General features: G+C 61.7%; 57 protein-coding genes and 3 pseudogenes (1 of these 60 running past the window's edge). 26 read left to right on the top strand and 34 right to left on the bottom strand.

All coding sequences use genetic code 11. The annotated features are described in order from the left end of the window. Positions 1-15, bottom strand: a pseudogene (locus BSF40_RS29550) (LysR family transcriptional regulator) (its annotated part extends 156 nt beyond the left edge of the window); the annotation flags it as partial. Positions 16-60: 45 nt separating this feature from the next. Between BSF40_RS29550 and BSF40_RS29545 the strand changes: the two are divergent. The 3 genes and pseudogenes from BSF40_RS29545 to BSF40_RS29535 form a co-directional block, all read left to right on the top strand. Beyond that, positions 61-325, top strand: a pseudogene (locus BSF40_RS29545) (aldo/keto reductase); the annotation flags it as partial. A 54-nt stretch (positions 326-379) separates the two neighbouring features. After that, on the top strand, positions 380-1177 hold the full coding sequence (locus BSF40_RS29540; protein ID WP_007973742.1) for an SDR family NAD(P)-dependent oxidoreductase: 798 nt from the start codon (positions 380-382) through the stop codon (positions 1175-1177). Between the two features lie 26 nt (positions 1178-1203). Further along, positions 1204-1614 (top strand): SRPBCC family protein, encoded by a 411-nt coding sequence (locus BSF40_RS29535; protein WP_095967992.1) that lies wholly within the window; start codon positions 1204-1206, stop codon positions 1612-1614. A 140-nt stretch (positions 1615-1754) separates the two neighbouring features. Here the strand turns inward: BSF40_RS29535 and BSF40_RS29530 are convergent, their stop codons facing one another. Both BSF40_RS29530 and BSF40_RS29525 read right to left on the bottom strand, forming a co-directional pair. Then, positions 1755-3158 (bottom strand): HAMP domain-containing sensor histidine kinase, encoded by a 1404-nt coding sequence (locus BSF40_RS29530; protein ID WP_095967991.1) that lies wholly within the window; start codon positions 3156-3158, stop codon positions 1755-1757. Beyond that, positions 3136-3819: a response regulator transcription factor gene (locus BSF40_RS29525; protein ID WP_095967990.1), complete on the bottom strand. Its 684-nt coding sequence runs from the start codon at positions 3817-3819 to the stop codon at positions 3136-3138. Before BSF40_RS29525 ends, BSF40_RS29530 begins: the two co-directional genes overlap by 23 nt. A 490-nt stretch (positions 3820-4309) precedes the next feature. On the opposite strand from BSF40_RS29525, the gene BSF40_RS29520 reads away from it, so the two are divergent. Beyond that, on the top strand, positions 4310-4813 hold the full coding sequence (locus tag BSF40_RS29520; RefSeq protein WP_095967989.1) for a hypothetical protein: 504 nt from the start codon (positions 4310-4312) through the stop codon (positions 4811-4813). A gap of 191 nt (positions 4814-5004) precedes the next feature. On the opposite strand, the gene BSF40_RS29515 is transcribed toward BSF40_RS29520, so the two are convergent. Further along, positions 5005-5610: a glutathione S-transferase gene (locus BSF40_RS29515; RefSeq protein ID WP_095967988.1), complete on the bottom strand. Its 606-nt coding sequence runs from the start codon at positions 5608-5610 to the stop codon at positions 5005-5007. Between the two features lie 369 nt (positions 5611-5979). Between BSF40_RS29515 and BSF40_RS29510 the strand changes: the two genes are divergently transcribed. The 3 genes from BSF40_RS29510 to BSF40_RS29500 all read left to right on the top strand — a co-directional run bounded on the left by BSF40_RS29510 (position 5980) and on the right by BSF40_RS29500 (position 8701). Continuing rightward, complete coding sequence (locus tag BSF40_RS29510; protein WP_007935965.1) at positions 5980-6384, top strand: TraR/DksA C4-type zinc finger protein; 405 nt, start codon at positions 5980-5982, stop codon at positions 6382-6384. Positions 6385-6618: 234 nt separating this feature from the next. Further along, positions 6619-8226 (top strand): methyl-accepting chemotaxis protein, encoded by a 1608-nt coding sequence (locus tag BSF40_RS29505; protein WP_371918140.1) that lies wholly within the window; start codon positions 6619-6621, stop codon positions 8224-8226. Between the two features lie 271 nt (positions 8227-8497). Beyond that, entirely contained in the window at positions 8498-8701 is a 204-nt protein-coding gene (locus tag BSF40_RS29500; RefSeq protein WP_095967987.1) for a hypothetical protein, read from the top strand. A 5-nt stretch (positions 8702-8706) separates the two neighbouring features. On the opposite strand, the gene BSF40_RS29495 is transcribed toward BSF40_RS29500, so the two are convergent. From BSF40_RS29495 to BSF40_RS33305, 3 genes are all read right to left on the bottom strand, one after another. Next, on the bottom strand, positions 8707-8943 hold the full coding sequence (locus tag BSF40_RS29495) for a DUF2789 domain-containing protein (RefSeq protein WP_015094504.1): 237 nt from the start codon (positions 8941-8943) through the stop codon (positions 8707-8709). Between the two features lie 132 nt (positions 8944-9075). Next, on the bottom strand, positions 9076-9306 hold the full coding sequence (locus BSF40_RS29490; protein ID WP_007973761.1) for a hypothetical protein: 231 nt from the start codon (positions 9304-9306) through the stop codon (positions 9076-9078). 161 nt (positions 9307-9467) lie between these two features. Next, positions 9468-9716: a hypothetical protein gene (locus tag BSF40_RS33305; protein ID WP_095967986.1), complete on the bottom strand. Its 249-nt coding sequence runs from the start codon at positions 9714-9716 to the stop codon at positions 9468-9470. Positions 9717-10128: 412 nt separating this feature from the next. Between BSF40_RS33305 and BSF40_RS29480 the strand changes: the two genes are divergently transcribed. The 4 genes from BSF40_RS29480 to BSF40_RS29465 all read left to right on the top strand — a co-directional run bounded on the left by BSF40_RS29480 (position 10129) and on the right by BSF40_RS29465 (position 12490). Beyond that, positions 10129-10599: a hypothetical protein gene (locus BSF40_RS29480; RefSeq protein ID WP_095967985.1), complete on the top strand. Its 471-nt coding sequence runs from the start codon at positions 10129-10131 to the stop codon at positions 10597-10599. Further along, on the top strand, positions 10599-10802 hold the full coding sequence (locus tag BSF40_RS29475) for a hypothetical protein (RefSeq protein ID WP_095967984.1): 204 nt from the start codon (positions 10599-10601) through the stop codon (positions 10800-10802). The genes BSF40_RS29480 and BSF40_RS29475 overlap by 1 nt, the downstream gene beginning before the upstream one ends. A gap of 118 nt (positions 10803-10920) precedes the next feature. Then, positions 10921-11934 carry an ABC transporter substrate-binding protein gene (locus BSF40_RS29470; protein WP_095967983.1) on the top strand — a complete coding sequence of 338 codons (1014 nt, stop codon included), beginning with the start codon at positions 10921-10923 and terminating at the stop codon, positions 11932-11934. A 118-nt stretch (positions 11935-12052) separates the two neighbouring features. After that, a complete protein-coding gene (locus BSF40_RS29465) occupies positions 12053-12490 on the top strand; it encodes a DUF3995 domain-containing protein (RefSeq protein ID WP_095967982.1) in 438 nt (145 codons plus the stop codon). Positions 12491-12647: 157 nt separating this feature from the next. On the opposite strand, the gene BSF40_RS29460 is transcribed toward BSF40_RS29465, so the two are convergent. The 7 genes from BSF40_RS29460 to BSF40_RS29430 all read right to left on the bottom strand — a co-directional run bounded on the left by BSF40_RS29460 (position 12648) and on the right by BSF40_RS29430 (position 19976). Further along, on the bottom strand, positions 12648-13010 hold the full coding sequence (locus tag BSF40_RS29460; RefSeq protein ID WP_095967981.1) for a Na+/H+ antiporter subunit G: 363 nt from the start codon (positions 13008-13010) through the stop codon (positions 12648-12650). Continuing rightward, positions 13007-13285 carry a K+/H+ antiporter subunit F gene (locus BSF40_RS29455; protein ID WP_015094510.1) on the bottom strand — a complete coding sequence of 93 codons (279 nt, stop codon included), beginning with the start codon at positions 13283-13285 and terminating at the stop codon, positions 13007-13009. Before BSF40_RS29455 ends, BSF40_RS29460 begins: the two co-directional genes overlap by 4 nt. Beyond that, the gene (locus BSF40_RS29450; RefSeq protein ID WP_095967980.1) at positions 13282-13770 is read right to left on the bottom strand and encodes a Na+/H+ antiporter subunit E; all 489 of its coding nucleotides are present in this window, start codon (positions 13768-13770) and stop codon (positions 13282-13284) included. The genes BSF40_RS29455 and BSF40_RS29450 overlap by 4 nt, the downstream gene beginning before the upstream one ends. Next, positions 13767-15452 carry a monovalent cation/H+ antiporter subunit D gene (locus tag BSF40_RS29445; protein ID WP_095967979.1) on the bottom strand — a complete coding sequence of 562 codons (1686 nt, stop codon included), beginning with the start codon at positions 15450-15452 and terminating at the stop codon, positions 13767-13769. The genes BSF40_RS29450 and BSF40_RS29445 overlap by 4 nt, the downstream gene beginning before the upstream one ends. Then, positions 15449-15793 carry a Na+/H+ antiporter subunit C gene (locus BSF40_RS29440; protein WP_007973781.1) on the bottom strand — a complete coding sequence of 115 codons (345 nt, stop codon included), beginning with the start codon at positions 15791-15793 and terminating at the stop codon, positions 15449-15451. The genes BSF40_RS29445 and BSF40_RS29440 overlap by 4 nt, the downstream gene beginning before the upstream one ends. Beyond that, a complete protein-coding gene (locus tag BSF40_RS29435; RefSeq protein WP_095967978.1) occupies positions 15793-18711 on the bottom strand; it encodes a monovalent cation/H+ antiporter subunit A in 2919 nt (972 codons plus the stop codon). Before BSF40_RS29435 ends, BSF40_RS29440 begins: the two co-directional genes overlap by 1 nt. Positions 18712-18977: 266 nt before the next feature. Continuing rightward, positions 18978-19976 (bottom strand): DMT family transporter, encoded by a 999-nt coding sequence (locus BSF40_RS29430; protein WP_095967977.1) that lies wholly within the window; start codon positions 19974-19976, stop codon positions 18978-18980. Between the two features lie 21 nt (positions 19977-19997). Between BSF40_RS29430 and BSF40_RS29425 the strand changes: the two genes are divergently transcribed. From BSF40_RS29425 to BSF40_RS29395, 6 genes are all read left to right on the top strand, one after another. Next, positions 19998-20561: a helix-turn-helix domain-containing protein gene (locus tag BSF40_RS29425; RefSeq protein WP_095967976.1), complete on the top strand. Its 564-nt coding sequence runs from the start codon at positions 19998-20000 to the stop codon at positions 20559-20561. 14 nt (positions 20562-20575) lie between these two features. Then, positions 20576-21982, top strand: a complete 1407-nt coding sequence (locus tag BSF40_RS29420; RefSeq protein WP_095967975.1) for an FAD/NAD(P)-binding protein — start codon at positions 20576-20578, stop codon at positions 21980-21982. Positions 21983-22358: 376 nt separating this feature from the next. Next, positions 22359-24185: a DUF1302 domain-containing protein gene (locus tag BSF40_RS29410; protein ID WP_095967973.1), complete on the top strand. Its 1827-nt coding sequence runs from the start codon at positions 22359-22361 to the stop codon at positions 24183-24185. An 11-nt stretch (positions 24186-24196) separates the two neighbouring features. Further along, complete coding sequence (locus BSF40_RS29405) at positions 24197-25534, top strand: DUF1329 domain-containing protein (protein WP_095967972.1); 1338 nt, start codon at positions 24197-24199, stop codon at positions 25532-25534. 157 nt (positions 25535-25691) lie between these two features. Next, entirely contained in the window at positions 25692-27041 is a 1350-nt protein-coding gene (locus tag BSF40_RS29400; protein ID WP_095967971.1) for a DUF1254 domain-containing protein, read from the top strand. Continuing rightward, entirely contained in the window at positions 27038-28423 is a 1386-nt protein-coding gene (locus BSF40_RS29395; protein ID WP_095967970.1) for a DUF1254 domain-containing protein, read from the top strand. Before BSF40_RS29400 ends, BSF40_RS29395 begins: the two co-directional genes overlap by 4 nt. Here BSF40_RS29395 and BSF40_RS33300 read toward each other — a convergent pair. From BSF40_RS33300 to BSF40_RS29380, 3 genes are read right to left on the bottom strand one after another with little or no spacing between them, the layout of a single operon-like run. After that, positions 28381-28542: a hypothetical protein gene (locus tag BSF40_RS33300; RefSeq protein ID WP_256585793.1), complete on the bottom strand. Its 162-nt coding sequence runs from the start codon at positions 28540-28542 to the stop codon at positions 28381-28383. The two genes, BSF40_RS29395 and BSF40_RS33300, sit on opposite strands and share 43 nt — an antisense overlap. A gap of 57 nt (positions 28543-28599) precedes the next feature. Further along, positions 28600-30849, bottom strand: a complete 2250-nt coding sequence (locus BSF40_RS29385) for an Ig-like domain-containing protein (RefSeq protein ID WP_095967969.1) — start codon at positions 30847-30849, stop codon at positions 28600-28602. A 35-nt stretch (positions 30850-30884) separates the two neighbouring features. Then, positions 30885-32231, bottom strand: a complete 1347-nt coding sequence (locus BSF40_RS29380; protein ID WP_095967968.1) for a hypothetical protein — start codon at positions 32229-32231, stop codon at positions 30885-30887. 276 nt (positions 32232-32507) lie between these two features. On the opposite strand from BSF40_RS29380, the gene BSF40_RS29375 reads away from it, so the two are divergent. The 5 genes from BSF40_RS29375 to BSF40_RS29355 all read left to right on the top strand — a co-directional run bounded on the left by BSF40_RS29375 (position 32508) and on the right by BSF40_RS29355 (position 38494). After that, the gene (locus BSF40_RS29375) at positions 32508-33953 is read left to right on the top strand and encodes a HAMP domain-containing sensor histidine kinase (RefSeq protein ID WP_095967967.1); all 1446 of its coding nucleotides are present in this window, start codon (positions 32508-32510) and stop codon (positions 33951-33953) included. 184 nt (positions 33954-34137) lie between these two features. Continuing rightward, the gene (locus BSF40_RS29370) at positions 34138-34359 is read left to right on the top strand and encodes a hypothetical protein (protein WP_095967966.1); all 222 of its coding nucleotides are present in this window, start codon (positions 34138-34140) and stop codon (positions 34357-34359) included. A gap of 23 nt (positions 34360-34382) precedes the next feature. Next, a complete protein-coding gene (locus tag BSF40_RS29365; protein ID WP_095967965.1) occupies positions 34383-35495 on the top strand; it encodes an SCO family protein in 1113 nt (370 codons plus the stop codon). 103 nt (positions 35496-35598) lie between these two features. Then, on the top strand, positions 35599-37092 hold the full coding sequence (locus BSF40_RS29360; protein WP_095967964.1) for a sensor histidine kinase: 1494 nt from the start codon (positions 35599-35601) through the stop codon (positions 37090-37092). Beyond that, entirely contained in the window at positions 37061-38494 is a 1434-nt protein-coding gene (locus BSF40_RS29355; RefSeq protein WP_095967963.1) for a sigma-54 dependent transcriptional regulator, read from the top strand. The genes BSF40_RS29360 and BSF40_RS29355 overlap by 32 nt, the downstream gene beginning before the upstream one ends. A gap of 16 nt (positions 38495-38510) precedes the next feature. On the opposite strand, the gene BSF40_RS29350 is transcribed toward BSF40_RS29355, so the two are convergent. After that, positions 38511-38891, bottom strand: coding sequence for a hypothetical protein (locus tag BSF40_RS29350; RefSeq protein WP_095967962.1), 381 nt, complete (start codon positions 38889-38891; stop codon positions 38511-38513). Between the two features lie 172 nt (positions 38892-39063). Here BSF40_RS29350 and BSF40_RS29345 point away from each other — a divergent pair, with 172 nt between their 5' ends. Then, positions 39064-39876: a bifunctional 2-polyprenyl-6-hydroxyphenol methylase/3-demethylubiquinol 3-O-methyltransferase UbiG gene (locus BSF40_RS29345; RefSeq protein ID WP_095967961.1), complete on the top strand. Its 813-nt coding sequence runs from the start codon at positions 39064-39066 to the stop codon at positions 39874-39876. Positions 39877-39890: 14 nt separating this feature from the next. Here BSF40_RS29345 and BSF40_RS29340 read toward each other — a convergent pair whose 3' ends face one another. Both BSF40_RS29340 and BSF40_RS29335 read right to left on the bottom strand, forming a co-directional pair. Beyond that, complete coding sequence (locus tag BSF40_RS29340; RefSeq protein ID WP_095967960.1) at positions 39891-40202, bottom strand: addiction module antidote protein; 312 nt, start codon at positions 40200-40202, stop codon at positions 39891-39893. Positions 40203-40428: 226 nt separating this feature from the next. Continuing rightward, the gene (locus BSF40_RS29335) at positions 40429-41469 is read right to left on the bottom strand and encodes an AraC family transcriptional regulator (RefSeq protein ID WP_095967959.1); all 1041 of its coding nucleotides are present in this window, start codon (positions 41467-41469) and stop codon (positions 40429-40431) included. A gap of 71 nt (positions 41470-41540) precedes the next feature. Between BSF40_RS29335 and BSF40_RS29330 the strand changes: the two genes are divergently transcribed. Beyond that, positions 41541-42455, top strand: a complete 915-nt coding sequence (locus tag BSF40_RS29330) for a LysR family transcriptional regulator (RefSeq protein ID WP_095967958.1) — start codon at positions 41541-41543, stop codon at positions 42453-42455. A 120-nt stretch (positions 42456-42575) separates the two neighbouring features. Here BSF40_RS29330 and BSF40_RS29325 read toward each other — a convergent pair whose 3' ends face one another. Next, on the bottom strand, positions 42576-43496 hold the full coding sequence (locus tag BSF40_RS29325; RefSeq protein ID WP_256585798.1) for a LysR family transcriptional regulator: 921 nt from the start codon (positions 43494-43496) through the stop codon (positions 42576-42578). A 94-nt stretch (positions 43497-43590) separates the two neighbouring features. On the opposite strand from BSF40_RS29325, the gene BSF40_RS29320 reads away from it, so the two are divergent. After that, positions 43591-44430: an AraC family transcriptional regulator gene (locus BSF40_RS29320; protein ID WP_095967956.1), complete on the top strand. Its 840-nt coding sequence runs from the start codon at positions 43591-43593 to the stop codon at positions 44428-44430. 698 nt (positions 44431-45128) lie between these two features. Here BSF40_RS29320 and BSF40_RS29315 read toward each other — a convergent pair. From BSF40_RS29315 to BSF40_RS33295, 9 genes are all read right to left on the bottom strand, one after another. Further along, complete coding sequence (locus tag BSF40_RS29315; RefSeq protein WP_095967955.1) at positions 45129-45692, bottom strand: NUDIX hydrolase; 564 nt, start codon at positions 45690-45692, stop codon at positions 45129-45131. Position 45693: 1 nt separating this feature from the next. Further along, positions 45694-46446 carry a GntR family transcriptional regulator gene (locus tag BSF40_RS29310; protein WP_015095667.1) on the bottom strand — a complete coding sequence of 251 codons (753 nt, stop codon included), beginning with the start codon at positions 46444-46446 and terminating at the stop codon, positions 45694-45696. Positions 46447-46534: 88 nt separating this feature from the next. Then, positions 46535-46924 carry a carboxymuconolactone decarboxylase family protein gene (locus tag BSF40_RS29305; RefSeq protein WP_095967954.1) on the bottom strand — a complete coding sequence of 130 codons (390 nt, stop codon included), beginning with the start codon at positions 46922-46924 and terminating at the stop codon, positions 46535-46537. Positions 46925-46943: 19 nt separating this feature from the next. Beyond that, positions 46944-48395 (bottom strand): NAD-dependent succinate-semialdehyde dehydrogenase, encoded by a 1452-nt coding sequence (locus BSF40_RS29300; protein ID WP_095967953.1) that lies wholly within the window; start codon positions 48393-48395, stop codon positions 46944-46946. Between the two features lie 138 nt (positions 48396-48533). Next, complete coding sequence (locus BSF40_RS29295; RefSeq protein ID WP_007978701.1) at positions 48534-49019, bottom strand: flavin reductase family protein; 486 nt, start codon at positions 49017-49019, stop codon at positions 48534-48536. 12 nt (positions 49020-49031) lie between these two features. Then, on the bottom strand, positions 49032-50513 hold the full coding sequence (locus tag BSF40_RS29290; protein WP_095967952.1) for an aldehyde dehydrogenase: 1482 nt from the start codon (positions 50511-50513) through the stop codon (positions 49032-49034). After that, a complete protein-coding gene (locus BSF40_RS29285; protein WP_007978706.1) occupies positions 50510-51343 on the bottom strand; it encodes an alpha/beta fold hydrolase in 834 nt (277 codons plus the stop codon). Before BSF40_RS29285 ends, BSF40_RS29290 begins: the two co-directional genes overlap by 4 nt. A 44-nt stretch (positions 51344-51387) precedes the next feature. Beyond that, a complete protein-coding gene (locus tag BSF40_RS29280; RefSeq protein WP_007978708.1) occupies positions 51388-51978 on the bottom strand; it encodes an amino acid synthesis family protein in 591 nt (196 codons plus the stop codon). Positions 51979-52371: 393 nt separating this feature from the next. Then, entirely contained in the window at positions 52372-52506 is a 135-nt protein-coding gene (locus BSF40_RS33295; protein ID WP_256589619.1) for a hypothetical protein, read from the bottom strand. On the opposite strand from BSF40_RS33295, the gene BSF40_RS33290 reads away from it, so the two are divergent. Beyond that, the gene (locus BSF40_RS33290) at positions 52493-53002 is read left to right on the top strand and encodes a hypothetical protein (RefSeq protein ID WP_256589618.1); all 510 of its coding nucleotides are present in this window, start codon (positions 52493-52495) and stop codon (positions 53000-53002) included. The genes BSF40_RS33295 and BSF40_RS33290 overlap by 14 nt on opposite strands. A 129-nt stretch (positions 53003-53131) precedes the next feature. On the opposite strand, the gene BSF40_RS29270 is transcribed toward BSF40_RS33290, so the two are convergent. The 4 genes and pseudogenes from BSF40_RS29270 to BSF40_RS29260 all read right to left on the bottom strand — a co-directional run. Beyond that, the gene (locus tag BSF40_RS29270) at positions 53132-53722 is read right to left on the bottom strand and encodes a helix-turn-helix domain-containing protein (protein ID WP_162130295.1); all 591 of its coding nucleotides are present in this window, start codon (positions 53720-53722) and stop codon (positions 53132-53134) included. 53 nt (positions 53723-53775) lie between these two features. Beyond that, entirely contained in the window at positions 53776-53937 is a 162-nt protein-coding gene (locus tag BSF40_RS32835; protein ID WP_162831822.1) for a hypothetical protein, read from the bottom strand. Between the two features lie 72 nt (positions 53938-54009). After that, positions 54010-54423: a hypothetical protein gene (locus tag BSF40_RS29265; RefSeq protein WP_141249820.1), complete on the bottom strand. Its 414-nt coding sequence runs from the start codon at positions 54421-54423 to the stop codon at positions 54010-54012. Between the two features lie 135 nt (positions 54424-54558). Next, positions 54559-54770: pseudogene (locus tag BSF40_RS29260) on the bottom strand (phage infection protein); the annotation flags it as partial.

The raw sequence follows: 54770 nt of genomic DNA, 5'->3' as shown, positions 1-54770 counted from the left end.
TTTCTGGATCATGGCACGGCTTGCCGTGCCAGCGGATGGTGCTCGGGCAGGGCCAGCAGGCTGGAGTACTTCAACCAGGCCCGCACCGGGCCGCTTGCGCGAGGAGGGCGTGATCAAGGGCTGGGGCCTGGGGGTGAACAAGGTCGAACCCTGCGAGCTGACCCTTGATCTGAGCGAAGCGCAGCCGGGCGGTTTTCTGCTGGCCGGTCGCTACACTCTTCCGGACCATGATCGCGCCTTGCAGCGTTTGATGGACGCCGCCCTGGCGCAGCAAGTCGAAATCGTGGTCGGCGGTGATTCCCGCTGCTTTCTGGCAGGCGTTGCGTGAGGCGAAGCTGATTTGCGAGCGCGCCCCCTTGCCCCTCATTGGAGCTTGAACATGAAGATTGATTTGAGCGCAAAACTGGCAATCGTCAGCGGCAGCACCGCCGGCATTGGCCTGGGCATCAGCCAGGCACTGGCTGAGGCGGGCGCCACGGTGGTGGTGATCGGCCGCGATACGGCCAAGGTCGAGCAGGCACTGGCGAGCATCCGTCAGCGTGTTCCTGCTGCGCAATTGCGTGGCGTGACCGCCGACCTGGGCACCGCCGAAGGCGCCGAGAAACTGTTCGCCGCCGAACCACGGGCAGACATCCTGGTGAACAACCTCGGGATCTTCAACACGGTGGACTTCTACGACGCCCCGGACAGTGAGTGGACGCGCTTCTACGAGGTCAACGTGATCTCCGGTGTGCGCCTGTCCCGGCACTACACACCGGGCATGGTCAAGCAGGGTTGGGGGCGGGTGATCTTCCTGTCTTCGGAATCCGGCGTGGCGACACCGGCGGACATGATCAACTATGGCGTGACCAAAAGCGCCAACCTCGCCGTGTCCCATGGCCTGGCCAAACGCCTGGCCGGCACCGGGGTGACGGTCAACGCGATCCTGCCCGGCCCGACCTTTACCGATGGCCTGGAAGACATGCTCAAGGACGCCACGGCCGAATCCGGGCGCAGCGCCCGGGACGAAGCCGATGCGTTCGTGCGCAAGGCCCGGCCGACGTCGATCATCCAGCGCGTGGCGGACGTCGAGGAGGTTGCCAATCTGGTGGCCTACATCGCTTCGCCGTTATCCTCGGCCACCACCGGTGCTGCCTTGCGGGTCGACGGCGGTGTCGTCGACAGCCTGGCCATCTGAACCTTATTGATTGGAGAAAGCATTTCATGGCAACTGCAACAGCCTTCATCGACATCCCGGCTTCGGCCGAACAGGTCTGGCAATTGATTGGCGGGTTCAACTCGCTGCCGGACTGGCTGCCGTTCATTCCCAGGAGCGAGCTCAGTGACGGCGGGCGCGTGCGCAGCCTGCAGACGGCGGATGGCGCGGTGGTGATCGAACGCCTGCAAACCTTCGACAACGCGGGCCGAACCTACAGCTACTCGATTGAGCAGGCACCCTTTCCGGCGACTGATTATCTGGCGACGATCAAGGTCGAGGCGCAAGGCGAGGGCGCGCGGGTGACCTGGTCCGGGCGGTTTGAACCGGTGGGCGTGAGCAATGAGGAGGTGGAGGCGTTGTTTACCGGGATTTATTCCGGCGGACTGCAAGCATTGCGGGCCAACTACCCGGCCTGACCGTCAAAATACCAACCCCCCTGTGGGAGCGGGCTTGCTCGCGAAAGCGTAGTGTCAGTCAACATATTTGTTGAATGAGAAACCGCATTCGCGAGCAAGCCCGCTCCCACAGGGGATCTGTTTTGATCATCGGATGAACACTAGGCCTGCGGTATCAAACTCTCCCGACAATCAAGCACCAGCCGCGCGCCGCCCAGTTCGCTGCTGCCCACCTCCAGCGTAAATCCGTGCAGGCTGACAATCGCCGCGACGATGGACAGGCCCAGCCCGAAGCCGGTCTTTTGATTGCCGGCCTCGGCGCGATAGAAACGCTGGAATACCGCTTCACGCTCCGCCTCGGGAATGCCGGGGCCGGAGTCGAGCACTTCGATCCGTGTATGCCCGCCAGCATTGACCCCGCGCAAGATCACCGCACCACCGGGCGGGGTGAACTTGATCGAGTTGCTGAGCAGGTTCGCCACGGCTTCGAACAGCAGCGCCCGGTCGCCATTGAGGGAGGGCAATGACGCGGGCAGGTGCAACTGGAAAACCAGGCCGTCGTCTTCCGCCAGGGGCAGGTAGAACTCATGCAGTTCCTGCAACAACGCCACGGGGTCCAGTTGCACGAACCCGGAGCGGCGCCGGCGATCTTCCAGTTCGGAAATCCGCAGCAGGCCACGGAAACGCGCCATCAGCGTATCGGCTTCGGCCAGCACCAGGTCCAGTTGCATGGCCTGCGGTGAGCCTTCGCCGGCTTGCTGCTGCATGCGGTAAAGCTGCGCGCGCAGACGGGTCAGGGGCGTGCGCAGGTCATGGGCGATGTTGTCGCACACCCCCTTGATCTCATGCATCAGGCGCTCGATGCGTTCGAGCATGGCGTTGACGATGGCGGCGAGCATGTCCAGTTCGTCACGCCGATTGGACAGTGGCAGGCGTCGGCTCAGGTCGCCGGCGACTATGGCTTCGGCACTGGCCTGGATCCCGCGGATGCGGCGCAACGGCCGGCGCCGCAGCAGATACCAGCCGACGATGCCCGGCAGGATGGTCAGGGTCACCCCCCAGAACAGCGCGTGAAGAATGATGCGGGTCACGGCGAACAGCGAACCGTTGTCGCGCACCAGCACCAGCCAGCGGCCGTCGAGGGTGCGGGTCGCCACGGCGTCGCAACTGTCGGCGGGCAGCGTCTGGTCATCATCGTCGCCGTAGGCATCGCAGTCGCGCAGCATGTGGATCTTGCCATCGAGCGGCAAGCCGTCCGGAATGTAGCGCAGGGCGCCGCTGAGGTAGTGGTGCCGGGCATCGAACAGGCCATAGGCGTCGATGCCGCGGATGTCGAAGGCCATGCTGACGGCGAGGGCGTCCACCAGTTGTTCACCCGAGAAGCGCGAAAACAGGTGCTGGCGCTGCATCAGTGAATGCTTGGCCAGATTGTCCAGGTAAGCGGAAACCTCGTAGTACATGACCCCCATGAGAATCCCGCTCCAGATCACGAACAGCGAACTGTAGAGCGCCAGCAAACGGCTGCTGGAAGAGCGCCAGCCTTTAGACGGGTTCGGCAATGACATAACCCGAGCCTCTCACGGTCCGAATCAGTGGGGCATTGCCAGGCGGGTCGATTTTCTTGCGCAGACGGCCGATGTGTACGTCGATCAGGTTGGTGCCGGGGTCGAAGTGGTAACCCCAGACTTCTTCGAAAATCATCATCCGCGAGAGGATTTGCCCGGTATTGCGCATCAGGAATTCCAGCAGTTTGTACTCGGTGGGCAACAGCGTCAGCAGTTTACCGTCGCGGCTCGCTTCGTGGCTGATCAGGTTCAGCTCCAGATCCGCCACCCGCAACGTGGTGGCCTGGGCGGTCACGGTGTTCTGCCGACGCAGCAGGACTTCGACCCGGGCGGCCATTTCATCGGTGGCGAAGGGTTTGGTCAGGTAGTCGTCGCCGCCGGCGCGCAAGCCGCGCACGCGTTCATCGACGTCGGACAGTGCGCTGATCATCAGGATCGGTGTCGCCACGCCCATGGTCCGCAGCGTGGTGACGATCGCCAGGCCATCGAGCTCGGGCAACATGCGGTCGAGGGTGATCAGGTCATAGTTGCCGCTGACTGCCCGCTCCAGCCCTTCACGGCCATTGTCGACCCAGTCGACGTCGAGGCCGTGGCTACTCAGTTCGGCGACAATTTCCCGGGCGGTCACGGCGTCGTCTTCGATGGTCAAGATGCGGGTCATAAGGCTGGCCTGATTTGCAGTTCAATACGAAGTTGCGAGCATTTTGCCAAGAAAAAACCGCGACTTAATAAATTAACTTTCATCTGGGCGGGGTCGCTTCACGCGTTCCCGGGGAATTGTAGGAGCCAGCCTGCTGGCGATGGACTCAAGTGCGCCACGTTTATCCAGTTCACACGCGTAATCGTTAACGACCATCGCTGCGATGCGGCGACCCGACAAGCCAGCTCCCACAAAAGGCCGCGTCCGAATCGAAAAACCAGTGAAAGCCCCCCAAACAAAGGTTGTCTGACCGCCAGTGGCAACGCAAATAACCCATGCATAAAACCCGTTGGCTCAACCTGATCCTTGCAGTTTGCATGGGGCCGGGAAGTTCAAACTTTCTAAGCCATTGAAGCAAAACGATTTATTCAAAATGCGTGACTGGCACGGTGACTGCAGTTCCTTTCTCGAAGAGTTGTAACACCATCTTTCTGTCTGGAGCGATACAACTATGAATAGATCCTCTGACGGTTTCTATCCCTCCATGAATGAGTCAACCACGCTGTCCGGCGTGTCCTGGGGCGCGATTTTCGCGGGTGCCGCTGCCGCGGCGGCGTGCTCGCTGATCCTGGTGTTGCTCGGCTTCGGCCTGGGTTTTTCGGCGGTATCGCCTTGGGCCAATGAAGGCGTGAGCGCCAAAGGCCTGGGGATCTCGACCATTGTCTGGCTGGCCTTTACCCAGCTTGTCGCTTCGGGACTTGGCGGTTACATCGCCGGGCGACTGCGGGTGAAGTGGGCGTACATGCACGGCGGTGCAGCCAGTGCAAAGCTGGCCGCTCAACAAGCCGCTGACACCGCCGCGAAAGTGGCGGCGTGGACCACGCTGTGGATGTTTGTTGCGCTGTTGGCCGGTGCATTCTTCGCCAGCCTTGCCGCAACCTTCGGCGGTCGTCGTCGGGATGCGGTGGTGTATCTGGAAACCGATACCTACGTCACCACTGCATCGATTCGTTAATCCAGGAGAACTACCATGCGTTCATTACTGCTGTTCTTTCTCGGCGTGCCGATCCCGATCATTATTTTGATTGCGTTGTTTGTGCATTGATTCGACTGCAGAAGCTATAAAGCTTCGCGAGCAAGCCCGCTCCCACAGGAAGACACACCATCCACTGTGGGAGCGGGCTTGCTCGCGAAGAAATGAATCCGTCAGTCAATCGGCGTACTGACAAACACCTCAAGCCCTTCGGCATACGCCGTGAACGCGGCGACCCGCGGAAACTGCGCCGCACTCACCTGATCCGGCACCACCAGGTTGGTGAAGCTCCAGGCGACGGCGAGGGTGATGCCGTCCTGCCCGATCGCACCGTCAGTCTTCAGCGGCTGCTTTTCCAGCTCCCGCTCCAGCGCCGACCAGGCCGCCACCAGTTGTCCTTCGACCCGCTGCACCCAAGGTTCGAATTGAATTTCCACCGGCCGCAGGTTGCGCTCGTAGTAAAGCTGCACGGACTTTTCGCTGGCGGCCAGCGCCAGGCCGATCAGGCGCAACGCGCGCAGACGCTGAGCCGGTTTGTCGGGCATCAGGCTGTTATCGGCCAGGGTTTCCAGGTAGTCGACGATCAGTGTCGAGTCCATCAACACCTCACCGTCATCCAGCACCAGGGTGGGCGCCTTGACCACCGGGTTGATCTGCCGGAATTGTTCGAAGTGGCGGAACACCGAAACCGATTGATGTTCCAGCGTGATTCCCAGGCATTTGGCAGAAATGGCGGCGCGCCTGACATAGGGCGAGTCCAGCATACCGATCAGCTTCATGGTCCTTTCCTTTATATGGCCATTTCGGGAGGACAACCTTAGCTGAGGTTCGCCGCCGTGCAAATGGCAGGGAAAATGGCCTCGTGCAGGCCGTTTGTCTTCTATATACAGCCGCTCGATTGAATTTCTTGCTATAAACGCACTCCGATTACCGCCTCAAAGCCTGCCGTAGAGCATTTTCAGGGCTTTGTCGGACAAATTCGCTGTCTTTTCAGTTGCTGAGGCCTCAAGTCGGCCTTAGACTGCCGCCCCTCGTAAATTGAGTGCCGGGTGGCGCTTGGAACAAACGGCGCCTTTCCGATGGCCTGCCCAGGTCTGCCGGAACGCTCCCTAATTCGCCTTAATGCACGTTTTTTTATAGAGATATCAATGACAAAGGACAAGTTGCTGGCCATGCCGGCGGATGACTACATGAATGCCGAGCAACATGCTTTTTTCTCCGAGCTGTTGCAGAACATGAAAGTCGAAACCCATGAGCGCATCGAACAGAACCGCATCGCCATCGAGAGCCTGGACACCCCGGCCGATCCGGCGGACGCGGCTTCGGTCGAAGAAGAGCGCACCTGGCTGGTGAACGCGATCGATCGCGACCAGCGCATGCTGCCTCAGTTGGAACAAGCCCTTGAGCGCATCAAGGAAGACAGCTTTGGCTGGTGCGACGACAGCGGCGAGCCGATTGGCCTCAAGCGCCTGCTGATCAGCCCGACCACCAAGTACTGCATCGAAGCTCAAGAGCGTCACGAGCAAATCGACAAGCACCAGCGTCAGGCCTGATTCTGTGAGGTAGCCCTGTTGAACCGGGCTGCCTGGAAAAGATCGCAGCCTTCGGCAGCTCCTACATTTGTTCCGTAGGTGCTGCTGAAGGCTGCGATCTTTGTTTTCTGCCGTCTTCGATTTCCCGATTCTTCTATTGATCTGCTGCAAGGTTCGCGACTAAAGGCTCATGGATAATGGCCTTATGCCGGCGTTTAATGCGAAGACAACAATTAGAAGTTTTCCGGGGTGACGATGATGACAAGAGACGGGTCTCTGGCTGCGGCAGTGTCTGCACCAATGCTGTTGCCGAAAAACCGCTGGCTGACACCGACGCTGCAAAGCATCGTCCTGATGCTGTTGTTATGTGGCATGACGTTGGGCGGTTGGTCGCTCTACCTTGGCCTGCCCCTGGCCGTACTGATCATCTGGCTGCCTCGTTTGCGTTCGCGCGCGACCCCACAGGCGGCTTCCCCCGACAACGCTGATGCCATCGGCGGTTTGACTCGCGATCTTTCCTACACCACCAGCCATAACGCGCTCTCGGCCGCCGGGGTGGCGTTCTCGGTTCGGCAATTGGCGCAAAAGCTGCAATCGCAACTCTCGGCGGCGGCACAGATCGTCAGCAACGCCGAGGTCATGATTACCACCGAACACGCCACCTCGCTGCTCAGTCGCCAGGCGCTGAGCGCTGCCAGCGAGGCTCATCAAAGCGGCGTGATGGGGCGTACGGAACTGATCGAGTCCATTGCCCGCATGCATCAGCTCAGCCAGCGCGCCAGCAACAGCCGTGAACTGATCGAAGCCTTGAGCCTGCGCAGCGATGATATCCAGCGCGTGACCCTGGTGATTCAGTCCATCGCCAGCCAGACCAACCTGTTGGCGTTGAACGCCGCCATTGAAGCGGCGCGGGCGGGGGAGCACGGTCGCGGGTTTGCCGTGGTGGCCGACGAGGTTCGCGGGCTTGCCGCGCGCACGGCGACCGCGACGGGCGAAGTCGGCGAGATGGTGGCCGATATCCAGCAACGTACGACACAGGTGGTGGAGCAGATCCGCCAACTGTCCAGCGACCTCGACACTGGCGTCGAGCAGGTCGAGCGCACGGGGCAGCATCTGGAGAACATTGCCCGTCTGGCGGCCAGTGTCGAGTCCCAGGTCGGGGAAATCGCCCAGGGCGCAGACACCAACCGTGAACAACTCGACAGCCTGTTTCACGCCATCGAGCAGATGCGCAGCGACCTGGCGGTCAGCGACCAGCAGACTCAGCACCTGGCCCAGGCGGCGGTGCAAATGGAAGGGCAGGCCGAAACCATCAGCGAGCGACTGGCCGAGGTGGGGCTGGATGATTACCACCAGCGGATCTATGACCTGGCCCGGGAAGGCGCGAGCCGGATTGCAGAGCGTTTCGAGGCGGATATCGATGCCGGTCGAGTCAGCCTGGACGATCTGTTCGACCGCAACTACCAGGTCATCCCCCATACCAGCCCGGCCAAGTACCAGACGCGTTTCGACCGCTACACCGATCAGGTGTTGCCAGCGATCCAGGAACCCTTGTTGCCGCGTCACGAAGGATTGGTGTTCGCCATCGCCTGCACCCAGCAGGGTTATGTGCCGACCCACAACCATGCGTTCAGCCAGCCGCTGACGGGGGACGCAGAGGTCGATGCCTTGCAGAACCGGACCAAACGCAAGTTCGCCGACCGCACCGGGATCCGCTGCGGCAGCCATCAGAAGGCCGTGCTGCTGCAAACCTATACACGCGACACCGGCGAGTTGATGCACGATCTTTCGGTGCCGATCATGCTCAAGGGCCGGCATTGGGGCGGTTTGCGCCTGGGCTACAAGCCGGAAAAACCGCGCTAGAAACCTCTGATGCTGGAGCGAACAACAAGTAGTCTGTGGCGAGGGAGCTTGCTCCCGCTGGACTGCGTAGCAGGCCCCTGCTCTTCAGGGAAAAGGAGGGGCCGCTTCGCGCCCCAGCGGGAGCGAGCTCCCTCGCCACAGGTACAGTGTTCATCCTTGAGTGATTGTTACAAATCCTGCAACTAACCTGTGCAGGGTTTTGCTGTTTCCTCACTGGCAACCTAATTAACATAGCTATTAATTAGGTTGCTAATGAAGTTCGGGGGGCAGCATGCAAGGCAAAGTTGATATCGCGGTCATGATCGGCAGCGGCGTACCTGCCAATCTGCGCTCCATGGGACGCAAGGTTTGCTGGGTGGTGTTGCTCAATGGCGAGCGCCGGGGCACGGCGTTCTCCAGTCGCGACGAAGCGCAGGAGTGCAAGGCTGCCTGGTTGGCGCAATTGAACGCCGAAAGACCTGACAGCCAGCATTGAAATGGTCAGTGGGTCTGATGCATGCGCAGGTTCAGGTCGTCGACCACCCGCGCCCAGTCTGCGTCTTCGCGCAGTTGTTCCTTGAGGAAGCCGGCCTGCTGCGGTGACCAGAACTCGGCGTCGATGAGCTTCTTGTCGTCGGGCAGGAAATGGCCGGCAATGAAGTCGTCGATCGCTTTCTGGCTGGAGTCCAGGCCGAGCTGGTCGAACAGGCCTTTGAGGTCGTGTGTCGGTGATTCCATCTTCATCTCCTTGCAGGTCATCAGTCGGGTCGAGGGGCGATGTGCGGTCTCCTGATTTGGAGGGCGCCGCACGGGTGGAGTTCGATCACGATGTTCAAACGCAACACAGAGCATAGACCGCCAATCCGGGTGTCAGGCTTTCAGTGCCCCGGCATCGACCGCCGCCTTCAGTTCCCTGGCCGATTCCTGGGCCGCAATGGCTGCGACATCCGGGGTTTTGAACCAGCGATCTTTTTCGACCTGGTGATAGGTCACGGTCTTGAGCGGAGGTTTGGCGCGCATGACAATCACGGCCTGGAATTCACCCTCGACTTCTCTGGCTTCACCGCGGATAAAAAACTCGCCGATATCAAATTCCGTCACGTTGCAGACTTCCCCTGGAAATATATTGTTGTTGTCAACGCCATCCGATTTGTTGCGGATCCGTTTTATTGGGTGGGCAGTATGGCAGTAGTTGCCCGTCGACGGCTGAGATAAGTCGACGGGCAGAGCAAACGTCGATGAAAATGAGCGCGGCGGGTATGTCAACCGTGTGATTCAAGAAACCGGGCGAGGGCGCAGGCTTCGTTATGATTGGCTCGGAAACCTCTTACACAGCCTGTAGAAATATCCTTGATGTGAAAGAAGGCAATGCCCGCCATCACCACCTGAAATCGCGGGCGGGGAGGGGCATCGAGAAGCGGTTCAGAGGGGCCGAACGGTATCGGCTGCGAGATCGCTGCTGTTTTCGAGTCAGGTACCAAGGGATAGGCAAAGTGTGTCAGTGTGCACATATGAAGTCCTTTTCATTGTTTTGCCGACGTATGTACGTCGTTTTGGCTAGTCTTCAGGAGCATCGCTGCTCTAGAATCACCCTTATTGGTGGGTGAATGATGTTTATCTAAAGCAATTTTTTGCTGATGATATGTAGGAAAATTTGTTCTCTTGGTGAGATTTTTCCCCGAAGTTGATAGTCCATAATTTTCTGGCAGCAGGAAGGGCGTTTTCCTTCAGCCTGTGACGAACGCCAGTCAGGACGACGCGAGTGACGTTCCAGTAGTCTTCTCAAGCTTCGTGATGAATGAGTGCACTGCTCATTCAGGACTTCAATCCGGGTTCTCTGGCGACACCTTCGGCATTGCCGCTTTTTTGGCTGTGCGTTTATTTTCGCGTACGGCGCCATTTTTCAGATGTGGGGATGTTTCCTTGGCAGTAAGTAATCTCGATATGCATGCCTTGTTCGTGCTGGGCGATTTGCGCGCAAAGCTGGTCAAGCAGTTTCAGTCACGTTTCGTTTACATCACCGAACAGAACGCTGAAGGCATTTACATTGCCGAAATCGACACCGAATCAGCCCTGGTGGTGGACGACAAACCCGGGCTCAAACTCAAGGTCGGCGATCATTTCAGCGCCTCCGTGCTGCCCAGTCGCGAAGGCGGCAAGCTGGACATCAGGTTCCGCGACATCAAGCTGACGGTTTACGGAATTGGCGATTACGCCTTCGTGACCACCGCCGACGGTCAGGGAATAGTGTTCAAGGAAGGTCATAGCGTGGTGATGGTGTTTGCCGCCCATCAACAGTTGCAGGAAGGCCTGACCAAGACCCTCAAGGCCGTGACCACCAAAGTGGCCAAGTGGCGCAAGGGCGAGCTGGTGACCTTCAAGGCCAGCGAGTGATGACCCTGACCCGCGCCGACTTCCACGAACAGAACCTGGCCAGCGCTCAAGACGAAGCGCGGCGGCTGTTCGAGCACAAGCCCCTTCTGCAAGGAGCCTGGCTGAACTGGGTGGCGTCACAGCTTTACCAACTGCAACCGGCGCCCTACGCCAGCATGGTCAGACGAGAGCTGACGCGTTTGCAGGAAACTTCCGAAAACTGATCCCCGCACCTCGAAAGCAGGAACCTCTACTACAGTCATTGGACTGAGTATTCAGAGGCTTCGCGGTCTACTGCCAGGCCATCCTGCTATTGCTGTGAACAGCACGAGGTGCAAAAGCATGAACGGATTTCGACGGTTGCTGGCTGCTGCCCTGGCCACTTTCGGTTTGCTGGCGACACCCGCCCCGGTGTTTGCCGCCCAGGCGCCGATCCACTTCGCCGACCTGAACTGGGAAAGCGGCAGCCTGATCACCGATGTCCTGCGCATCATTGTCGAGAAGGGCTACGGGCTGCCCACCGATACCTTGCCGGGTACCACCATCACCCTGGAAACCGCGCTGGCCAACAATGACATCCAGGTCATTGGCGAAGAGTGGGCCGGTCGCAGCCCGGTCTGGGTCAAGGCCGAAGCCGAAGGCAAAGTCGTCAGCCTCGGCGACACGGTCAAGGGCGCTACCGAAGGCTGGTGGGTGCCGGAATACGTGATCAAGGGCGACCCCGCCAAGGGCATCAAGCCGCTGGCGCCAGACCTGCGCAGCGTCAGCGACCTGCCGCGCTACAAAGACGTATTCAAGGACCCGGAAGCCCCGACCAAAGGGCGTTTCCTCAACAGCCCTATCGGCTGGACCTCGGAAGTGGTCAACAAGCAGAAACTCAAGGCGTACGGGCTGGACGACAGCTACGTGAACTTCCGCAGTGGTTCGGGCGCGGCCCTGGATGCAGAGATCAGTTCGTCCATTCATCGTGGCAAGCCGGTGCTGTTCTACTACTGGTCGCCCACGCCGTTGCTCGGCCGCTTCAAGCTGATTCAACTGGAAGAACCACCGTTCGACGCCGAGGCCTGGAAGACCCTGACCGACGCCGACAACCCCAATCCACGGCCGACCCGTTCCCTGGCTTCGAAGCTGTCGATCGGTGTGTCCACTCCCTTCCAGAAGCAATATCCGCAGATTGCCGAGTTCTTCGCCAAGGTCGACTTTCCGATCGGCCCGCTGAACAAGGCGCTGGCCGAGATGAGTGAGAAACATACACCACCGCGCCAGGCGGCAGAGGCGTTCATGAAGGCTCATCCGGACGTCTGGCGGGCGTGGCTGCCCAAGGACGTGGCGGATAAAGTCTCCGCCGCCCTGTAGGCGCTGCCGCAGGTCGGGATCTTTTGATCTTCGTCATGAAAAGGCAAAATCAAGACATCGCAGCCTGCGGTAGCTCCTACAATGTTCGGTTCATATCCCTTTCAAGGATCTCTGAACCATGACCCTGTTGTTGGCTCAGTCGCTGGTGACGATCTTCACCGTGATCAGTGTGGTGCATGTGTATTGGGCGTTGGGTGGCGAGTGGGCGGCGGTGGCGGCGGTCCCGCAAGTACCGCAGGAGGGCAGTGCGCAACTGAGACCGGCGTTCACACCGCGAGGCTGGATCACGCTGGTGGTGGCCGGACTGTTGCTGTTGATTGCCATGCTGGTGTGCTTGCGGGTGGGTTGGTGCCTGCCACCCTTGCATCACCGGTCGCTGCAGTGGGTGATCAGCGCCATTGCGATCTTGCTGTTTGCCCGGGCCATTGGCGATTCGGAGCTGGTGGGTTTTTTCAAGGAGGTCAAAGGCTCGAAATTTTCCCGGCTGGACACCTGGGTTTATTCGCCCTTGTGTGTGGTGTTGGGGGCGGGGTTGTTGGCGGTGGCCTGGGTCTGAGACAGCGACGTTTCTGTAGTGACAGTACTGGCCTCTTCGCGAGCAAGCCCGCTCCCACAGTGTCTGGTGTCGTACACACCTTTTGAGTTAGACACCCACCCTTGTGGGAGCGGGCTTGCTCGCGAAGAGGCCGGTCCAGTCGATACAAATCCTTGGTCTAGCTGCCGCTCTCGGTCCGCCGACTACTCACCTCCGCCGGCACATCATCCCCGGCCATGCGTTTACGAAACAGCGCCGCCCGGGCCAGCAGCAAGGTGGTCACGGGCACGGTAATCGCCAGCAGGATCGGAATCAGCCAGGCGTGCAAGACCGGCGCGGACTTGAGCGCCGAAAAATAGATGATCGAAGCCAGCGCCACGCACCAGGCCCCGAGCGTCGAGGCCAGGGCCGGTGGGTGCATGCGCTGGAAGTAATCCCGCATGCGCAGCAGGCCCGTGGCGCCGATCAAGGCAAACAGGCTGCCGAGCACCAGCAGGATCGCCACCGGGATTTCCACCCACAACGACAAGGGCGTATTCATTCGATCACCTCACCACGCAGCAGGAATTTCGCCAGGGCGAAGGAGCCGACGAACCCGAACAGGGCGATCAGCAGCGCCGCCTCGAAGTAGGTGTCACTGGCATAACGGATACCCAGCGTCAGCATCATCAGCATCGCGACGATGTACAGGTAGTCCAGCGCCAGGACCCGGTCCTGGGCCGACGGCCCTTTGAACAGGCGGATCAGGGTCAGGACCATCGTCAGGGAAAACAGGAACAGGCTCAGCAGGATCGCATTCGCCAGCAAGGGGCTCATTCGAAGATCTCCATCAACGGACGCTCGTAGGTCGTCTTGAAGTGCTGGATGAACAGCGCCTCGTCGTCCAGGTCGAAGACGTGCAACAGCAGAATGCTGCGGTCCAGCGCCAGCTCCGACCAGACCGTACCCGGCACCACCGTGGTGATCATCGACAGCGCGGCCAGGCCGTTGGCGTCACGCAAGTCCAGCGGCACCTTGATGAATTGCGAGCGGGGCGGGCGGCGACCGGCATTGAGCACGCTCCAGGCCACGGCGAGGTTGGACACCAGCACGTCGCGCCCGACCAGCAGGACCAGGCGCAGGATCACCCCCGGACGACGGATGCGCACCGGCAGCGGACGCAGCCTGCGCATCATCAGCGGCGCGCAGAACCCCAGCGCCGCACCCAGCAGCAGATTGCCGGGACTGGTCGACAGGTTCAGCAACAGCCACAGCAGGCACAAGGCCAGCGACAGCAAGGGGGCGGGAAACAGGCGCTTCATGGTTGCACCTCCTGCGGGATCGCCTTGGCCGAGGGGTTCGGTACGACGCGGGTGTCGAGTACCGCCATCACGTATTGCTGCGGGTTGTACAAGGCATCGGCGGCGGCCTGGGTGTAGCGCAGCAGCGGATCGGCCTTGAAGGTCAGCGCAATGCTCAAGCCCAGCAGCGCAAAGATTGGCACGCATTCCAGGCGTCGCAGCAGGGGCGATGGTCGTTCCGCCGGCGTCCAGAAGCGCTGGATGCCCAGGCGCGAGAAGGCGACCAGCGACGCCAGCCCCGACACAATCAACAACACCAGCAGGCCCCACGCAGCGTTGGAAATCGGTGCATCGCCGCTGTTGCCCAGACCCAGCGGATTGAGCAGGGCGCCGATCAGACCGAGTTTGCCGATAAACCCGGAGAGCGGCGGCATGCCGATGATCAGCAAGGCGCAGGCGATGAAGCTCAGGCCGAGAAACGCCATGGTCCACGGGATCACCTGGCCGACCACGGCTTTGCGGTCGTCGTCGAGGTTGGTGCCTTTGGGGGGATGCAGGGATTCCAGAGGGCGGGGCAGCAGTTCGGCTTCATCTTCGAGTTGTATCTCGTTGGCCGAGCGCGAACGCTCGATCAGTTCGGCCAGCAGGAACAGCGCGCTCAAGGCCAGGGTCGAGCTGAACAGATAGAACAGCGCTGCGCCCACCAGGTTCGGCTGGGCGAAACCGATGGTCGATAACAGGATGCCCGCCGACACCAGAATGCTCAGGCTGGCCATGCGCTCCAGGCGTTGCGCGGCGAGGATCGCAAGGGCGGCGCAGACGATGGTCGCCATGCCGCCGTAGATCAGCCACTCCCCGCCAAAGAACGCCGATGCCCCGGCCTGGGCCGAAAACAGCAGCGTCCACAGGCGCAGCAAGGTGTAGACGCCGACCTTGGTCATGATCGCGAACATCGCCGCCACCGGTGCGCTGGCCGAGGAATAGGCCGGCACCAGCCAGAAGTTCAGCGGCCACATGCCGGCTTTGGCGAGAAAAGCGACGGCCAGGATCCCCGCGCCAGCGTGCAGCAAGCCCCGGTCAGCCTCGGACACCAGCGGGATTTTTACCGCCAGATCGGCCATGTTCAGCGTGCCGGTCACGCCATAGATCAGCGCCGCGCCAATCAGGAACAGCGACGAGGCCAGCAGGTTGATCGAGATGTAATGCAGCCCCGACGACACCCGCGCCCGGCCCGAGCCGTGGAGCATCAACCCGTAGGACGCGGCCAGCAACACCTCGAAGAACACGAACAGGTTGAACAGGTCCGCGGTGAGGAATGCGCCGTAAAGCCCCATCAACTGGATCTGGAACAGCGCGTGGAAACTCGAGCCGGCGCTGTCCCAGCGGGCCATGGCGAACAGCAGGGCACTGACGCCGATGATGCCGGTCAGCACCAGCATCAGCGCCGAAAGGCGATCGACCACCAACACCAGGCCGAACGGTACTTGCCAGTTGCTCGGCAGGTACACGCCGATGGAGCCGGGCACGCCGGTGGTTTGCGTCCATTGCAACAACGCCACGGCAATGCCCAGCCCGAGCAGGCTGGAGAACAGATTGATCCTGGCCTTGAGCGGACGGTGCTTCTCGCCGAGCATCAGCATGATCGCGGCCGTCAGCAACGGCAGCAGGATGGGCGCGACGATCAGGTGGGTCATCGCCATCATTCCCTGGGCTCCCGGCCATCCACATGGTCGGTGCCGGTCAGGCCCCGGGACGCCAGCAGCACCACCAGGAACAGCGCGGTCATGGCGAAGCTGATGACGATCGCCGTCAGTACCAGCGCTTGCGGCAACGGGTCGGTGTAGTGCAACAGATCCTGTGGCACGCCGTCCTTGATGATCGGTTCCTTGCCGATGAACAGGCTGCCCATGCTGAAAATGAACAGGTTGACGCCGTAGGACAGCAGGCACAGGCCCATGACCACCTGGAACGTCCGTGGGCGCAGGATCAGCCACACGCCGGACGCGGCCAGGACGCCGATGGCGATTGCGATGACTTCTTCCATCAGACGGCTCCCTTGGCGGCAACGGATTTAGGCTGGGCGGCGGTTTTGTGACCACGCACCGATTGGTGGGCGAGGGCGGTGAGGATCAACAGGGTCGAGCCGACCACAACGCCGTACACGCCGACGTCGAAGAACAGTGCGCTGGCCAGGTGAATGTCACCCAGCAGCGGCAACGAAAAATGCCAGGTATGGGTGGTCAGGAACGGATAGCCGACCAGCATCGCACCCAGGCCGGTGGCCGTGGCAATCATCAGGCCCGTGCCCATCCAGCGCAGCGGTCGCAGGCTCATTTGCGCCTCGACCCACTGCGTGCCGGCAACCATGTATTGCAGGATGAACGCCACCGACATCACCAGCCCGGCGACAAAGCCGCCGCCCGGCTGATTGTGCCCGCGCATGAACAGGTAGAACGACACCACCAGCGCCACCGGCAACAGCAGGCGTACCAGCACCGCCGGCACCATCATGAAGCCGAGCGCGGTGTCGCTGGCGTGACGCGGGTTGACCAGGTCGGTGACCACATCCGGTGCGAGCAAGCGTTGCTGGGCCGGCAGCTGCAGGCTTTCTTTCGGCGGGCGGAAGCGGCGCAGCAGGGCGTAGACGGTCAGGGCCACGGCCACCAGTACGGTGATTTCACCGAGGGTGTCGAAACCGCGGAAGTCCACCAGCATCACGTTGACCACGTTGCTGCCGCCGCCTTCGGGCAAGGCGCGACTCAGGTAGAAGGAGGAAATGTCGTTGGGGGTCTGGCGCGTCAGCATGGCGTAGGACAGCAACGCCATGCCGACACCGACCACGGTCGACAGCAGCAAGTCGCGGATCCGCCGCACCCGCGCCCGTCGCAGGCTGCCCGGCAACGGCGAGACTTCTTCGATCCGTCGTGGTAGCCAGCGCAGGCCCAGCAGGATCAGCACCGTGGTCACCACTTCGACCGCCAGTTGGGTCAGGGCCAGGTCCGGCGCCGAGAACCAGACGAAGGTGACGCAGGTCATCAGGCCGCAGACGCTGACCATGGTCAGGGCCGCCAGACGGTGATACTTGGCCTGGTACGCCGCGCCAAGGGCGCAGGCGATGGCCAGCAACCACAGGGTGACGAAGACGATGGAGCCGGGGATCTTCGGCCGGTCGCCCCAGTGCAGGCTGCTGTGCAGCATGGGAATCAAGCCGGCCAGCACGGCGGCGAGCACCACCAGGAACAACTGCATCTGCAGCCGTCGGGTGCCAATTCGCGGCTCCAGGCGACGGGCCAGGCGCATGCTGGCGACCAGTGCCCATTCGAACAGGTGCTTGCCGTCCAGGCGACCCAAGACGGGCGGGCGGTTGAAGCGTCCGCGCTTGAATTGATTGCGCAGCAGCAGGTAAAGCACGGTGCCGCAGGACAAGGCGATCAGGCTCATGATCATCGGCGCGTTCAGGCCGTGCCAGATGGCCAGGCTGTACTCGGGCAGGGTGCCGCCAACCACCGGTTGCGCCGCTGCCGCGAGCAGCGGGCCGACCACCTGCGCCGGGAAGATCCCCACCAGCAGGCAAGTGAACACCAGCAGCTCGACCGGCGCGCGCATCCAGCGCGGTGGCTCGTGGGGGGTGTGAGGCAAGTCGGTCGCGGGCGGACCGAAGAACACATCCACGGTGAAACGCAGGGAGTAAGCCACGCTGAAGGTACCGGCGATCGTTGCCACGATCGGCAGGCTCAGCTCGACCCAGCGCGTGGCATTGATGAACACGGTTTCGGCGAAGAACATCTCTTTGGAGAGGAAGCCGTTGAGCAACGGCACGCCGGCCATCGAGGCGCTGGCGACCATGGCCAGGGTGGCGGTGAACGGCATCAGCTTGTACAGGCCGCTGAGTTTGCGGATATCGCGGGTGCCGCTTTCGTGGTCGATGATGCCCGCGGCCATGAACAACGAGGCCTTGAACGTCGCGTGGTTGAGGATGTGGAACACCGCGGCGACGGCGGCCAGCGGGCTGTTCAGGCCGAGCAGCAGGGTGATCAGGCCGAGGTGGCTGATGGTCGAGTAGGCCAGCAATCCCTTGAGGTCGTTCTGGAACATCGCGCAATACGCCCCGAGCAACAGGGTGCAGGCACCGGCGCCGCTGACGATGTAGAACCATTCTTCACTGCCCGAAAGCGACGGCCATAGCCGCGCCAGCAGGAACACCCCGGCCTTGACCATGGTCGCCGAGTGCAGGTACGCCGACACGGGCGTCGGCGCGGCCATGGCGTGGGGCAGCCAGAAGTGGAAGGGGAATTGCGCACTTTTGCTCAGGGCGCCGATCAGGATCAGGGGCAACAGGATGGGGTAGAGGGCATGGGCACGAATCAGGTCGCCGGCGGCCAGGACCTTGTCCAGGTCATAGCTGCCGACCACATGGCCGAGCAGCATGACCCCCGCCAGCAGGCACAAACCGCCCGCACCGGTGACCATCAGCGCCATGTAGGCACCGCGCCGGGCATCGGCGCGATGGTGCCAGTAGCCGATCAGCAGGAACGAGAAGAGGCTGGTCAGCTCCCAGAAAAACACGATCTGAATCAGGTTGCCGGAGATCACCAGCCCCAGCATGGCGCCCATGAAGGCCAGGAAAAACGCGAAGAAGCGCGGCACCGGATCATTCGGTGACATGTAGTAGCGGGCGTACAGCGACACCAGGGTGCCGATGCCCAGCACCAGCAGGGAGAACAGCCAGGCGAAACCGTCCATGCGCAGGACGAAGTTCAGGCCCAGGCTGGGCAGCCAGGAAAACTCTTCGCGAATGACGCCGCCATGGGCGATCTGCGGGTACAGGAATGCGACCTGAACGCTGCCGATCAGGGCGATCAGGCCAGCCAGCAGGGATTCGGCGTTACGGGCATTGTGCGGCAACACGGCCGCCAAACAGCTGCCTATGAAAGGCAGAAGCAGTAGAACTATCAGGGACATAGGCTTCTAATCTGCGGAAGTTTGTGAAGCATCATACGTGCCAGCTCCTGGATCGCCAAACGCCAAGCTGTCGCAGAATCCTACACGGTAGACGGAAAAACCCTGTTTAACATTGTTTCAGAGAGGGGGTGTCTGGACCGGCCCCTTCGCGGGCAAGCCCGCTCCCACAGTGTCCGCGTCGTACACAAGTCATGTGAACGCCTCTGAACCTGTGGGAGCGGGCTTGCTCGCGAAAGCGATTCAACAAACAAAGCAGAGGCTACGGCTTAACCCTGTGTTTCCCGCTCCAGTTCTTCTTCGACCGCAGCTGCCTTACCCTTGGTCTTCAACTCACTGACAATCACCGCCGCCACAATCAACCCGGCCCCGACCAGGGCAATCGCCGGCAGGCGTTCCCCGGCGATGCGCCCGACAATCCCGGCCCATACCGGCTCGCCGGCATAGATCAGCGTGGCGCGGGTCGGTGACACGCTTTTCTGTGCCCAGTTCATCGCCACCTGAATCGCCGCACTCGCCGCCCCAAGGCCCAGTGCGCTGCACAGCAGCAGCCAGGAGAAGTTCGGAATCGCCTCGTTGGTCGGCACCACCATCAGGAACGACAACACCGAAGTGACTGCCAGTTGCACCACCGTCACCCGGCGCACATCGACCTGGCCGGCATAGGTGCTGATCAGGATGATCTCGGCCGCAATGGCCACGGCGCTGATCAAGGTGGCGATTTCACCGGGGCTGAAGTTGAACGACGCACCGGCCGGCCCGGACAGCAGCATCAGCCCGGTAAAGGCCAGCATGATGCCGATGCTCGGCATCAACCCCGGACGCCGTCCCAGCACCAGCCATTGCAGCAATGGCACGAACGGAACATACAGCGCGGTGATGAATGCCGACTGGCTGCTGGGAATGCTCTGCAATCCGACTGTCTGCAAGCCGTAGCCGAGCATGATCGCCACGCCGATGAACGACCCGGCCTTGAGTTCGAACAGGGTCAGGTCGCGCAGGTGACGCCAGGAGAACAGGGCGACGATGCTCGCGGCGGCGGCAAAGCGCAGGCCGACGAAAAACATCGGGCCGCTGACGGTCATCGCATGCTGGACCAGCAGGAAGGTCCCGCCCCAGACCATCGTGATCAGCACCAGCACGCATTCGGCCTTGCTGAACCTTGTGAAACGGGAGGAAGCCTTTGGGGAATTCACCGACGTCATGACCTTGCACGCTACTGGAGGGGGACGCACAATGCGCCGAATGTTGCGCAGTATACTGCCCAACCCTACTCAGTGAGCAATATAGTGCACAAAGATTCTACCCAACGGGCTTCGGTCCTCCAGCACGTCAGCCAAAATGTTCGTCGTTTGCGTCATGCCGCCGACCTGAGCCAGACCGCGCTGGCCGAAAAGTCCGGTGTCAGCCGCCGAATGCTGGTGGCGATCGAGGCGGGGGAAAAGAATGTCAGCCTGACCACCCTCGACCGCGTGGCCGAAGCCCTCGACGTTGCCTTCAGTGATTTGATCCAGGCTCCCGATGCCCGCGATCCCAGCCGTATCAATGAACTGGCCTGGACCGGCACGATTCCCGGCAGTAAGGCGGTGTTGCTGTCCAAGGCCAGCGCCAGCCGCGAAGTCGAGCAGTGGGAGTGGTGCCTGCAACCGGGCGAGGTGTATCCCTCGGAGCCGGACGCCGATGGCTGGAGCGAGCAGATTTATGTCTTCGAAGGTTGCCTGACCGTTATGCTCGGCGACCGGCCACAGAATATTGCGGCGGGTGAATTCTTCATGTTCGCCAGCAACCAACCGCACTGTTATCGCAATGACGGGATGGTAGCGGCGCGGTTTGTGCGTAATGTGGTGATCTGAACAGGGAGAGCAGGATGGGCCAGACCTTGAACAATGACGCCGATGTCCTGATTGTCGGTGGCGGCCTCAGTGGTGCGATGCTGGCGGCGCAGTTGATGCGATTGCCGGGCCGGCGTCGGGTGCTGGTGATCGAACCCAGGGCCGAGTTGGGGCGGGGCGAAGCCTACAGCGCGGTGGAATTGGGCCATACGCTCAACGGCAACGCGGCGCGGATGAGTGTCGACCCGGACAACCCCGACGACCTGACCCAATGGCTCACCGACTACATTGCCGGCGGCGGCTGGCCGGAATCGGATCAGCAGCACGTGCCAATCAGCGAGCTGTTTCCCCCTCGGGGAATCTTCGGCCTGTACGCTCGGCAGCGCCTCGCAGAAGCGCAGGCGGTGGGTGCCTTGATCGGTTCGACGGTCGAGCATGTGCAGGCCGAGGTGGTCGATTTGCAAGCCGATGCAGACGCCGTGCGTTTGACCTTGAGCGACGGCCGATGCTTGCAGGGCGCTTTTGCGGTGCTGGCCACCGGGATGTTTCCCGCTGCGCGCACGCCACAAACCCAATCCAGCGGATTGAATGCGGCGGCCCTCGATCCGTGGGACGTGGCAGCCATGCGGCAGCTCGATGCGCAATCGACGGTCATGATCATCGGCTCGGGCCTGACCATGGTCGACGCCGTGGTGTCCCTCGAACAGGCCGGACATCGCGGGCCGATCGAAGTGTTTTCCCGCCATGGGCTGCTGCCCCATGTGCGCCGCCAGCCTCCGGCCTGGGTGGATTTTCTCGCCGAGGACCAGGACCTCCGCACACCTCGCCAGTTGCTGCGCGAATTGCGTCGACACTGCCGGGACGCCATCGCCCAGGGCATCGACTGGCAGGCGCCACTGGACACGGTTCGGGCACACATTGGCCGCTTGTGGCATCAGGCAACGGATGTGCAGCGTCGGCAGTTCGTGCGGCATGTGCGGCCCTGGTGGGAAAGCCATCACCACCGCTCGCCACCCTTGAGTGCCGAACTGGTAGCGCGCTTGTATAAAGAAGGACGGTTACGTATTCACGCCGCGTCATACCAGGGCCTTGAGCCTTCGATCAATGGCGGGGTGAACATCCGCCTTCGACGACGCGGCGAGGCGCAGGCCTGCGTGGTCAGCGGTGCTGCCCTGATCAACTCCAGCGGTATCGAATACGACTGGCGCCGGGTCGCGCGACCGCTGCCCCGGCAACTGCTCGCCCGTGGCCTGGTGCGACCGGGGCCGTTGGCCCTGGGCATCGCGGCAGAAGTCGATGGCGCGGTGCTGAACGCCGAAGGGCTGCCCGCCAGCCGTCTGTTTGCCATGGGCCCGCCGTTGCGCGGCCTGTGGTGGGAAAGCACGGCCGTCACTGATGTGGCGAGTCAGGCCAAGGCGCTGGCCGAGCGACTGGTGCGCTAAGGCAGGCGAGCTAACGTTCGGCCTGATGAGTGGTGAAGAGCGTTTGTGTACGCCGATCCACTGTAGGAGCGAGCTTGCTCCGGGCGGCGTTCCGACGAAAAAACCGAGAGCACCGCGGGGTGTCAGGCTCCCCGCATCATCGTTGACCTCCATCGCGAGCAGGCTCGCTCCTACAGGCCGGGCGGCGTTCCGTTTTTCCAAAGTGACCCGCCGTACGGGCGGGACCAATAGTCGCCGTTACCTGTACACCTTCAAAAAATACCACCCGCCCCGCAGATCCCCCCCGATGATTATTTTTTGTCGGCCATCGCTTGCGTGTCGCGCTCGATAGTTGGGCACCGTGTCCGGGCTGAGCAAACCTGACCGGAGCCCAATAATGATAAAAAAAAGCTCGGCCACAGCCGGAGTCCGCCAACGACTTCACCGGCTTGGCCATTCCCGCCCGCAACCGCTTGCGTTGGCGATTGTTGCCATACTCACGGGGCCGGCCTGCGCCACCACCTTTGACCTCAACGAAGACTGGAGCCTGTCGACCAGGACCAGCCTGAGCCTGGGCAGCAGTTGGTCGACGCAAAACCCCGACAAAAGCCTGATGACCCGCGCCAATGCCTTGCAGGCCCAGGGCGTGAATGCCAATGGCAGCAGCGTCAGCGCCGATGACAACCGGCTGAACTTCGAGAAGGGTGACCCTATCTCGCAGCTTTTCAAGGGCCTCACCGATTTCAGTCTCGATGGCCAGGGCCAGGGCGCGTTCCTGCGCTTCAAATACTGGTACGACCACGCCTATGAAACCGGCAATGGCCGCTTCAAGGATTTCGACGACTCGGGCTGGGACGACTTGTCGAAGTTCAAGGGCTTCCAGGTCCTCGACGCCTACGTCTGGAAAGACTTCCAGGTGGCCGACCATCCGCTGAACGTGAAGGTCGGTAACCAGGTGGTGTCCTGGGGCGAGGCGCTGTTGATCCAGAACGGCATCAACGTGATCAACCCGCTGGACATCTCGGCGTTCAACCGTCCCGGCGTGGAAATCAAGGAAGGCCAGTTGCCGGTGGAGATGGTGTCCTTCAGCTTCGGCCTGACCGACACCACCAACCTCGAAGGTTTCTACCAGTACAACTGGCGGCCCAGTGTCCTCGACGGTTGCGGCACTTTCTTCGCCAGCAGCGACGTGATTCAGCCGGGGTGCGGGCCGTTGTACCTGAGCCAGGTGCAGACCGACGATCAGATGCAGGCCGCGGGGTTGTACGCCACCTCCCGGGGCAATGAGTCGCCGTCCGATTACGGCCAGTTCGGCTTCGCCCTGCGCCAGATGATCCCGGCGCTGAACGATGCCGAAGCGGCGATCTACTACATCAACTATCACTCGCGGTTGCCGTATTTCACCCTCAACGCCAGGAACACTTCCTTGCCCGGCACCTTTCCCGGTGGCACCCAGGCGCCGAGTTATGCGGCGGCCTTCCCGGAAAACATTCACCTGTACGGCATCAGCCTCAACGGCGTCGAACCGGTTACCGGGATTTCCCTGGCCGGTGAGCTGAGCTATCGGCCGAACATGCCACTGGCGATCAACGCACCTGACGTCAACGTCGCTGTGATTTCCGGGCCGGGGGGCAGCTCCTGGGTGCAATTGCCGCCCGGTTTCAGCACCACCAATGGCAGCCAGTTCGATGCCTGGGAGCGCAAGGGTGTCTGGCAGATGACCGGCTCGGCCACCCAGGCCATCGACAACGTGCTGGGCGCCACACGCCTGAGCCTGTTCGGTGAAGCCGGTGTCGTGCATATCGACGATCTGGGCGACGAGCGCCTTGGCCGTAGCGCAGCGTTCGGCCGCAGTGCGCCGCGCAACGGCACGCCGTGCAACACCGTGGCTTCCGGCGTCACCAACCAGTACTGCACCGACAAAGGCTTTGCCACCGAGTGGTCGTGGGGTTATCGCCTGCGCGCCAGCCTCGAATACAGCGATGTGTTGCCGGGCATCAACCTGATTCCGGCCGTCAACTGGCGGCATGACGTCGAGGGTTATTCCTACGATCCGCAAGGACCGTTCCAGGAAGGCCAGCAAGCGCTTGGCGTGAGCCTGACCGGCGTCTACATGAACGATTACAGCGTGGAACTGGCCTACAACGCCTTCTTCGGTTCCAACGACTACAGCACCCTCGACGACCGCGATTTCGCATCCGTCAGCTTCAAGGCAGACTTCTGAGGAGAACCGTTATGCGTATGCAATTGTGCGTGCTGGCCCTGGCCTGCACCGTCGGCCTGGCACAGGCCAAGGGCACCGATTCGGCAGCCCTGGGCAAGACCCTGACCCCCATGGGCTCGGAAATGGCAGCCAATGCCGACGGCAGCATTCCGGCCTGGACCGGTGGCCTGGCGAGCAACGCCGGCACCGTCGACAGCAAGGGCGGCTACAGCGACCCTTATGCGGCCGAGAAGCCCTTGTTCACCGTCACGGCAAAAAATGTGGCGCAGTACGAGAAGTTTCTCAGCCCCGGGCAAATCGCCTTGTTCAAGCGCTTTCCCGAGACCTACAAGATGAACATCTACCCGACCCATCGCAGCGCCAACCTGCCCAAGGATGTGTTGGCGCAGAGCCGCGACAACGTGGCCAAGACCAGCATGGCCGATGGTGGCAACGGTCTGCATGACTACGCCAGGGGTATTCCGTTTCCGCTGCCCACCGAAGGCCTGGAGGTGATGTGGAACCACATGACCCGTTATCGCGGCGGCAGCTACGAGCGCATCAGCAGCGCCGCGCTGGTGCGTGAAAACGGCGCCACCAGCTACGTGCGCAACCAGTCGCTGATCAACTTCGCCGACACCGTCAGTGGCCTGGAGGCGGGCTCCAACGTGCTGTTTATGTTCAAGAGCCGGGTGCTGGAGCCGGCGCGTCTGTCCGGCGAAGCGGTGCTGGTGCATGAGCCGATCGACCAGGTCGCCGAGCCGCGTTCGGCCTGGCAATACCTGCCGGGGCAACGTCGCGTGCGGCGTGCGCCGATGATCGCCTACGACAACAGCGCCCGTTACAGCAATGGCCTGATCACCGCCGACAACGTCGACGGCTACAACGGTGCGCCGGACCGTTTCGACTGGAAACTGGTGGGCAAGCAAGAGCTGTTCATCCCTTACAACAGCTACAAGATCGGCAGCCGCGACCTCAAGTACGACGCTGTGATCAAGCCCAACCACGTCAACCAGGATCTGGCCCGCTACGAGAAACATCGGGTGTGGGTGGTGGAAGCGACCCTCAAGCCGGGTGCCCGACACATCTACGCCAAGCGCCGCTTTTATGTGGACGAGGACAGCTGGCAGATCGCCCAGTCGGACCAGTACGACAGCCGCGGTGAACTGTGGCGCAGCGGTGAACTGCATGCGATTCAACAGTATGACCACGGCTTCACCTACAACGTGCTGGAAACCTCCTACGACCTGATCTCCGGACGCTACTACGCCGGCGGCCTGGCCAACGAAGAGACCGAACCGATGCGCGTGGGCTTCGCCGCCAAGACCGACGACTACACCCCGTCGGACCTGAGGCGCTGGGCCAAGTAACCCTTCGCCAAACCACCGCAAATCCAATGTGGGAGCGGGCTTGCTCGCGAAGGGGCCGTGTCAGTCGACATCATGAGTGAATGACACACCGCTTTCGCGAGCAAGCCCGCTCCCACAGTGGGCCGGTGTGCCGATGTTTATCTAAAGGAGATCTACCGTGCGCTACTGGATATCCGCTCTTGCCCTGGGCGCAAGCCTGGGTACCGTTCACGCTGCAACCCTCGATCAACCCCAGGCGAAGGCACTGGCCCAGGAGGCCTACGTGTTCGCCTACGCCACCGTCGAGCACGACAAAGTACTCAGCGCCATCGCCGCGAAGTTGCCGTTCAACCGGCTCTACAGCGAACCGCGCTTGCTCGGCCCGCAGGACAACAAAGTGGTGTCGCCGAACAACGACACCTTCTATTCCCGAGCCTTGCTTGATTTGCGCAGCGAGCCGATGGTGCTGGACGTGCCGGCCGTGCAGGGGCGCTACTACAGCTTTCAACTGGTCGACATGCGCACCGACAACCTCGACTACATCGGCACCCGCGCCACGGGTGATAAAGCGGGGCGCTACCTGATCACCGGGCCGGACTGGAAGGGTGAAGTGCCATCGGGTTTCAGCGGCGTGATTCGCTCGCCGAGTCGCCTGGTGTTCCTGTTGGGGCGCACCGAGGTCAAGGGCGAAGCCGATCAGAAAGACGCCGCTCAAGTGCTCAAGGGCTACGCCTTGCAACCACTGTCCACCGTGAGCGGCGGCGCGGCGCCTGAAGCCTTGGCAACGCTGCAGCTTCCAGCGTACACGGACACCAGACAGGGGCCGGCGCAGGCGCTGTTCAGCACCTTCAACGCCTTGGCGCCGCTGCACCAATGGAGCGCCAGCGAGCAGGAAAAACTGGCCCGTTTCGCCGCCATCGGTGTGAAGCCGGGCGCCACATTCCAGGCGCCGGCGGATTTGCACGAAGCCGTCGCCCAAGGCGCCGAAGCCGGTCGCGAGCAAGTGCGCGCAGCGTCCAGCCAGCTGTCGGTGGAACAGCAGGGCTGGTTGCCGTCGCCGTCCAACGTCGGCAAGTTCGGCGACGACGACCTGACCCGTGCCGCGGTTGCCTGGCGCTACATCTACGCCAACGATGCGGTGGAAGCGCTGTACCCGATGGCGCTGCATGATGCAAAGGGGCAGATGCTCAGCGGCCAGCACGCCTATCGCCTGCATTTCCCTGCAGGGCAATTGCCGCCGGTGAATGCGTTCTGGTCACTGACCTTGTACGACGGCAAGACCCAACTGCTTGCCGCCAACCCGATCCAGCGTTATGCCCTGGGCGACCGCAGCCCTGGTCTACACTACGATGCCGACGGCGGCTTGACCCTGACCTTGCAAGCCGATGCGCCCAAGGATACGCCGCAGGGCAACTGGCTGCCGACACCGCAAGGTCCGTTCAACCTGCTGTTGCGCCTGTACCTGCCCAAGGGCGGGGCACTGGACGGGAGTTATCAGTTGCCGACGATTGCGAGGATCGAACCGTGAACCTGATTTTCAGTCGTCGCCGGGTGTTGGGTGGCATGGGGGTATTGGGAGGCAGCCTGATGTTTCCAGGCTGGTTGCTGGCCGCTGATTCCGATGACCTTCGCCAGATTGCCAAGGAGGCGTGGATTTACGCGTACCCCATGCTCATGCATTACCAGACCATGGAAAAACAGGCGCTCAACGCGTCTGCGCCGGAGTACGTCGGCGGCTTCAACCGCTTGCGTCACTACGGCGAGTTGTTCACCCCGAGCAATCGCGACATCGTCACGCCGAACAACGACACGCCGTATTCCTGGGCCTGGCTCGACCTGCGCAGCGAGCCGCAAGTGCTGAGTGTGCCGGCCGTGCCTGATGACCGCTACTACGTGCTGCAACTGGTCGACCAGTACACCCACAACTTTGCCTATGTCGGCGTGCTCAGCACCGGGCGCGATGCGGGAAATTACCTGATCGCCGGACCCGACTGGCAAGGCCATACACCGGACGGCGTCACGGCCGTGCTGCGCAGCGAAACCGAAATCGTCATGGTGCTTGGCAGAACGGGTCTGAAAAACGCCGGCGACCTGCCGGCGGTGCGTGCCTTGCAGCAGCAATACGGTTTGCGTTCGTTGCATGAATATGTCGGCAGTGCAGCGCCTGTGGCCGCCCCCGTCATTGACTGGCAACCCTGGGACAGCAAGACCGGCTTGGGGCTTGAGTTTATCCCGGTGTTGAACCAGATCCTCAGCCTGTGTCCGACGCAACCGTCCGAGCAAGCCTTGCGCGCACGCTTTGCGCGGATCGGCATCGTGCCCGGCCAGGGCTTCGACCCGGCGACGTTGCCGCCAGCCACTCGCCAGGCACTGCTCGCCGGGATTCAGGACGCCCAGGCGCAACTGCAAACGGCGGTGAGCCAGGTACGCACCACCCTCGGCCTGTTCGGCACGCGCGAAACACTGGACGGCAATTACCTCAACCGCGCTGTTGCGGCGAATGTCGGCATTTACGGCAACAGTGTGGAGGAGGCCTTCTACACCGGCACTCGCGTGGATAATCAAGGGCAACCCTTGCAGGGCGGGCGACGCTATCGCCTGCGTTTCGCACCGGGTCAATTGCCGCCCGCCAGCGAGTTCTGGTCGCTGACGTTGTATGACTTGCCGGACCGACAACTGGTGGCCAACCCGATCAATCGTTACGGCCTGAGCAGTCGGGATCATATGCAGATGGACGCGGACGGCGGGTTGACGTTGATCTTGCAGAACACCACGCCGCCTGAGCAGAGCAATTGGTTGCCGACGCCGGCGAGCGGGGCGTTCACCCTGATCTTGCGCCTGTATGGGCCCGGGCAGCAGGTGGTCAATCAACGCTGGCAAATGCCGGTGGTTGAAGTGGTGTCTGCCTGAGCCGCGCCCGTACCGCCACCGGGGCCGAGGTCGTCGTTTCCAATCAAATCGTCGGTGTGCACGCCTGTAATGCCGCACAGCAGAACCAGGCAGAGCAGGGCGCCAGTCGATGTTTTCATGGGGCTGTCCGAGGTGAAACCGGCCCCATCAACCAGTGTGGCTGATGGGGCGCGGGCTCAGTTGGCGATCACCGGCACCGTGCGCACGGAGCCTTGGGACGAGCTGATCGTGGCGGTCGGGCTGGCCGACGGAACCACCGTGGTGGTGTTGTTCACCGTCAACTTCCAGCGTCCATTCACCGGTACGGAGGTGGTGCCCAGGGTGACCAGCCCGGCAGGGGTAGTGACCTTGACGGTGATGGTGTTGCCGGTGGTCACCGATGAGGTGCCGGCAAAGTCCCAGGTGAAGCGGTTGTTGGAGCGGGCTCTGACCGTTGCGGTGGTCACTGCGAAGGTTTCCGCAACAGGCCGTGGCGAAACCTGCACCGTGACCGTGGCCGGCGTCGTCGACACGGCGCCGAAGCTGTCCCGGGCGAAGTAGGTGAAGGTCGTGGTGAAGGCCGTGGGGACGGAGGCCGGTGGGGTGTAGGTGAGCACCGTGCCGTTGCTGCTGACGGTGCCGCGACCTGTCGGTGGTGGAGTGAAGCTGGCGACGGCCAGCGGCAGGTTGCCTTCCGGATCGGTGTCGTTGGCCAGCACGCTGATCGGGATCGCCACACCCAGTGTCGTGACGGCATCGGCGACCGCCACCGGAGGCCGGTTAGGCGCCACGGTAATGGTCACGGTTGCCGCCGTCGTCGAGGCCAGGCCTTTGACGTCCTGGGCCTTGTAGGTGAAGGTCGCGGTCAGCGGCGCGTTGACCACGGCGGGAGGGGTGTAGACCACCGCCGTGGTGCCGCTCAATGCCACGGTGCCCTGGCCGGCAGCCGGTGGGGTCAGCGCGGTAATGCTCAGCGGCGTGTTGCCATCAGGGTCCCTGTCGTTGGCCAGCAGATTGAGGGTGATCGGCACGCCGAAGCTGGTGCTGCCGGTATCGGCGACGCAGATCGGTGCCTGGTTCGCGCCGGTGTCCGGTGCAGTGCCGACGACTACGACCGGCTCGGTGTCACTGCCGCCGGCGGCGGATTTCACCGTGACGGTTGCAGGTGGTTGGGACAGGTCAGCCACCGTCAGACGTTGCAGGGTGCCGGTTTTCGACAGCCGTCCGTAACCCTGGGCGACCATGTCCGGTACCACCACTTCGTCTGTGGAGGTAGCCTCGATCAGCAGGCTGTGGTTGCTCCAGCTATAACTGGCGGTCTGGATTTTCACCAGGTCCGAGAGCTTGCTCGACACCGCGGTCGGGCGGGTGGTGCCGGCCGGGTTGGTGGCGGTGACCACCACGACCGGCGGCACGGTGCCGTTGGCCAGCAGATGCTGGGCGAAGAACGTGCCGTTGTCATCGCTCACCATGTTGGTCTGGCAAGGCGTCGGCGGCGGGCCGGGCACCAGGGCGATGCTTTCGCGAAAGCACAGGGTCGAACCATTGTCGGCTTTGGCGAACACTTCAACCCGGGTGTTGTTGCCCCCCGTGCCGGCGGTGCGCCGGTAGGTGGCACGGCTCAAGTCCACCGCGGTTTGCGCGCGGCTGTCGAGCACCTTGCCGGCCACGGTGAAGAGGTTGGTCTGCAGGGTCCCGGCCGGGCCCTGGATGCGTACGAAGTTGGTGTTGTTGGGGCTGCCGGTCACGGCCTCGGTGAGGTTCGGGTCGCCGATGAAGGTTTCGATGGCGCCGGTGTCCGGATTCACCGCGGTGTAGGGGCCGTTGACGCTGCGCAGGAACGGTCCGATCGCACCGTTGACCGCACCGCTGAAAACCCCCGGTGCACCGATGCCGACGTCCCGGGTGATGTTGATCGCACGACGTCCGGGAGTGGTGACGTTGACCGTTTCCACACCATAGGGGTGGGTAATGGTGTAGGTCCCGGCAGTGGGAACATTTATCCGCATGCGAATCCGCGCGAAGCTGATCTGGTCGCCGTCGACCGGGTTGCCGCCGGCAAAGGCAGCCTCGATCCCGGCGACATAGGCGTCCATGCCATAGCCGGCGGCATTGTCGGGGATGCTGGTTTCGGCCAGGTACCAGAAGGCTTCGTCCGGCCAGTTATCCGGGAACACCATCGGCTGGGTGTCGTCGAAAATCCCGGGTGTCGGCAGCAGGGTGCACATGTACGCCGGTGGCACACTGGCAGCGACCCGTGTGCTGACGGCGCGGGACTGGCACAGTTCCATCGACAGCTGATTGTTGTCCTGATACCAGATGGGGAATTTCCCGGTGGCAAAGGTGTAGGGGCCGGGATCGACGGCGGCGAGTTGCGCGAAAGCACTGCCGGACAGCGATAGAGTCAGTCCCAGGGCGTTGACCGCCAGGCGTGGCCATTTGTTCATGATGCCTCCTGATGAGGATCCGGGCATGTGAGCGTTCATTGCACGATGACCACTTCTTCGGTATCGCTGCCGCCATTGGATGACGTCACGCGAACCTGGGCTGGCGGAATCGGTGTGATGCCGGTGGCCAGGCTTTTCACGGCGCCGTCGCCACTCAGGGCGCCGATGGCAAGACCGGAGCCGGTGGTAGCGGTGAGCACCGGTGGCGAGGTTTCGTCGCTGGTCGAGGCCGTGATGCTGATTTGCCCGGTGCTCAGGCTGTACTCGGCACGTGAGATCGTCACCAGGTCGGTCAGCGGCATGGGCAAGACGGTCGGCGTGCTGCTGGTGATCGCCAGGTGGTTGTCGGCGGTCACCTGCAAGGTGCCCGGCAGGGTCGGATTGTTCGGCGACTGCGCATACCAGTGGCCGGTGGTGTCCGCTTCAGAGAAGTTCAGTACCGGGTTGTTGCTGGTCAGGGTCACGCTGGCTGGTGGCGGTGGGGCCAACACGAACACATCCTGCTGGGCCACCGGTGCGCTGGCGCCGGCATGTCGCGAGTAGGTGCTGCGTTCGGCGATGACCGGGGTCGGCCGGACCACCGATGACAACTTGCCGGAAACGGCGAAGAGGTTGGTGCGCAAGTCCAGGCCATTGGGGCCTTCGATACGCACGTAGTTGGTGTTGAACGGGCTGCCGGTCACGGCTTCGTTGAGGTTCGGATCGCCGACGAATTTTTCCGCCTGGCCCGTGCTCGGGTTGGTCTCGGTGTAGGGGCCGTTGACGCTGCGCAGGAACGGCCCGACGTCACCCTTGAGCGCGCCGTCATAGGTTTTTGGCGCACCGATGCCGATGTCCCGGGTCATGTTGATCGCCCGCCGGCCGGGGGTGTCGATATTGAATACCTCGACGCCATAGGGGTGGGTGATGACATAGGTGCCGGCGACGGGCACGTCGACGCGGATACGGATACGGGCGAAGCTGATCTGATCGCCCTCCAGCGGATCACCCCCGCTGAAGGCGGCTTCGAGCGCCGAGACATAGGTCAGGTCGATGCCTCGGGCGGCGTCGACGATGGTCGTTTCGCCTGTCGCCCAGAACGCTTCGTCGGGGAAATTGGTCGGGAAGACCAACGGTTGGGTGTCGTCGAAAATCCCGGGGTTAGGGATCAACGAGCACATGTAAGTCGGAGCGCCAGGCGCGCTGGCAACCCTGGAACTGACAGCCTTTGACAAGCACAGGTCAAGGGTTCGGCCGTGGGCATCCTGATACCAGGCGGCGAAGTTGCCATTGGCTGGCAGGTAGGGTCCCGGGTCTACGGCAAACAGCGCTGCCTGGGCGATGCCTTGGGCCAGAGCGATCACGCCCAGCGCGGTCGCGGTTTTGCACAGAAAAGGGTGCATGGGTATTCCCTCTGTCGAAGTACCTGCCCTTTGGGGATGGGTCAGTTGCCAGGGAGGGGCAACTTCCATACCAATCAGCGAAAACGCCCGGCAGAGGCCTGAACAAAGGCGTTGACGCAGTCGTGGCCGATAGACCGGGAAGTGATCAAACGGGCGGTTGTCCCCAACATTGGGGGTAAAGGGGGCGCAGGGGCGCAGGGGAACCGCAGTCCCCGGGTTCGGGCAAACTGCCTTGGGTGGGCTATAAACCAATGGGGGGTTACCGGGAAGGTGTCCATGACCACAATCGCTAAAGTGCTTGCGAGCGAAAGCGAAGTCCGCTTGAGAACGCGCAAGCAGCCGTTCGATCTGTTGCGCTGGTTTTCGCTGATCAGCATGGCGGTGATCGGCACGGTGGCGGTGGCGCTGGGGGCGGTGTCCACGCGGTTCGTGATTACCGAAAGCGTGCAGCGCGATGCGCTGTTGACCTCACAGTTCGTTCAGGCGATTGCCCTGGCCGAGGTGCGCCATGTGTCGATTCCCAACGTGCGGACCATGGGCCAGTTGCTCGACCCACGAACAGACAAGGACTTTCCCGACGTCGACCCGCTGGTCCGGGCCAGTGCCCGTGATGAGTTCCTCGACCATATCGAAAATCTGCCGGACGTGATCCTGGCCAATATCTATGCCCCCGACCGCATGGTGATCTGGTCCACCAATCCGTCCTTGATGGGCACCACGATTCATGACAATGAAGAGCTCGAACGGGCATTCAACTCCAGGATTTCCGTGTCGGCCAGTTACCACGATGTGGACAAATCCCGCATGGAGCAGAAGTTCGTGGTGCCCCCCAAATTCATCTTCCTCGAGAATTACATTCCCCTGTTCGACGCCGATGGCACCACCGTCACGGCGATGGTCGAGATCTACAAGGAACCGCAGGACCTGATCAACCGCATGGAGCGCGGTCTGGTGCTGATCTGGCTGGCGACCGCCCTGGGCGGCGCTCTGATTTACCTGGGCCTGTTCTGGATCGTGCGGCGTGCGGCGATCCTGCTGGTGACGCAGCAGAAGCAATTGATCACCAACGAAACCTTCGTCGCGCTGGGGGAGATGTCCTCGGCGGTCGCCCACAGTTTGCGCAATCCGTTGGCGAACATCCGTTCAAGCGCCGAGCTGGCGATAGAGTTCGACGACGGTCCGGCACACGGCAACATCAACGACATCATTGGACAGGTCGATCGCATGTCGAATTGGGTACGGGAGTTGCTCCAGTCCCTGCGACCGCTCAATGACGAGGCTGAACCGGTGAACCTGGTGGCTGCACTGCACGACAGCCTGCTGGCTTACGAGCAGCAGATCCGCAAGGCCAGGGTCAACGTGGTGTTCGAGCCGGACCAGACGCCCATGGTCCTGAGCGAGCACGTGCAACTGACCCAGATCCTCAACAGCCTGCTGTCCAACGCGGTGGAAGCCATGGACAACGGCGGAACACTGACCATTCGGATCGAGCCGCGCGAAGCCCAGCGTGTCAGCGTGACGGTCAGCGATACCGGCAAAGGCATGAGCGAAGAACAGTGCACCATGGCCTTCCGGCCGTTCTTCACAACCAAGCAGGGCGGGCTGGGCGTCGGGCTGGTGCTGGTCAAGCGGATCATGGAGCGTTTTGGCGGGGCAGTGACCCTCGATAGCCGTGAAGGCGAGGGCACCACCGTCCGGCTTTCATTTAATCTCGTCCCCTGAAAATGGGGATGAACTTTCCCCGTTATCGGGTCAAATCCCCAGTCATTTCCCCGGTCGTAGCGCATTGATGTTGATAAGCCATTGTTTATCAAATGTTAATGATCTTGCATAAAACAGTTACAGAACTGGCGAGATCCTTGCAAAACCACCATCACCCCCCTTCACGACATCAAGGCGGCTGGTGATGGAAAAAAAAGCGCAGTGCAGCGAAGAATTCTTCGATTTGCCTGACGGGGTCAAAGGCTCACGCAACATCGCGCGGGGGCAGAACGCTCTGTTGCCTGCAGTGCAGGCCCGTTTTGATTACCCCACCACGCCCGCGGCGCCCTTGCCGTTTCCACCGACGGCCATTGACTCGTTGCGCCGCACTGCCAACTTTCCTCAATCGCAACGGCTTCAGTCCTGAACTGGAACAGGGAGGGTGTCGACATGAACATGAAGACGTATTCACCACGCTCACGCGCTTTGGGCATGCACCTGGTGCTGATGTTGGTGACCGGTTTGCTGGCCAGCCAGTTGCTGGTCGCCAGCCAGCCATTGTCGACGCCCGCACCGGCTCCGGCAGCCGCTGCCGAACCCGCTGTGGTTGAGGACGCCACCCCGTGGGGCGGCGACTATTTCCCCAACACCCTGCTGACCGACCAGGACGGTAAGCAACTGCGTTTTTTCGATGACATGATCAAAGGCAAGGTGGTGGTGATCAATTTCATCTTCACCACGTGCAGCGACTCCTGCCCCCTGGAAACCGCGCGTCTGCGCCAGGTGCAGAAACTGCTGGGAGACAGGGTCGGCAAGGACATTTTCTTCTACTCCATCAGCATCGACCCCCTGAGCGATACCCCCGAGGTACTCAAGGCCTATGCGCAACGCTTCCAGGTGGGGCCCGGGTGGAAATTCCTCACCGGGGAATTCGCCGACGTCACCGAGCTGCGGCAGAAACTGGGCCTGTTCATCGACGGCATCGATAACGGGCGCAACAAGGACCACAACCTGAGCCTGATCGTCGGCAACCAGGAAACGGGCCGCTGGATGAAAGCCTCGCCGTTCGAAAATCCGTGGATTCTGGCCGACCAACTGGCCAACACCCTGCAGAACTGGAAGCAGCCCAGCGTGGAAGAAAGCTACGTCGATGCACCGGACATTCGTCCGCCAAGCAATGGCGAAGAGCTGTTCCGCACCCGCTGCGCGTCTTGCCACAGCCTCGGCCCAACGGACGGGCAGGGCATTGGTGTGCGCAGCATCGGCCCGGACCTGATCGGCGTGACCCGTCAGCGCGATCCGGCCTGGCTCAACCGCTGGATCCGCGAACCGGATCGCATGCTGGCGGAAAAGGACCCGATTGCGATGCAGCTGTTCGAAAGCTACAACAGGATCTCGATGCCCAACCTGCGGCTGGACAAGAAGTCCGTCCAGTCCATCATCGACTTCCTGCAAGAAGAAACCGACCGTCAGCATCCGCCAGTGGCGCCACTGGCCAGTGGTAGCGAGGAACCTGAACAGCATCACTCAGTCGCACAACCGAACGTGCCCCAAATGCAATAGCTTCGAAATAGTTTCGTGGGCCGGTCAATGGCTATCAATGTTACCTACACTGACTTGATACATGGCTGCAAAGGCTGGTTTTCAAGGACTCAGGACAGACCCCATGCAGAGACTGGAACAACAAAAAGTACCTGCGCCGCAGGCCCCGGCCGCTCTGCGCAAGGGTTGGCTGCCCCGGTTCAACTTGCTGCGCTGGTTCTCCCTGGCCAGTTTTTTCATCATTGGCGTGGTGGCGCTTGGGCTGGGTTACATCTCCACGCGCTTTGTGGTCGATGAAAGCATTGAGCGCGATTCGATGCTGACCGCGCAGTTCATCCACGCCATTGGCGAGGCCGAAGTCCGTCACGCCGGGATTTCGCCGGGCAGGACCATGGGCGAAATGCTCGACCCGCGACTGGACCATGCCTATGCCGACGTCCCTCCCGAATCCCGGGCCACCGTACGCTCCGAGTTTCTCGACCATGTGAAGCATCTGCCGGACATCCTGCTGGCGACGGTGTATGCCCAGGACCGCACCGTGGTCTGGTCGACCAACTCCGAGTTGATCGGCGTGCGCATCGAAGGCGACGATCAGCTGGATGAATCCTTCGAAATGAAATCGCCGGTGTCCACCAGCTACCACGAGATCGATGAAGAGCGTCCCGAGCAGCGCCTGCTGCGCGAACCGGAATACCTGTTCGTCGAGAACTACATCCCGATGTTCAACGCCGACAAAAGCAAAGTGATTGCCATGGTGGAGATCTACAAGGAACCGGTGGACCTGGTGGGGCGCATCCAGCGTGGCTTCAAGGCGATCTGGCTGGCGACCCTGATTGGCGGGGCGGCGATCTACCTGGGGTTATTCTGGATCGTGCGGCGTGCGGCGATGCTGTTGCAAAGCCAGCAAAAACAACTGATCGCCAATGAAACCTTTGTCGCCCTGGGTGAGATGTCCTCGGCGGTCGCCCACAGCTTGCGCAATCCACTGGCCAATATCCGTTCCAGCGCCGAACTGGCCCAGGTCATCGCCAGCCAGCCGGCACAGAAAAACATTGGCGACATCATCAATCAGGTCGACCGCATGTCGCGTTGGGTGCGCGAGTTGTTGGTGTCGTTGCGGCCGATGAATGACGATTTTGAAACGGTCGACCTGGTGCTCGCCATCGAAGACACCCTGAGTGCCTTTGAGACCCTGATCAAGCGTTCGAACGTCGAAGTGCGTTTCGCTCCCGCCAGCGTGCCACCGGTCGTCAGCCACCAGGTGCTACTGACGCAAATACTCAATAGCCTGTTTGCTAACGCACTGGAAGCCATGCCCAAGGAGGGCATGCTGACGATCGAGATCGATTCCTCGGTACCCGGCTACTTGAGCATGATCCTGACCGACACCGGCAAGGGGATGTCCAAACAACAACAACAAATGGTCTTCAAGCCGTTTTTCACCACCAAACAAGGTGGATTGGGTGTGGGCCTGGCCCTGGTCAAAAGAATAATGGAGCGGTTTGACGGCTCGGTCGAACTGACCAGCCGGGAGCAGGAGGGAACCCGCGTTTGTCTCAATTTCAAAGTGGCAACGGGAGGGGTATATGGAGCACAGCATTCTGCTGGTCGAGGATGACGAGATCCTCGCCGAGAATATTCAGACTTACCTGGAGCGCAAGGACTTCGAGGTGACCGTCTGCCACTCGGCTGAAGATGCACTGGAGCAATTGGGTTCTTTCGCACCTGACGTGGTACTGACCGACAACTCGTTGCCGGGCATGAGTGGTCACGACCTGATCCAGAAGCTGCGCATCAGCGCGCCGGATCTGAAAGTGATCATGATGACCGGTTACGGCAACGTCGAAGACGCCGTGGTGGCAATGAAAGAGGGCGCCTTTCACTACGTCACCAAACCGGTGGCCCTGCCAGAGCTCAAGCTGCTGCTGGACAAGGCCCTGGCGACCGACCGCATGGAGCGCACGTTGTCCTTTTATCAGGAACGTGAGGCCCAGAAGTCGGGGGTGCAGGCACTGATTGGCGAGTCGGCGCCGATGGTGTATCTCAAGGGCACCATCAGCCAGTTGCTCGACGCCGAACGGCGGATGGCCAACAGCGATCTGCCGCCGGTTCTGGTGGAAGGCGAGACCGGTACCGGCAAGGAGCTGGTGGCCCGGGCACTGCACTTCGACGGCCCGCGCAGCAAAGGCCCGTTCATTGAATTCAACTGTGCTTCGATCCCGTCCAACCTGGTGGAATCAGAGCTGTTCGGCCACGAGAAGGGCGCCTTCACCGACGCCAAGGACCGTCGCATGGGGCTGGTGGAAGCGGCCGATGGCGGCACGCTGTTCCTCGATGAAATCGGTGAAATGGACCTGCTGTTGCAAGCCAAGCTGCTCAAGCTGTTGGAAGACCGGACCGTTCGCCGGGTCGGTTCGGTGAAGGAGCGCAAGGTCGATCTGCGGGTGATCAGTGCCACCAACTGCAATCTCGAACAGATGGTCCAGCAAGGCAAATTCCGCCGCGACCTGTTTTTCCGCCTGCGCATCATTTCAATCAAGGTGCCGCGCCTGTACGCCCGTGGCGCCGATATCCTGCTGCTGGCCCGGCACTTCCTGGGGCTGCATGGCAAACGCTACGGCAAGCCGAACCTGTATTTCAGCAACCAGGCCGAAGAGTTGCTGCTCAGCTACAGCTGGCCAGGCAACGTACGCGAACTGCGCAACATGCTGGAGCAAACCGTGTTGCTGGCGCAAAGCGACACCATCGCTGCCCATCAATTGAACGTTTGCCTGAGCCTGGTGGATGAGCCACCGATGTTTCATCACGAGCCGCAACATTTCAGCGAACAGCGTCCGTCCTACAACGGCGGCGAATCCATGAACCTGCCGGAAGTGGAGCGCGACATGGTGCGCAAGATGCTCGACAAGACGGACTGGAACGTCACCAAATCGGCACGCCTGCTGGGTCTTAGCCGTGACATGTTGCGCTACCGGATCGAAAAGCTCGGTCTTGCCCGCCCGGACAAACGCCAGTGGTAGAGAACGCCCCTGGTGTTCACTGCAATACCGGGCCCTGTCTCAGGCAGGACATCATGCAAGCGGGATTCTCGACTTCCTGGTTCACGTACACGCCACGCTCCGGATCGTAGGAGCGGATAAACACCCGGACCGTGGCATCGGCGACGGTCGGCAGGCGCGAGTCGGAAAACACATGCTCGCTTGAAACCGGAATGAAATCCCCGGGCGCGGTCGGGATGTATGAGCCCGGCGGGATCATGTTCATGGACGGTGGTGCGGGGTGGGCGAAGGGTTGGTCGGCGCCGTAATAGTTGAATTCACTGCTGTATTGAGTGGTGTTTGGAAAGTCGTCGGCGTGGGCAGTAGCGGACACGCTCAGGAAGAAGGCGAGCAGAAGCGTCAGGTCGGTCTTTTTCATGGCAACACCTGCTAAATCGGTTTAACCACATTTCCCCCATGGTCATTAACTATAGCTGGCGCCGTGAGCAGGCGTCGACGCTGCGCGAATTACAAGTTCGCAACAGCTGTCAGTATGGGCTTGATCTAGACTTCGGCCGGTCAATTCGACAACCCGAACCCTGGAGCGTGCAATGGAACTGCCGACAAAAGAACAAGCCATCGCCAGCAACCGCGAGGCCTGGAATGACTCCGCCCGTCACCACAAAGACTCCAGCGAATGGCACGCCTTGTTGAAGGGCGTGCAACAGGCGGATTTTTCCTGCCTGGATGACACCCTGACCGCGTTGCTGGCCCAGACCGGTGTCGACGGCAAGGAGGTGCTGCAACTGGGCTGCAACAACGGCCGCGAGAGCCTGTCGCTGTTTGCCCTGGGTGCGCGCAGCGTGGTGGGCGTCGACCAGTCCGGCGCGTTTCTCGAGCAGGCACGGGAACTGGCTTGCCGCTCGCCCCATGCGCCGCAATTCATCGAAGCGGACATTCACCGCTTGCCTGCGCAACTGCAGGAGCGCTTCGACCTGGCGCTGATCACCATCGGGGTCCTGAACTGGATGCCGGACATCGGCGAATTCTTGCGCCATGTGGCGCGTACCCTGAAGCCGGGGGGCGCGCTGGTGGTGTACGAAACCCACCCGTTCCTGGAAATGTTCGACCCCGAGGCAACCGATCCTTTTCGTCCGGCCAGTTCATACTTCCGTCGCGAACCGTTCGTGCAGCACGAACCGATCGTCTACGAGGGCAAGATCGAACAGCCGGCCGCGCCGTCCTACTGGTTCGTCCACACCCTGGGCGACCTCTTCGGCGCCGCCATTGCCGCAGGCCTGCAGATCCGTCACTTCAAGGAATACCCGCACTCCAACCGCGAAGAACTCTATGACCGCTATCAGCAGCAGGTGGCGCAGTTGCCGTTGTGTTTTACCTGGGTGGTGGTGAAGCCAGTGACATAACGCGCGGAATCAAATCAGGGATTTGAGTGATTAACCGTGTGCCCTGGCTGCGCGCAGAGATCTATGCCCAGGGCATGAATGACCTTCAGGACCGTATCAAAACGTGGTTTTGCTCCGGGCGCGAAGGCTTTGTAGAGGCTTTCGCGACCCATTCCCGAGTCTTTGGCAATCTGTGTCATGCCACGGGCTTTCACCACATAGCCGATAGCGCGAAGAAACTCCTCGTTGTCACCGTCTGCGAGTACCTGAGACAGGTACTCGCTAATGGCTTCATCACTGTCGAGCAGCGCCGCCATGTCGAAATTCGCTGTCAGGATTGCGGACACTCAACCCACCCATCATTTGTAGCTGGATACCGGGGGGACGCAAAAAACCAAAGGCAGCCGTGACGCACAAGCCTGGTTTTTGTGGGAGCGAGTCTGCTCGTGAAGACGGCGGCACGTCCAGTATCGATGTGACTGACATACCGCTTTCGCGAGCAGGCTCGCTCCCACAGGGTTTTGCGCTTTACCTGGCTCCTGCAGTTTCCCGGGAATGAGTAAAGAACCTTTTTTATCGACCTTGCCGGGCTCGCCAGGCGCCCGGCGCGCACCCCAGCCACCGCAGGCAGGCACGGTTGAAGCTTTGTACATCGCTGTAGCCCAGGCGGTCGGAAATCTCCACCAGCTCCAGGTCTGTCCCCTGCAAAAAGTCTTCGGCCCGGTAGCGGCGGTACTCGTCGAGCAACTCGGAAAAACGCCAGCCCAACGCTTTCAAACGCCGGGCTGCGGTGCGCTCGAGCAGGTGCTGGGTGCTACACCATTGCTGCCAGTTGGCTTGTGCGAGGTCGACGATCAAGTGGTCGCAGACTTGCTCCAGCAAGGTCGGTTCGCTGTTGCGCCGGGTCTGTTCCAGCAGTTCGACCAGTGTCTGCTCCAGTTCATGATTGCCCGGCGTCAACGGGATGACGAACAGCTGTGGATCGAGGCGGATCGAGTGTTGCGCCTGTTGCCACTGCACCGGGGCGCGGAAGGCTTGCTCGTGATCCTGCGGGTTGGCGGTGCAGGTGCCGGTCAGCCCGATGCCCAGCACCGGATCGCGCTCCAGGCCGCTGGCGAGGAACTTGCGCCGCAACATGCTGCACAGGCTGATGAGGATGTAATCGGCGGTGGCTGCGCTGGCTTTCACGCTGCCGCAATCGAGCAGACGCAGTTCGACGTTGTCGCCGCCGCGCACGATCTGCGCCTGAAAGTGCCCGTTGAAAAACGGAAAGAAGCGCACGAAATACTGGCAGGCGCTGTCCAGTGAGTCGGCCACGTCGAACAGGTACGTCAGGCCATTGGTGGCGGTGGAAACGAAGCGCCGACCGGCCGCCAGGCCGATCAGCGGGTCGCCGGTCTGTTCCAGGGCGAACGCCCAGAAGCGCCGCGACATGAACAGCGGAATGCGCATGAAGGGTGTGCGCAACTCGAACAGGCTGCGACGGAACAGGCCTTCGATGTGTTCGCGGTCCACCCCGCGGGCCAGCAACTCTTCGATGGCCGGCAGCAGGGTCGGCGCGTAGAACGCATTGGGTATGGATGGATCGTGCAGTGGCTGATCGCTTTTTGTCATGTAGGGCTCACAGCTTGTTCCGGAACACTGGTTAGGCTGCCCGACGTTAAGCGATTTGCCGGAGCAAGACCATGCTTGATTTACGCCAGCTCGATTTGAACCTGTTGCTCGCCTTCGATGCGATTTACCAGCAGCGCAGCGTCACCCGTGCCGCCGAGGTGATGTGCCTGTCGCAACCGGCCATGAGCAATGCGTTGCGTCGCCTGCGCGAGTTGTGCGGCGATCCGCTGTTCATCAAAAGTCGCCTGGGCGTGACGCCGACACTGGTCGCCCATCGTCTGGCCGACTACGTGCGTGCGGCGCTCGAGTCATTGCGCGATGGCTTGCGCATGATCCCCGCTGCGCGGCAGAACAATCCGCTGCTGCGCATCAGTTGCCTGGATTGCCTGCAACCGGTGCTGCTCGATGCCTTGCTCGAATCGCCCCACGCCGATTGGCAGGTGCGTTATTTCCAGCCCCGGCGCCGTGACGCCTTGCAGGACCTGGCCAGCGGCAAGCTGGATATCCTGATCGACCTCGACCAGCCGCTGGCCGGGCTGGCTGGCCTGCACAAACAGGCATTGCCCGCTGACCATTACGTGTTCGCCTATGGCGCCGCGCTCAAGGCGCCGCCGCGCACCCTGCAGGAATACCTGGAGCAACCGCAGATTCAGGTCTCGAGCCGCCGCGACGGACTCAGCCCGGTGGACTTGCAGCTTGGCTTGAAAGGCCTGCGCCGCCATGTCGCGATGAGCACCCAGAGCACCCTGGCCGCGAAGCTGATCGCCGACCGCCATCCGCTGGGCATCAGCCTGCCAAGTCGGGTCGCCAGTGTGCTGGGCCTGCAACAGGTGCCGCTGCCCCTGGACGAACCCGTGGAGTTGAAACTGGCGTTGTACGTCGAGTCCCGCTATCGCTTCGAGCGCAGCCGCGAGGAGGCGATGCATTGCCTGCTGCGCGCGCTCGGTGAGCCCCGGGCATTGCAGGCGCTGGCGCGGCGTGCGTGAAACCCTGTGGGAGCGGGCTTGCTCGCGAAAGCGGTGTATCAGACAACAATGTCGTCGACTGACACTCCCTCTTCGCGAGCAAGCCCGCTCCCACAGGGATCGCATGCAGTTCAGATGCACCTAATTCGACGCCAACAAACGCCGGTCAACCGTCAGCACCGCCTCGACCATCGCCAGCGCCGCCGGTGTCAGGGAGTGGCCGGCGCGGCTGACGATGCCGTAGTGCAATTGCAGGCCGGGGTCGTCCTTGGGCACATCGGCAAACTCCAGCAGGCGGATCAGGCCCTGGTCGGCGAGTTCGGCCAGGGCCTCGATGGTTGCGATGCCCACCGCGTCGGAGCGCATCACCACGCGGCGGATGGCATCGAACTGCGCGCATTCCACACTTGGGTTGAAGTCCGCCTCGCCCTGCGCGTCGGCCAGGATCTTGCGGATCATCGGCGGTATTCGCGTGCCGACCACCGCGTAGTCGAGCAGGGCGCGCAGGGACAGGTCCGGCTGTTGCGCCAGGGGATGACCGGCACGGCAAAAGAACCGCCCGCGCCGGGGGCGCAACAGCTGTACCTGGTATTGCGGGTCGCCGGTGAAGTACCGCGCGTCGGCCACGAGGAATTCGATCTGCTGTTCACGAAGCCAGACCGCCAGTTGTTCCCAGTCGCCCTGGTGAAAACTGATGCGGATCGCCGGGTGCGCCTGGATGAATTCCGCCAAGGCCTCGGGTACCAGCAACTGTGCCGGATACGGGCCACAGCCGAAGTGCAACTCGCCACCGGTCAGGCCGTTGTATTGCGTCAGTTCGTTGTGCAGGGCCTGGCTGCCGGCGAGCAGGCGCCGGGCATGTTGCAGCACCAGTTCACCCTGGCCCGTCAGGCGGAATTCGCGGCTGCTGCGCTCCACCAGCGCGCAGTCGAGGTCGCGCTCCAGGGTCTGGATGCTGCGACTGAAGGCCGGCTGGCTAAGATTGATCGCCTCGGCGGCGCGCCCGAAATTGCGGTAATCGGCCAGGGCGACAAGGTGGCGGAGTTGTCGTAGATCCATCATGCGTCTCCTGCATTTGGCGGATACTTTTAATGCATTGGATCGATAACACAGAGGCTGGCATAAGTACACGCCTGTCTTCTCGTCGTAACGTGCCATGACCTGCCAACCGTTCATTTCCAGCGCCTTCACCCGCACCATTCTCAGCCATGCCCGGCAGTCCGGCCTGTGTCAGGACCAACTGCTGCAACGGGCCGGCATCTGTCTTTCATTGCTCGAAGGGCAGGATCTGCACGTGCCTGCGCACCTGGTCGAGCGCTTGTGGAACGAATGCGAGCGTGCGGGCGCGGGGGTGTCGTTTGGCTGTGAACTGGTCAATGGTATGGCGACCACCACGTTGCGGGGGTTGAACATCCTGCTGGACTCCGCCGCCACCCTGCGCGCGAGCCTGGCGTGCTTCACTGATTTCCTGCCTCGGGTGACCAACTATGTGGTGGCGGAACTGGAGGAGGGTGACGGGCAAGCCCGCCTGCACTTGCGCAGTGCTGGCCGGCAGGCGCATTTTTTCGGCCTTGATGCGGCGACCCTGACGTTGGTGCGCAACATTGCCCGACGCTTGGGGCGGGCGCCGGCCGAGGTGTTTGTCAGTGTTCGCCTGACGCCGCAGCAGGCTGCCGGGCAGTGGTTGCGTAGCGTTGGCATCGAGGTGCTGGAGGGGGCGCATCCGTGTTTGAGCCTGCCAGCGGCTAGCCTTGATGAGCCGTTGCTGGGGGCCAATGCGTTTTTGCATCAGAGCATGTTGCGGCATTGGCAGACTGCTGCGCCGCAACATCGTCGTAGCGACAGTCTGGAGTTGGCGCGGCATTGGTTGACTGCCGGCGATCAGCCGATTGAGCGGATTGCCGAGCGGTTGGGGTATCGGCAGGCCAGTAATTTTATTCGGGCGTTTCGTAAGCGGTTTGGGGTTACGCCTAAGCAGTTTCGTTTGGGGGTGTAGTTGTTGGGTGTGGTGTACATATCCGTTGCTGCGGTAACGGCGGCTTATGGTTTCGCCCTTACGGCGAGTCACTTTTGGCAAACGCCCCAAAAGTAACCAAAAGGTCTCGCCCCTTACGTACGGCCCCTCGCTGAGGCTCGGGGTACCTTCGCTGCGGTATTCATCCGGGGGCATTGCCCTCCGGTCGGCTTCGCTTCGACCTACATGCAATGAGTTCGACTGCGTCGAACGGCGCTGCGCGCCTATCCCCGGATGAACACCTCCGCTCAGCCTGCCGAGGGGGCGGGTAGATCAAAAGCTGCAGGCGAGCTAACGCTCGGCCTGTTGAGTGGTGAGAAGCGGCGCGGTGTGGACCGCTCTGCTTTTGCTCTTCTGTGGGAGCGGGCTTGCTCGCGAAGGCGGTCTGACAGCCGACCAATTTCTCACAGGTATACCCAATCCCTGTGGGAGCGAGCCTGCTCGCGATGACGGCCTGGCAGCCGACCAGGTACATCACAGACGAACGAAACCCGCGACCAGGCCGGCCGGTAGGCCGCCTCGGGCGCTGTTGCGGTGTACGCCCCCTCGTGAGGCCGAACGTAAGGGGCAAAGCGCTTTGGTTACTTTCGCGCTTTTCGAAAGTGACCCGCCGTAAGGGCGGAACCGTAAGCGGCCGTTACCGCAAAAACGGATATGCACACGGAAAAATCCACAACGAATCAACGAATAAAGTGAATCTTCCCGCTGTCATCATTGCCCATGTAAATGCCATAAACCCCGGCCTGCCGCTCCTCGATATAACGCTCGAGAATCTGCCGGATCGCCGGATAATAGATGCTGTCCCAAGGAATCTCCTCAGGCGCGAAGAACTTGTAGTCGAGGGTTTCCGGCCCGTATTGCCCAGTGATCTCCAGCGCGATGGCGCGGAAGATGATGTACACCTCGCTGATCTTGGGCACGCTGAAAATCGAGTAGGGCGAGACGATTTCCGCACGCACGCCACTTTCTTCCCAGACTTCGCGCAAGGCCGCCTGTTCGGTGGTCTCGCCGCTTTCCATGAAGCCCGCGGGCAGGGTCCAGGTGCCGGGGCGCGGCGGAATGGCGCGCTGGCACAGGAGGTATTTGCCGTCCTGCTCGATGATGCAGCCAGCGATGATTTTCGGATTGATGTAGTGGATGTAGCCGCAAGCGCGGCACATCAGGCGCTCGTGCGTATCGCCCGGCGGCAGCTGCTGACCGAGATCAGCGCTGCCGCACTTGGGGCAAAAGCTCGGGCTGAACATTTCAGCGACCTATGCGCGGTTCTTTGAGCGCGATGGGCAGGGTGATCGCCGGGATATCGCCGGTTTCTTCCTGCTTGCGCTTGAGGTAGTCCAAGGCGACGGCAGCGGCCGCGCGCACGTGGTCGACGCAAGCCTGGTGGGCGGCCAGCGGGTCACCGCCCTTGATCGCCTCGACCATGCGTTCCATTTCCTGGTTGCTGGCGCCGCGACGGTTTTCCTGGGACACCGAGGTCGCGCGCAGGTAGCTGATGCGTGCCTGCAACTGGCGCAACTGGGTGGCCGCGACATGGTTGCCCGAGCCTTCGAGCAGCACGTCGTAGAAACCCTGCACCGAATCGATGACCTGTTGCAGTTCGCCGTCCTTGAGTGCCTTGCGGTTTTCCTCGAGGGCTTTTTCCAGGGCCTTGATGTCCTTGGCTTTGGCGCGCAGGGTGAACAGTTGCACGATCAGTCCTTCGAGCACGCAGCGCAGCTCGTAGATGTCCACGGCATCGGCCAGGGTAATGATCGCGACACGCGGGCCCTTGGCATCGGCGAATTCCACCAGGCCTTCGGATTCCAGGTGACGCAAGGCTTCGCGCACGGAAGTACGGCTGACGCCCAGGCGATCGCACAGATCGCGTTCGACCAGACGGTCTCCCGGCAGGAGCTGGAAGTTCATGATGGCGCTTCGCAGTTTGTCCAGCACGATTTCGCGCAGGGTGACGGGGTTGCGATTGACCTTGAAGCTGTCGTCGAGTGGCAGGCGTTTCATGGGGTCCGCTCTGATTGTGGCTGTCCATGCAAAAAGAGCACTTCGATTACGGGAATCCCGGTGCTCGGTCGGATCAAACAGCCAAGGGTTAACTGGAGGCCTCGGCATCGGCTTCGGCGAAGGCTTCACGGGCGAGCCGGAAACTGTCTACGGCAGCGGGGACACCGCAATAAATGCCGACCTGAAGCAATATTTCGCGTATTTGCTCACGACTCAGGCCGTTACGCAAGGCGCCGCGCACATGCAGCTTGAGTTCATGGGGCCGGTTGAGGGCCGAGATCATCGCCAGGTTGATCATGCTGCGTTCCTTGAGGGACAAACCCTCACGGCCCCAGACATGACCCCAGCAATACTCGGTGACCATCTCCTGCAACGGTCGGGTGAAGTCGTCGGCGTTCTCGATGGAGCGCTTGACGTAGGCTTCGCCCAGCACCTGGGTGCGGATCCTCAGGCCTTTTTCGTATTTTTCGTTGCTCATTTGCGTAGCTCCCGTGGGCTCAAAGGCCGCCCATCAAGGTGTATTTGAGTTCCAGGTAATCCTCGATGCCGTACTTGGAGCCTTCACGGCCCAGCCCCGAGGACTTGATGCCGCCAAACGGTGCGACTTCGGTGGAAATCAGCCCTTCGTTGATCCCGACCATGCCGTACTCCAGCGCCTCGCTCATGCGCCAGGCGCGGCCCAGGTCGCGGGTGTAGCAGTAGGCGGTCAGGCCAAATTCAGTGTCGTTGGCCATCTCAATGACCTGGGCCTCGGTGTCGAAACGGAACACCGCGGCCAGCGGACCGAAGGTTTCATCGCGGGCGACTTTCATCTGTGGGGTGACGCCTGTGATCACGGTCGGCTGGAAGAAACCGTTGCCCAGCGCATGACGCTCGCCGCCGCACAGCAGTCGTGCACCCAGGGCCAGGGCGTCTTGCACGTGCTCTTCGACCTTGGCCACGGCACGCTCGTTGATCAGCGGGCCCTGGGTCACACCTTCTTCGAAACCGCTGCCGACCTTGAGCTGCGAAACCCGTTCGGCCAATCGAGCGACAAAGGCGTCGTGGATGCCGGCCTGCACCAGGAAGCGATTGACGCAGACACAGGTCTGTCCGGCGTTGCGGAATTTGGCGATCAGCGCACCGTCGACGGCGCGTTCCAGATCGGCGTCGTCGAAGACAATGAACGGCGCGTTGCCGCCCAGTTCCAGCGAGACTTTTTTCAGCGTCGGCGCGCACTGGGCCATCAGCAATTTGCCGATGGCGGTGGAGCCGGTGAACGACAGTTTGCGCACCAGGCTGCTGCTGGTCAGCTCGCCACCGATGGCGATGGCATCACCGGTGATCACATTGAAAATACCCGCTGGGATGCCGGCCTGTTCCGCCAGCGCAGCCATGGCCAGTGCCGAGAAGGGTGTTTCCGGAGCCGGCTTGACGATGCACGGGCAACCGGCGGCCAGCGCCGGGCCGGCCTTGCGGGTGATCATCGCCGCCGGGAAATTCCACGGCGTGATGGCCGCGACCACACCAATCGGCTCCTTGCTGACCACGATGCGCGCATCGCCCTTGTGGCTGGGAATGGTGTCGCCGTAGATGCGCTTGGCTTCCTCGGCAAACCACTCGATGAAGCTCGCGGCGTAGAGAATTTCACCCTTGGCTTCGGCCAGTGGCTTGCCTTGTTCGAGGGTGAGAATGTGTGCCAGGGCGTCGGCATTTTCCAGCATCAGGGCATGCCAGCGCTTAAGAGTATTGCTGCGCTCTTTGGCGGTCAGCGCGCGCCAGGCCGGCCAGGCCTTGTTGGCGGCCTCGATGGCCAGGCGCGCATGCTCGGCGCCGAGGTTCGGCACCTGGCCGATCAACTCACCGGTGGCCGGGTTGAAGATGTCCTGTTGCGCACCATCGGGCGCATCCAGCCATTGGCCATTGATGTAGGCCTGCTGGCGGAACAGTAACGAGGCTGCTGGGCTCATGCCGGCTCCTGAAAGAAAAGAGGGTTACCTGTAGGAGCGAGCTTGCTCGCGAAAAACCCGAGAACGCCAAGGGCTGTCAGGCAGCACGCGTTATCGTTCACGACCATCGCGAGCAGGCTCGCTCCTACAGGGTCTGTGTTAGGCCAGGGCCGGCAGCGGGCCCAGCTTGCCTTTGTGGTAGATCATCGGCGTCACCGGTTGCTCGGGCAGGATCAGGTTCTTCACCGCGCCGACGATGATCGCGTGATCACCGCCGTCGTATTCGCGCCACAGTTCGCACTCGATGATGGCCGTGGCCTTGGCCAGGATCGGGTTGCCCCGTTCGCTCAGGTGCCACTCGATGCCTTTGGCCTTGTCCTTGCCTTTACCGGCGAAGGCATAGGCTTCGGCGGTCTGCTCGGCGGATAGCAAATGAATCGCGAACTGCTTGCTGTCGCGCAGCACCGGGTAGGTGTCGGAGCCGTAGTTGGGGCAGAACAGCACCAGTGCCGGGTCGATCGACAGCGCACTGAAGGCGCTGGCGGTGATGCCGACGATGCCGCCGTCCGGGTCCAGGGTGGTGACCACCGTGACCCCGGACGGGAACGAGCTCATCACGTCTTTGTAAATGCCGGGTTCGATCATTTTCCAGGACTCCTAGCGCATCACGAAGGGATCAGGCATCGGTGCCTGGGACAGGTTGATCCACACCGTTTTCAGCTCGGTGTAGGCCAGCACCGAATCGATGCCGCTTTCGCGTCCATAGCCGCTGTTCTTGAAACCGCCGATCGGCGCCATGGCCGAGACCGCGCGGTAGGTGTTGACCCAGATGATCCCGGAGCGCACGTCCCGGGCCAGGCGGTGGGCACGACCCAGGTCGCGGGTCCAGATGCCGGCGGCGAGGCCGAACTGCGAGTCGTTGGCGATCGCCAGGGCTTCGGCTTCGTCCTTGAAACGGATGACCGAAGCCACCGGGCCAAAGACTTCTTCCTGCATGATCTTCATCGAGTTGCGGTCGCACTCGAACAGCGTCGGCTCGTAGAACCAGCCGTCGCCCAGATTCTGCGGACGCTTGCCGCCCAGGCGCAGGCGCGCACCTTCGGCGATGGCATCGGCCACCAGGCCTTCGACCACGGCCAGTTGCTGCGCGGTGGCCATCGGGCCCATTTCGCTGCTGTCTTCCTGGGGGTTGCCGATGCGAATGCGCTGTGCGCGTTCCACCAGACGGCCGACGAACTCGTCGTAGATTTCATCCTGCACCAGCAAGCGCGAACCGGAGACGCAGCTCTGCCCGGAGGCGGCGTAGATCCCGGCGATGGCGCCGTTGATCGCGCTGTCGAGGTCGGCGTCGGCGAAGATGATGTTCGGCGATTTGCCGCCCAGTTCCAGCGACAGTTTGGCGAAGTTCTCTGCGCTGCTGCGCACCACATGCCGCGCCGTGGCCGCGCCGCCGGTGAAGGCGATCTTGCGGATCAGCGGATGGCGGGTGAGGGCGGCGCCGGTGCTCGGGCCATAACCGGTGACGACGTTGACCACCCCCGGCGGGATCCCGGCTTCCAGGGCCAGGCGCGCCAGTTCGAGGATGGTCGCCGAGGCGTGCTCCGACGGTTTGATCACGATGGTGTTGCCCGCGGCGAGGGCCGGAGCGAGCTTGATCGCGGTCAGGTACAGCGGGCTGTTCCACGGGATGATCGCGGCAACCACACCCATGGCTTCGTGCACGGTGTAGGCAAACAGGTCCGGCTTGTCCAGCGGCAGGGTGCCGCCTTCGAGTTTGTCGGCCAGGCCTGCGGTGTAGTGGAAGAACTCCGGCAGATAACCCACCTGGCCACGGGTTTCGCGGATCAGCTTGCCGTTGTCGCGGCTTTCCAGCTGCGCCAGTTGTTCCTTGTTCTCGGCGACCAGGTCGCCCAGGCGTCGCAGCAGTTTGCCGCGCGCGGTGGCGGTCAAGCCGCGCCAGGCCGGGCTGTCGAAAGCGGTCTGCGCGGCTTGTACGGCGCGCTCGACATCGGCTTCGTCGGCATCGGGCAATGCAGCCCAAGGTTCGGCCAGCGCCGGGTTGAGGCTTTCGAAGGTCTTGCCGGACAGGGCATCGACCCATTCACCGCCGATGCACATCTGGAAGCGTGCGAGTGTCATGCAACGATCCCCTTGATCTGGTTTTGTTGGGAGTGCGCGGCCTGCAGAAACTCCAGCAACAGCTGGTTGACCAGGCGCGGCGATTCTACGGGCATCATATGCCGTTGCTCGGCGAGCACGGCAACGGTCGCGCCGGGAATGCGTTCGGCCAGTTGCCGGGCCATTTCCGGGGTCGAGCCGGGGTCCAGTTCGCCGGTGGCGATCAGCGTCGGCACGCGGATGCTGCCCAGGTCGTCGGCGCGGTACATGTCCTGGGTGGCGAACAGTTCATAGGTGGTCAGGTAACCCTGAGGATCATTGCCGGCCAGGGTCTGGCGGATCGCGGCGATCTGCGCCGGGTTCGCCGCCTGGTATTCGCGGCTGAACCAGCGCGACAGCGCCGCTTCGGCATTGGCGTCCGGCCCGTGTTCGGCAGCCTGGCTGGTGCGGGCGATGACCCCGGCGCGCTGTTCGGCGCTGCGGTTGAACACGCTGTTGAGCACCACCAGGCCTTCCAGGCGTTGCGCGTAGTGCAGGGCAAACGCCCGCGCCACCAGCCCGCCCATGGAAAAGCCGATCACCGTTGCCTTGGGCAATTGCAGGTGGTCGAGCAGCTCCAGCAACTGGTCGGCATAGCCGAGCAGCGGTGTGCCACTCTCTGGCCGCGGACTGGCGCCATGGCCGAGCATGTCGTAGGCGATGACGCGGTACTTCGTGGCCAGGCCAACGATCTGGCCGCCCCACATTTCTTTGTTCAGGCCCACGCCGTGGATCAAGACCACGGGCTGGCCTTGGCCGGTCGCCAGGTAACTGGTGCCAGCCGGGGTGAGTTCAGCGGTGAGCCGAATCATGGAGCGCTCCTGCAATGCCTTCTTGTTGTCGTTCTACCGGCCGGTTACTGGGCTTTTTCGGCGGCCAGTTCTTCCAGGTCGATGTAGCGGTTGCCGATGCGCGGGTGCAGGCGGCCGCCGTCGGCGCAACCCAGGACCACGACGATTTCGTCGGCACGCGGGGCGTCTTCGATCTGCATTTCCAGGGTGATGTAGTGCGAACGCAGGCCTTCGTCGTCCTTGTGCATCATCGGGATCTGGATCGAAGTGCCCGGGCCGCCGCGCTTGTTGGTGAAGCTCAGGTAGCTCTTGGCCTTGACCGCTTCGCGGTAGTGGTTGCCGAAGCGCAGGGTGTGGATCACCGCCGAAGCGTGTTCGATTTCGCCATCGGCACCGACCACCGCAGCCTTGCCGTAAGCCTCGATTTTTTCTGCGCCGCCGATGATGCCCACCAGGCGCTCGACCATCAGTGCACCGAGGTCGGAGCAGTTGGCGCGGATCTGTGGTTTCAGGTCTTCGACGAAACCGTTGCCCAGCCAGGGGTTTTTCATCACCACGGCCAGACCGACCATGGTCACGGGCTTATCGGTGGCTTTGCCGCCTTCAATAAAGGTTTCTTCGACATAGCTGACGATCTTGCGAATTTCGAAACTCATGAGCTGCTCCGTGGAGGTTTTGGGTGTCTGTGCGTCTGATGGTATACCATAATACCGGAAGCACAAGTCCCTGAACGGAGTTTCTGGCTGGATGGCGTGCAAAAGTGTGCGCCCCCGGTCGCAGCGGACAAACGGCAGGCAAGGGGTCGCTTCGGGTACAAGCCCAACATCGGGAGAGAAAGGCAGCGTAAAGAAGGGGATCAGCGGTGAAGCGGCGTGTCGGCACCTGGAGGGAAAGATTGTGGCATCGGTTAGAACGATTATTTCTTTCCGCTATTTATATAGATGCAATCTGCATATCCATAACCGAATAATCAGCGTCATGGTTTTCATCTTGTCCGTGATCGAATCCGATTGTTCGTCACAGCAGAAACAATCGTCCTGCCTGCCTCGTTAAGCCTGCCCCGACATCGACTTTGGCTGTTCGATCGCCAGCTTGTTGCGCTCGGCCGAATCCCTAGAATCGGCCTCCATCAGCTTCACCCAACTATCCAGTCCTTCAGGGAGCAACACCATGATGAATGCCATGCAGATGCCAATGCCGATGAACGCCACCATGCCAATGATGCCGATGATGGGCATGCCGATGATGATGGCGACCCTGTCCTGCGACATGATGGACGACGGCATGATGTGCAAGATGATGCCGGCCGCTGGCATGGACATGGCCATGTTCAAGAACAGCGCTGAAATGATGCAGATGATGATGAACTGCGGCATGCCGATGATGATGCACTGCGGCAACATGAGCATGATGTGCATGTCCCGGGCGAGCATGGCCATGCCGATGATGAACATGATGATGCCAATGCCGATGATGGGCTTGCCGATGCCGTCGATGAAGTGCGTGATGGAATGCACCATGATGGCTGACGGCATGATGTGCAAAATCATGCCGATGGCCGGCATGAACATGGACATGATGAAAAACTGCTGCGAGCTGATGATGAAAATGATGAACGACTGCAGCATGCCGATGATGATGAGCTGCAACGGCATGCCGCTGATGTGCTGCACCTGCTGATCCCTGCACTGTACCTGTAACTGTAGGAGCGAGCTTGCTCGCGATGGACGTCAACGATGACGCGGGTTTTCTGAAAAAACGCGTCAGCCTTGAGCCCATCGCGAGCAGGCTCGCTCCCACAAGGTCGTTTCAGTCCAGGCGTTCCGGGTAGGTCACCACAAGATAAGCCACCGCTTCACTGTCGGCGGGGTTGCGATAGCGGTGGGGCTGGTCGGCATAAAACAGGATCGAATCCCCCGTGGACAGCAGGTAACGCTCGTCGTTGACGCTGATTTCCAGCACACCCTGCGCCACCACCAGGTTTTCCTGGACGCCTGGGCCATGGCCCTGCGAATGGTCCTCTCCCAACGGGCTCAGGCGCAGCTCGTAGAATTCCGATTGGCGCGCCACGTCAAAGGGGAACAGGGCGCGGCTGACAAAAGCGCCGTTGGCACTGACCAGGCGTTTGCTCTGGCTCGCCGACAGCACGGCCACACCTTCGAAGGCCCGATGCTCCAGAAACGCAGCCACCGATACTTTCAAGCCTTTGGCGATTTTGCACAGCACCTTGATGGACGGCACACTGCGCCCCGATTCGATTTGCGCCAGCATGGCACGGCTCACGCCGCACTGTCGGGCCAGGGCATCGAGGGACAGATGGCGCTTGCCCCGCAGGCGTAGCAGGTTTTGTGCTACCCGTTCGCAGATCGGGTCCTCTTCAGGGGCATCCGGATTGTTCAGGTCCAGCACAGGCTCGCCCGCGCTTATCAGAAAGCGCGAGGGTTCGTGCGCGTTCACGCCTGACGTGTCTCGGCAGACCGAGACGCCTGAACCCACTGGAATGCCTGAAATCCGGCGTTGCGTGCGTACATTTCCCACATGGCCCGTGCCCGTTGCTGAGCTTGTTTGCGTTTGCGGTAGCTGGCGAAGTCGATGAGGTTGTCAGTCGGATTCATGGGGCACTTCACTGTGGTGATCAATGACGGGATGACTGGAGAGTACGCTTCTACTTTTATAACGATAAATACTTAATTTTTATTTATTAATTCCTTTTTGTTCTTTGTGCGGGTGGTTTCAGGTGTCGATGAAGTGTCAATGCAATGCCTATAGAAGCCGGGCTTGCTGGCGATGGACTCCGGTGCGCCGCGTTTATCCAGTTCACACGCGTTATCGTTAACGACCATCGCTGGCAAGCCAGCTCCCACAAGGGAACGTGCCCACGCTGAAACTACTGTAGGAGCCAGCTTGCTGGCGATGGACTCCAGTGCGCCGCGCTTATCCAGGTCACACGCGTTAACGTTGACGACCATCGCTGGCAAGCCAGCTCCCACAAAGGACCGTGCCCACGCTGAAACTGTAGAAGCCAGCCTGCTGGCGATGGACTTCAGTGCGCCGCGTTTATCCAGTTCACCCGCGTTATCGTTAACGACCATCGCAGGCAAGCCAGCTCCCACAAGGGAACGTGCCCACGCAGAAAATGAAGTGACCTCCAAACCAGTGAAAGCCTGCAAACAAACATGAAAAAACCCGGCTGATCAGGCCGGGTTTTTTGTTGGGCGTTGTGGTGCGGCGATTAGTTATGCCGCACGATTCTGGATCAGACGATCCGAACCACCTTCAGCGACGCGGTTCTGCAGCAGTTTGTCGGAGCCACCTTCGGCAACGCGGTTCTGCAGCAGTTTGTCGGAGCCACCTTCGGCAACGCGGTTCTGCAGCAGTTTGTCGGAGCCACCTTCGGCAACGCGGTTCTGCAGCAGTTTGTCGGAGCCACCTTCAGCAACGCGGTTCT

Origin of the sequence: Pseudomonas sp. ACN5 (assembly GCF_002303975.1) — a bacterium.
GTDB lineage: Bacteria > Pseudomonadota > Gammaproteobacteria > Pseudomonadales > Pseudomonadaceae > Aquipseudomonas > Aquipseudomonas laurylsulfatiphila.
The sequence above is the reverse complement of the archived record's forward strand: the minus strand, read 5'-3'. Positions and strand labels throughout refer to the sequence as shown.

Excerpts from the sequence above, each read along its gene's own strand:
- BSF40_RS29305 (WP_095967954.1), bottom strand. The coding sequence starts at position 46,924 with ATGAGCAACGAAAAATACGAAAAAGGCCTGAGGATCCGCACCCAGGTG.
- BSF40_RS32835 (WP_162831822.1), bottom strand. The coding sequence starts at position 53,937 with ATGAATCCGACTGACAACCTCATCGACTTCGCCAGCTACCGCAAACGC.
- BSF40_RS29315 (WP_095967955.1), bottom strand. The coding sequence starts at position 45,692 with ATGTTCAGCCCGAGCTTTTGCCCCAAGTGCGGCAGCGCTGATCTCGGT.
- BSF40_RS29380 (WP_095967968.1), bottom strand. The coding sequence starts at position 32,231 with ATGCACCCTTTTCTGTGCAAAACCGCGACCGCGCTGGGCGTGATCGCT.
- BSF40_RS29540 (WP_007973742.1), top strand. The coding sequence starts at position 380 with ATGAAGATTGATTTGAGCGCAAAACTGGCAATCGTCAGCGGCAGCACC.
- BSF40_RS29360 (WP_095967964.1), top strand. The coding sequence starts at position 35,599 with ATGCAGAGACTGGAACAACAAAAAGTACCTGCGCCGCAGGCCCCGGCC.
- BSF40_RS29525 (WP_095967990.1), bottom strand. The coding sequence starts at position 3,819 with ATGACCCGCATCTTGACCATCGAAGACGACGCCGTGACCGCCCGGGAA.
- BSF40_RS29455 (WP_015094510.1), bottom strand. The coding sequence starts at position 13,285 with ATGAGCCCCTTGCTGGCGAATGCGATCCTGCTGAGCCTGTTCCTGTTT.
- BSF40_RS29350 (WP_095967962.1), bottom strand. The coding sequence starts at position 38,891 with ATGAAAAAGACCGACCTGACGCTTCTGCTCGCCTTCTTCCTGAGCGTG.
- BSF40_RS29440 (WP_007973781.1), bottom strand. The coding sequence starts at position 15,793 with ATGGAAGAAGTCATCGCAATCGCCATCGGCGTCCTGGCCGCGTCCGGC.
- BSF40_RS29495 (WP_015094504.1), bottom strand. The coding sequence starts at position 8,943 with ATGGAATCACCGACACACGACCTCAAAGGCCTGTTCGACCAGCTCGGC.
- BSF40_RS29410 (WP_095967973.1), top strand. The coding sequence starts at position 22,359 with ATGATAAAAAAAAGCTCGGCCACAGCCGGAGTCCGCCAACGACTTCAC.
- BSF40_RS29515 (WP_095967988.1), bottom strand. The coding sequence starts at position 5,610 with ATGAAGCTGATCGGTATGCTGGACTCGCCCTATGTCAGGCGCGCCGCC.
- BSF40_RS33295 (WP_256589619.1), bottom strand. The coding sequence starts at position 52,506 with ATGGCATTCATCATGGTGTTGCTCCCTGAAGGACTGGATAGTTGGGTG.
- BSF40_RS29460 (WP_095967981.1), bottom strand. The coding sequence starts at position 13,010 with ATGAATACGCCCTTGTCGTTGTGGGTGGAAATCCCGGTGGCGATCCTG.
- BSF40_RS29285 (WP_007978706.1), bottom strand. The coding sequence starts at position 51,343 with ATGATTCGGCTCACCGCTGAACTCACCCCGGCTGGCACCAGTTACCTG.
- BSF40_RS29435 (WP_095967978.1), bottom strand. The coding sequence starts at position 18,711 with ATGTCCCTGATAGTTCTACTGCTTCTGCCTTTCATAGGCAGCTGTTTG.
- BSF40_RS29465 (WP_095967982.1), top strand. The coding sequence starts at position 12,053 with ATGACCCTGTTGTTGGCTCAGTCGCTGGTGACGATCTTCACCGTGATC.
- BSF40_RS29335 (WP_095967959.1), bottom strand. The coding sequence starts at position 41,469 with ATGACAAAAAGCGATCAGCCACTGCACGATCCATCCATACCCAATGCG.
- BSF40_RS29385 (WP_095967969.1), bottom strand. The coding sequence starts at position 30,849 with ATGAACAAATGGCCACGCCTGGCGGTCAACGCCCTGGGACTGACTCTA.
- BSF40_RS29345 (WP_095967961.1), top strand. The coding sequence starts at position 39,064 with ATGGAACTGCCGACAAAAGAACAAGCCATCGCCAGCAACCGCGAGGCC.
- BSF40_RS29310 (WP_015095667.1), bottom strand. The coding sequence starts at position 46,446 with ATGAAACGCCTGCCACTCGACGACAGCTTCAAGGTCAATCGCAACCCC.
- BSF40_RS29500 (WP_095967987.1), top strand. The coding sequence starts at position 8,498 with ATGCAAGGCAAAGTTGATATCGCGGTCATGATCGGCAGCGGCGTACCT.
- BSF40_RS29535 (WP_095967992.1), top strand. The coding sequence starts at position 1,204 with ATGGCAACTGCAACAGCCTTCATCGACATCCCGGCTTCGGCCGAACAG.
- BSF40_RS29420 (WP_095967975.1), top strand. The coding sequence starts at position 20,576 with ATGGGCCAGACCTTGAACAATGACGCCGATGTCCTGATTGTCGGTGGC.
- BSF40_RS29290 (WP_095967952.1), bottom strand. The coding sequence starts at position 50,513 with ATGACACTCGCACGCTTCCAGATGTGCATCGGCGGTGAATGGGTCGAT.
- BSF40_RS29505 (WP_371918140.1), top strand. The coding sequence starts at position 6,619 with ATGATGACAAGAGACGGGTCTCTGGCTGCGGCAGTGTCTGCACCAATG.
- BSF40_RS29330 (WP_095967958.1), top strand. The coding sequence starts at position 41,541 with ATGCTTGATTTACGCCAGCTCGATTTGAACCTGTTGCTCGCCTTCGAT.
- BSF40_RS33305 (WP_095967986.1), bottom strand. The coding sequence starts at position 9,716 with ATGTGCACACTGACACACTTTGCCTATCCCTTGGTACCTGACTCGAAA.
- BSF40_RS29320 (WP_095967956.1), top strand. The coding sequence starts at position 43,591 with ATGACCTGCCAACCGTTCATTTCCAGCGCCTTCACCCGCACCATTCTC.
- BSF40_RS29475 (WP_095967984.1), top strand. The coding sequence starts at position 10,599 with ATGACCCTGACCCGCGCCGACTTCCACGAACAGAACCTGGCCAGCGCT.
- BSF40_RS29370 (WP_095967966.1), top strand. The coding sequence starts at position 34,138 with ATGGAAAAAAAAGCGCAGTGCAGCGAAGAATTCTTCGATTTGCCTGAC.
- BSF40_RS29365 (WP_095967965.1), top strand. The coding sequence starts at position 34,383 with ATGAACATGAAGACGTATTCACCACGCTCACGCGCTTTGGGCATGCAC.
- BSF40_RS33290 (WP_256589618.1), top strand. The coding sequence starts at position 52,493 with ATGATGAATGCCATGCAGATGCCAATGCCGATGAACGCCACCATGCCA.
- BSF40_RS29520 (WP_095967989.1), top strand. The coding sequence starts at position 4,310 with ATGAATAGATCCTCTGACGGTTTCTATCCCTCCATGAATGAGTCAACC.
- BSF40_RS29445 (WP_095967979.1), bottom strand. The coding sequence starts at position 15,452 with ATGATGGCGATGACCCACCTGATCGTCGCGCCCATCCTGCTGCCGTTG.
- BSF40_RS29325 (WP_256585798.1), bottom strand. The coding sequence starts at position 43,496 with ATGATGGATCTACGACAACTCCGCCACCTTGTCGCCCTGGCCGATTAC.
- BSF40_RS29280 (WP_007978708.1), bottom strand. The coding sequence starts at position 51,978 with ATGAGTTTCGAAATTCGCAAGATCGTCAGCTATGTCGAAGAAACCTTT.
- BSF40_RS29450 (WP_095967980.1), bottom strand. The coding sequence starts at position 13,770 with ATGAAGCGCCTGTTTCCCGCCCCCTTGCTGTCGCTGGCCTTGTGCCTG.
- BSF40_RS29355 (WP_095967963.1), top strand. The coding sequence starts at position 37,061 with ATGGAGCACAGCATTCTGCTGGTCGAGGATGACGAGATCCTCGCCGAG.
- BSF40_RS29470 (WP_095967983.1), top strand. The coding sequence starts at position 10,921 with ATGAACGGATTTCGACGGTTGCTGGCTGCTGCCCTGGCCACTTTCGGT.
- BSF40_RS29405 (WP_095967972.1), top strand. The coding sequence starts at position 24,197 with ATGCGTATGCAATTGTGCGTGCTGGCCCTGGCCTGCACCGTCGGCCTG.
- BSF40_RS29510 (WP_007935965.1), top strand. The coding sequence starts at position 5,980 with ATGACAAAGGACAAGTTGCTGGCCATGCCGGCGGATGACTACATGAAT.
- BSF40_RS29300 (WP_095967953.1), bottom strand. The coding sequence starts at position 48,395 with ATGAGCCCAGCAGCCTCGTTACTGTTCCGCCAGCAGGCCTACATCAAT.
- BSF40_RS29295 (WP_007978701.1), bottom strand. The coding sequence starts at position 49,019 with ATGATCGAACCCGGCATTTACAAAGACGTGATGAGCTCGTTCCCGTCC.
- BSF40_RS33300 (WP_256585793.1), bottom strand. The coding sequence starts at position 28,542 with ATGAAAACATCGACTGGCGCCCTGCTCTGCCTGGTTCTGCTGTGCGGC.
- BSF40_RS29375 (WP_095967967.1), top strand. The coding sequence starts at position 32,508 with ATGACCACAATCGCTAAAGTGCTTGCGAGCGAAAGCGAAGTCCGCTTG.
- BSF40_RS29530 (WP_095967991.1), bottom strand. The coding sequence starts at position 3,158 with ATGTCATTGCCGAACCCGTCTAAAGGCTGGCGCTCTTCCAGCAGCCGT.